Here is a 57,671-nt window from a genome sequence, read left to right on the forward strand (position 1 = left end):
CACAGCGTGACGAGGGTGCCCATGACGGTCAGCCCGATCCAGCCGAGCAGCATGGTCGCCAGGTGCGCGACGTACAGGCGCGCGTGCGCCGAGCCGTCGGATCGGGCAAGGAGGACGCCGAGGGCGATCCCGACCGGCAAGGTCAGCGCGGCCGCCACGAAGTACGACGTCGTCCAGCCGAGGGAGGAGGCCAGCGCGCGGCGGCCCTGGTCCCAGAGCACGACGGCGTGCCAGCCCACCACCAGGGCGACCAGCACCGACCCGATCACCACCACGGTCGACCTGCCGGTGGACATCCCGACGATCGTCGTCACCGCGCCGACCGTGTGTGCCGCGAGGCGGATGGCCTGATCGCGATGGCCACCGCGCAGCGGCCGGCGCCGCACCGCCTCGGCGAAGTGGGCGCTCCAGATGAGGATCGCGGCGCTGACCGCACCCAGGAGCAGCAGGTGAACCATGAGCCACCGCGCGTCGGGCACCCCGCGGTGCCCGATCGCGACAGCAGCACCCGCGACCAGCCAGCCGAGCACGATGGCGTTCACCCGGAGGTGCCAGCGGGATCTCACGCGACCACCTCGGCGCCCGACGGCTCGGTGCATGCCGAGCCGCGCGGGCCCCTGCTGGTCACGTCCGGCGGGTCAGGCTGCGGTGCGGCGCGTGAAGCTGAGCCGCCAGGCCTCCGGGCCGCGCTCGAGGTAGCTGACCGTGAACTCGTCCGGCCAGCGCTGCTCGATCTGCGCGAGGAGCGGGAGCGGGTCGTGCGGGGCGACCAGGATCAGGCCGGCGCCGGGTGCGATCGAGTCGAGCGCCCCGAAGATGGTGGCGTGCCGGATCGCGTGCGGAACCGTGCGCGCATCCAGCTCCGGGTACTGCGGGCCGTCCACCTCGCCGCAGGTGCAGCTCCCGCCGCACCCGGCCTCCGCGGTGCCGTCGGCGAGGGCTTCGGCCTCGTTCGCGGCGATGGCCTCGGCCTCGTTCGAGGCGATGACGACGTCCTTCATGGTGATCCTCCAGCTCAGCGGCGCGACCGGCCACACGGGTGCGGCCGCGGAGACTGGCGACCTCCACCGGATATTACTACAATCAACTCCGTGGAAAATAACCCGTGGTCGCGAACCCCGGCGAGCACCGGCATGGGGCCTCGCCCGGCGGTCGCCATCGCTGCTTCCGGGTCGACCCCGTCGCTGTCGACCTCGCGTCGCGCGCTGCTGGCGACCCTGCGCTCGCAACCCGGACCCGTCACCCTCACCGCCCTGGGCGCAGCCACCGGGCTGCACGTCAACACCGTGCGCGAGCACCTGGCCGCCCTCACCGACGCGGGTCTGGTGACGCGCGGCCGCGCCGCGCCGCACGGCCGGGGGCGTCCGGCTGCGACCTACACGGCGTCGACCGACCCGGCGACGGGGTCCGAGCCGGCCCCCGTCAGCGCGGAGTACGCCGGGCTCGCGGCCGCGCTCGCCTCCACGATCCACCGCACGAGCAGCTCCCCCAGCCACGACGCCACCGTCGCGGGCACCGAGTGGGGCCGGGAGCTCGCCCGCAACCGGCCAGGCCCTCCCCCCGCCGACGACGTCGATCCGCGCGGCCGGGTCGTGCAGCTCCTCGCCGACCTCGGCTTCGCCCCGCGGCCCGCCGACGGGCCGCCCGCCGTGCTGCTCACCCGCTGCCCGCTGCTGGAGACCGCGCACGCCTACCCCGACGTGGTCTGCGCCGTGCACCTCGGCATCGTGCGCGGCGCGCTCGGCGAGTTCGGCGCCGACCCCGCGGGCGCCGAGCTGCACCCGTTCTCGGATCCCGGCGCCTGCCGGCTCGACCTGGCCCGCACCGACCGGGTCCCGCGATGACCGCGACCGCACCGACCCACGGCGGCTCTCAGCGGAGCCGGCCGCCGAGCCCCGCCAAGCGCCGGCTGCGAAAGTACCTCCCGCCGCAGCACGGCGCCTGGGCGATGCTGCTCGTCCCGTTCCTGGTCGCGCTGGTCACCGCCGGCGTCGACTGGGTGCAGGTCCCGCTGCTCCTCGCCTGGCTCGCCGGGTACCTGCTGTCGTACTACGCGTTCCTCGCCCTCAAGACCCGACGCCCGGCGCGGGTGCTCCCCCAGCTGCGCCTGTACGCGGCCCTCACGGTGCCCGCCGCCCTGGTGGTGGTCGTCCTGCGACCGGCGGTCCTCTGGTTCGCGCCCGCCTACGCCGCCCTGCTCGCGGTGAACGCCTGGTACGCCTGGCACCACCGCGATCGCGCCCTGACCAACGACCTCGCCTCGGTGGTCCAGGGCTGCCTGATGGTCCCGGTCGCCGCCACCGTGGCGGGGGTGTCACCGGTCGCCGTGCTCGAGCCGTTCGTGGTCGTGCTGCTGTACTTCCTCGGCACCGTGCTGTTCGTCAAGACGATGATCCGCGAGCGCGGCGACGAGAGCTTCCTGCGCGGATCGATCGCCTTCCACGTGGTGGCGGCGGTCCTGGCCGGTCTCCTCGCCTGGCCGTTGGCCATCCTGTTCGTCTGGTTCGCCGTGCGTGCGGCCTGGCTGCCGCGCTACGCGATGACGCCGAAGTCCGTCGGGTTCGTGGAGATCGGCAACTGCGTGGCGCTCCTCGGAGCGATCGCCCTGCTCGCCGGGTAGCCGCGGCAGTGCGGGGCAGCCGCGTCAGCGCCGGGCGGGTTCGGTGGCCCGCCTGGCGTTGTTCCGCACGAAGGCCACGGGGGCGCCGGCCGCGGCGGGGGTGTGGCTCTGCGTGCGGCTGCGGAGCAGTCGCATGGCGTTGAGGATGACGACCAGGACCGACACCTCGTGCACGAGCATCCCGGCCGCCATCGTGACCCCGCCGACCAGGACCCCGAGCAGCAGCAGCGACACGGTGGCCAGTGCGACGGCGATGTTCTGGTGCATGTTCGCCACCGTCCGGCGCGCGAGCCGGATGGCCTCGGGCAGCTTCAGCAGGTTGTCGGCCATCAGGGCGATGTCGGCCGTCTCGAGGGCGACGGCCGATCCGGCCGCGCCCATGGCGACCCCGAGGTCGGCGACCGCCAGCGCGGGGGCGTCGTTGACGCCGTCGCCCACCATGGCCACGACGTAGCCCGCGGCCTGCAGCTCACGGACGACATCGAGCTTGTCCTGCGGCAGCAGCCCGGCCCGCACCTCGTCGACGCCGGTGGCCTCACCCACGGCGACGGCGACCGGCATGGCGTCCCCCGTGAGCATGACGACCTTGCGCACGCCCGCCCGGCGCAGCTCGCCGACCATCTGCGCGGCGTCGGGGCGGACCTCGTCGGCGACGGCGACCACGCCGACCACGACGCCGTCGACCGCCACGATCATCGGGGTGCGGCCCGCGACGGCGAGGTCATGGGCCACCTGGCCGCTCCCCCGGTCGTCAGCCACCCCGAACTGGGTCAGCAGGGCGAGGTTGCCGACGAGCAGGCGATGTCCCCCGCTGGTCGCCGTGATGCCCTTGCCCGGGATGGACTCGGTGACCTCGGGCAGCCGGTCGGTGGGCAGCCCCTCGGAGCGGGCCGCGTCCAAGACCGGGCGCGCCAGGGGGTGCTCGGAGCCCGCCTCGGCCAGCGCGGCCCAGCCCAGGACGGCGGCGCGATCCGCGTCCGGGCCGAGCACGACGACGTCGGTCAGCCGCGGGCGACCGCGAGTGAGCGTGCCGGTCTTGTCGACGGCGACCGCGGTGATCTTCGCCGACTTCTCCAGGTACTCCCCGCCCTTGATCAAGATGCCGTCCTTGGCCGCGCGGCCGATGCCGGCCACGATCGAGACCGGGATGGAGATCACCATCGCCCCCGGGCAGCCGATCACGAGCAGGGTCAGCGCCAGGACGACGTCCCCGGTGAGCACCCCCGCCACGACCGCCAGCACGATGATCGCGGGCGTGTACCAGGCGGAGAACCGGTCCATAAAACGCTGCGTCCGGGCCTTGGCGTCCTGCGCCTCCTCGACGCGATGGATGATCCGCGCGAGCGTCGTGTCGGCCCCCACCCCGGTCGCCCTCACCTGCAGCAGGCCGCCACGCGAGACCGTGCCGGCGAACACCTGGTCCCCGACCGCCTTATCCACCGGGATCGACTCCCCGGTGATCGAGGCCTGGTCGACGGCACCGGTCCCGGCGAGGACCTCGCCGTCGACCGGCACCTTCGCGCCGTTCTTGACCAGCACCGTCTCGCCCATGGCGACAGCGGCGGCGGCCACCTCGACCTGGCCGCCGTCGCGCAGGACGACGGCGACGTCCGGTGCGACGGCGACCAGCTCAGCCAGGGCAGACCGGGTCCGGCTCAGCGTCGCCTGCTCCAGGGCGTGGCCGACGGCGAACAGGAACGTCACCGCGGCCGCCTCCCAGTACTGACCGATCACCACCGCACCGATGGACGCCACGGCGACGAGCAGGTCGATGCCGATCACCCGCGCCAGCAGCGCGCGGACCGCGTGCAGGGCGATCGGGGTCCCCGCCACGACGGCGGCCAGGGCCATCACCGTGTCGCCGGCGACCCCGGCCCCGGCCAGGCCGGTGATGGCGGCCGAGCCCGCGATGAGCAGCCCGCTCACCGCGGGGATCCCCCACCGGCCGTGCAACCCCGCGTGCAGCTCGGTGTGCAACCTGGTGTGCAGCGTTCTCATGATCGGGCTCTCCTTCGGCAGGTCGACAGGTTCCGGGCTGGGCCGCGCGGTCAGAACGCCGCGGGGGCGGAGGTGTACCCGGCCTTGGCGACCGCGGCCACCAGCGCCTCGACCCCGACGACCTGCGGGTCGTGGTCGATCTCGATGCGACCCGAGGCGAAGTGCACCGCGACGGCGTCGACCCCGGCCACGCGGCCGACCTGCTTCTCGATCTTCGCCACGCACGACGGGCACGAGAACCCCTCGGCCCGCAGGATCGTGCGGGTGGTCGCTGTGGGGTTGGTGGCGGTGGGGTTGGTGGCGGTGGGGTTGGTGGCGGTGGTGCTCATGATCGGACCTCTTTCGATGGTGCGGCTCGCCCCGTTCGAGGCGACTGACCCTGACGTTTCCAGGCACCCGGCGAAGCGAACATGACGTGGGTCAATCAACGGCACATCGGCGTGGGATCGACGTGCGTCGGCGGGGTCGGGGACCTCGCCGGGGAGCGCGCCGGACCGGGGCGATACGCTCGCGCTGAGCCCAGGAGTCGATGTGAACCCCCCGCACGCCAGCCCCCAGCCCGACGGCCATCAGCACGACGAGGCCGGACCGACCAGCCCGCCGTCGGCCCGTCGGCGGATCCCGTTGCGGGCGACCTGCGCCGAACCGCACCAGTGCCCGGCGCCGGTCCGGATGCGCGTGCTGGGCCACGTCTCGCTCTTCGCCGGGCTCTCGACCACCGAGCTCGAGGCCATCGACGCCCGGATGGTCTCGCTCTCCTGGGCCGCCGGGGACGTGCTGTTCTCCGCCGGAGCGCCTGCGGACCACCTCTACGTCCTGGCCTCGGGCCGCGTGAAGCTCTCCCGGCCGACCGTCGTCGGGCGGGAGATCGTCGTCGACCTGCTCACCCCCGGCGACCTCTTCGGGACCTTGACGGCCCTCGGGGACCCGACCTATCCGGAGACGGCGGAGGCTCTCACCACGACGTGCGCCCTGCAGATCGACCCCGCCGCCTTCCGCGCGGTGCTCACCGAGCACCCCCCGGTCGCCTTGCGGGTGCTCGACGACGTCGCGGCCCGCCTCACCCGGGCCCGCTCCGACCTGGGCCACCACTCCACGGACACCGTGGCGCAACGCGTGGCCGCCACGCTTCTGCGCCTGGCGGACAAGCTCGGCCAGGAGCGCGCCGGCGACGGCGGCACGCTGCTGCAGATCCCGCTCTCCCGCGCCGACCTCGCTGGGATGACCAGCTCGACTCCCGAGTCCGTGTCCCGCGCCATGAGCCAGCTGCGCAAGGACCGGATCATCGACTCGGGGCGCCGCTGGACCGCCGTCCTGGACCGACCCCGCCTGGCCGACGTCGCCGCGGGCGCCGATGGACCGGCAGCCCCGGCCTGACCTGCTCGGCTGCTGCGCTGGCCGGCTGCTGCGCTGGCCGGCTGCTGCGCTGGCTGGCTGCTGCGCTGGCCGGCTACCGCGCCCGGGCGGGCTCGGCGGTGCGCTCCACGCCCGTGACGGTGGTGAGCAGGAACACCGAGTCCGCCTCCGCCAGCACGGCGTGACGCAGGTGCGTGAGCAGGGCGACCTCGCCGGCGACCAGGGCGGCGGTCTCCACCCCGGTGACGCGCAGCCGGCCCACCAGGACCTGCAGGCTCGCCGCGTGGGGGGAGTTGTGCTCGGCGAGCTCGGTGCCGGCCACCAGCGCGATCAGGGTCTGCCGCAAGGGTCCGTCGTGCAGCAGCAGCTCGGCGCTGCGGCCGTGGTCCGCCGCACGGGCGGCGTCGAGGTGGGACTGGGCGAGAAGGTTGAGATTGGCCACAATTCCTCCGGAAGCGGTCTGAGCCTGCGGCCCGCGCCTGCGGCACGAGCGGAGCGTGGGAAACTTCTCCTATGCCCGCCTCGAGGTCTGGACTCCCCCGTCGGGTCCTGGCAAGTCGCCGCCGAGCCGAGCTCCTGCAGCTGCTTCGCGAGCATAACGACGCCCTGAGCGTCGCCGAAATCGCGACCGAGATCGGCATGCACGGCAATACCGTGCGAGGACATCTGGACGCACTCGTCGAGTCAGGGCACGTCGAGCGGACCACCGACGCCCGCGGCACCCCCGGTCGTCCCCGTCAGGTCTACTCGGCCACCGGGGCCCCGTCCGCCGACCGTGACTACCGCCTGCTCGCAGACATCCTGACCGACCACCTGGCCGCCGCCAACCCCGATCCGGGCCGCGTCGCCCTGGCCGCCGGCCGGAGCTGGGCACTGGCGAACAAGCCGCACTCCGCACCGCCACCTCGGCTGGCCCCCACGACCAGCACCGGTGCCCCCGGCGAGCCGCCGGACGCCCTCGAGCCGGTGCTTCGCATGCTCTCGGCCGCGGGGTTCGCCCCGGAGCTCGCCGAGGATCGGTCCGTCATCCGCTTGCGGCACTGCCCGTTCCGCGAGCTTGCCGCGCGCAACGCGGCGGTGGTGTGCCAGGTGCACCTCGGGCTGATCCAGGGCTCCCTGGCGTGCCAGGACACGACCGTCGAGGCGACCCAGATCGCCCCCTTCGTCGAGCCCGGGCTCTGCCTGGTGACCCTGACCAGCGCGTCCGCGATCTGACCGGCGCGGGCGCTCTGCCCGCCCGGCAAGCGAATCCCACAGGCATGTCAAAGGAACCTCTTCAGCGGTGCTAGGTTCGCCCTGCGCAGTTGTTCACAATTCCACTGTGAAAACTTCGTGAGGTGGGCTTGGCCGCTCGTGAGCGGTTCAGCCTGGGCGGGGGCCCCTGCGCGGACGCAGCTGTCCGTCGCAATCCGGCGGGTCGGATTCTTCGGCTGGTCATGAACGACTTTTCATGGTCAATCCGACAGGAGCAACGACGTGGCACGGACGACGCCTGAAACGGGACAGCTGGGCAAGCGCTCGGAGCTGCTGGTCTCGAAGGGGTGGATCCAGGGCGTCGCCCTGGTGATGCTCTTCGGATTCTTCATCATGGGTCTGCTGGCCCTGCGCACGTACACCGACTCCATGCCCCAGCCCACGCAGGTGGTCGACTCCCAGGGCGAGGTCGTGTTCTCCGGTGCGGACATCACCGCCGGTCAGCAGATCTTCCTGCGCCGAGGCCTGCAGCAGTACGGCTCGATCGTGGGCCACGGCGGGTACCTCGGCCCGGACTACACCACCGACTACCTGCGCCGCTCGTCGCTGTTCATCCTCGACGAGCTCACCGCCTCCGGCATCCAGGACCCTCGCGGCGAGCTGGTCAAGGTCATGCGGACCAACCGGTACGACGCGGACACCGGGACCCTGGTGCTGACCGATCTGCAGGTGCGGGCGTTCGAGGACGTCAAGGGTCACTACGCGGACTTCTTCGGCTCGCCGACCACGCAGTACGGGTTGCTCCCGAACGTGATCACCAACCCCGCTGACATCAACCAGCTGACGGCGTTCTTCGCCTGGACCGCCTGGGGCGCCGCCGCCGAGCGCCCGGGGCACGACTACTCGTACACGAACAACTGGCCCCCCGAGAAGCTCGTCGACAACACCCCCACCGCCGACCTGCTCGTGTGGAGCGCGCTGTCCCTGGCCGCGCTGCTCCTGGGCACCGGGGTGCTGTTCGCCCTGTACGGCCGCTGGAGCAAGAGGATCGGCTGGCAGAACGCCGAGGCGCCGCCGTTGTCGTTCAGGCAGCCGGGCGAGGTCGCGGTGACTCCCGCCCAGCGGGCCACCGCCTGGTTCTTCTTCGTGGTCGCGCTGCTCTTCCTCGGCCAGGCGCTGCTCGGCGCCGCCGCCGAGCACTACCGCGCCGACCTCACCAGCTTCTTCGGCCTGGACCTCGCGCGGATCCTGCCGTTCAACATGGCCCGCACCTGGCACGTCCAGCTGTCCCTGTTCTGGACCGCGGCGTCGTTCCTGGCCGCCGGGATCTTCATCGCCCCGTACGTCTCGGGCCGCGAACCCAAACGACAGCACTGGTTGGCGTACGGCCTGCTCGGTGCCATCGCGCTGGTCGTCGTCGGCTCCATGACCGGCGAGGCGCTGAGCATCTTCGGCGTCGAGTGGGCCAAGGGTTCCCCGCTGTGGGACCAGCAGTGGGAGTACCTCGACCTGCCCAAGGTCTGGCAGGGCCTGCTGACCGTCGGGATGTTCTTGTGGATCGCGATCATCTACCGCGGGATCCGCGCCCGGCTGAAGACCGAGAACCGGGCGAACCTGCCCTGGCTCTTCTTCTACTCGGGCCTGGCCATCCCCGGCTTCTACGCCGTCGGCATGCTGGCCGGCACCGAGACCCAGCTGACGGTCGCCGAGTTCTGGCGCTTCTGGGTCGTCCACCTGTGGGTGGAGGACTTCCTGGAGCTCTTCACGACCGTGATGGTGGCGTACATCTTCGTCATGCTCGGCGTGATCCGCCGCCAGATCGCGATGACGATCATCTTCCTCGACGTCATCCTGTACTCCGCCGGTGGCGTCATCGGCACCATGCACCACCTGTACTTCTCCGGCACGCCGGTCGAGCACATGGCCCTGGGGTCGGTCTTCTCCGCCCTGGAGATCATCCCGCTGACGTTCCTGACCATCGAGGCGTGGAGCTTCCTCCAGCTCGGAGCGCGACAGCAGTCGCGCAGCGCAGCTCCTTTCCCGCACCGGTGGGCGGTGATGTTCCTGGTCGCCGTCGGATTCTGGAACTTCCTCGGCGCCGGGGTGTTCGGGTTCCTGCTCAACCTGCCGATCGTGTCCTACTACGAGATCGGCACGGCGCTGACGGCCAACCACGCCCACGGTTCGATGATGGGCGTCTACGGGATGATGGGCGTGGGCCTGTCCCTGTTCGCGCTGCGGTACCTGATCCCCGCACGCCGCTGGCCCGACCGGCTCGCGAAGATCTCGTTCTGGTCGCTCAACATCGGCCTGGCCTGGATGGTCTTCGCCACCCTGCTGCCGCTCGGCATCATCCAGCTGTGGCACTCCGTCAACGACGGGTACTACGAGGCCCGCTCGCTGGCGTTCATCAACACCCCGGGGAACGCCGTCCTGGAGTGGCTGCGGATGCCCGGCGACCTCATCTTCATCGGCGGTGGCGTGCTGCCGTTCCTGTGGATCACCTGGCTCGGGGTGCGGTACCGGATCACGGCGACCACGCACGTCGTGCCGCAGGAGACGCTCTTCGTCGAAGAGGTCCCGGTCGCGGTGGGAGCCGGCGACCCGCTGACCCCGAAGTACGGGTCGGACGGCCGTACCGACCGCGACGGCGGGCAGGGCCTGGACCGGGAGCCCTGATGGGCGACGTCGAGATCACGGTCTGGCTCGCGTGCGGCTACGCGATCTTCCTGCTCCTGGTCGCCTTCGTGCTGGACCTCAGCGCCCGGCACGCGGCGACCCGGACCCAGGCCTGGCGATCGGGCACGTTCACCTACCAGGAGGACCACGACGCCTGGGTGTGCGAGGAGGACCAGTGGCTGTGGCCGATGTCCTTCGACCCGGACAGCCGGGTGATGCGCTACCGGGCCAACCCGAAGGCCTGCAACGCCTGCCCGAACAGCTGCACGACCTCGGAGCTCGGCCGCGAGGTCACCCGCAACGTGGACCCCTGGCCGAGCTCCGAGGTCGAACGGTTCCACCGGGGCATCGCGTGCGCGGTCGTGGTCCTGGCGGTCATCTGGCCGCTGGCAACCATGATCGGCTCGCGGACCCCGGCCGAGCTCGCGGTGCTGGCCGGGGCCGCGCTGGGCGTCTCGGCGGCCAGCTGGCCGCTGTGGTCGCACCTGCACCGCACGCCGGCGCGGTTCCCGGGGCACATCAAGTCCGAGACGGTGGACCAGGCGATGGACGCCCGGTCCGCCGCGGTCGCCGCCGCGGCCCTGCGTCCGATCGTCTACCGCAGCGACCGGCGCGCCGCGGGCAGCGGCCCGGTGCCGGTGACGATCGCCGCACGAAGCGCGTTCGCCACCCGATGGGGCGCGTTCGAGAACCCGGCGGCGGGCGACCCCCCGCTGCCGTCCAGATCGAGCAGGACGGACAACCCATGACTGCGTTGCTGTGGATTCTGGTGGCGATCGGGCTCGTCGGCCTCGTCGTCATGGCGATCTCGACGAAGGTGATCCAGGAGTACCAGCGCGGTGTGGCCTTTCGGCTGGGTCGGCTGCGAGAGCCGCTCGAGCCCGGGGTGCGGCTGATCTTCCCGGGGATCGACAAGATGGTGCGGGTCGACCTGCGGGTCGTCACGCTGACGATCCCGCCGCAGGAGGTCATCACCAAGGACAACGTCCCGGCCCGGGTCAACGCCGTCGTGCTGTTCAAGGTCGTCGATCCGGTCCGCTCCGTGATGGCGGTCGAGAACCACGCCGTCGCCACCTCCCAGATCGCGCAGACCACCCTGCGCTCCGTGGTCGGACGAGCGGACCTGGACACGCTGCTCGCCCACCGCGCCGACATCAACGAAGACCTCGCCCGCACGATCGACAGCCAGACCGAGCCCTGGGGCGTCCAGGTCCAGGTGGTGGAGATCAAGGACGTCGAGATCCCGCAGGCGATGCAGCGGGCGATGGCCCGCGAGGCCGAGGCCGAACGCGAGCGACGCGCCAAGATCATCAACGCCCGCGGTGAGCTGCAGGCCTCCGAGGAGCTCAGCCAGGCCGCCGAGACCCTCAGCCGCAACCCGGCGTCCCTGCAGCTGCGCTACCTGCAGACGCTGCTCGAGCTCGGCGCCGACCACAACTCCACGGTCGTCTTCCCGATCCCGATCGACATCATCGGCCCGTTCCTCGGCAAGCTCCCGCAGATCATCGACAAGTTCACCGAGCCCGCGGCGAGCCACGCAGCCCCGGGCCCCACCGAGGCAGCAGCATCCGCCGCCAGCAGCAATGGAAGGACGCAGCATGAGTGAGGACCACAGCCCCGCTGCCCATCCGGACCCGAGCCGGGGGGTCAGATCGATCATCCTCGGCTCCTTGCTCGCGGTCCTCGCCCCCCTCGGCGGATTCCTGGGCGGCAGCATGGCGGGCACGTCGGGCCCCCTGGACGACGTCGACCCGCTGGTCGTCTGGCTCGTCGTCGGCATGGTCATCGGCGGGATCGGGGTAGCCATCGCCGTGCGGGGCGGGCTGCTGTGGGTGCGCGCGAACTACTCCCGAGCGGGGTGAGTCGCGCGCTCAGGCGACGGGGATGGCGGGCGAACCGAGCGTGAGTGGCGTCGACGCGAGCCGCGGCTGATGCGCCAGCGAGGCGACCACGACGTCGTCCAGCTCGGAGTAGAACGCCGACCGGGCCCGGCCCAACGCCCCGCGCAGGCCGCAGCCGTCGAGCAGCGGGCAGTTGCCGGCGGGCGTCTCGCAGTCGGCGACGTCGGTTCGCCGCTCGAACGTGCGCAGCACCCAGCCCACCGTGACCTGCCGGCCGGCGGGGCTGATCCGCACCCCGCCGGAGCGGCCGCGGGTGACCTCGATCAGGTCGAGCTCCCGGAGCCGAGCGACGATCTTCGTCACGTGGTGGTAGGGCGTTCCGACCTGGACGGAGATGGCCTTGGACGTCATGACGTCCGCCCCGCCCGGTGCGGCGGCGAGCAGGATCAGGACCCGCAGGGAGACGTCCGAGAAAGCGTTGATCCGCATGCTCGAAGGATAGGGCCAAAACTTGCATTTGAGGTGCTAGTTTTCTCCTGGCGCGCCTCTCACCCTGACGGGGCGACACCCCGACGAAGTGAGGCTCACGATGGCCGAGGGTCAAGGACGACTCGAGGGGCAGGGCTCGAGCCCGCTCGCAGCAACCACGCCCGGAAGCCCCACGCCGGCCGGCGACCAGTCGCCGTCGGCCACCCCGGCCCTCGCGAGCCGGATGCTCGTGCTCGCCATGCTCGGCTTCATGGTGAACTTCTGGGCCTGGGCCCTGATCAGCCCGCTCGGCGCCGCCTATCGCGACCAGCTCGGCCTGACCGTCTTCCAGCAAGCGGTCCTCGTGGCCGTCCCGGTCATCGTCGGGTCGCTCGGCCGGATCCCGGTCGGGGCGCTGACGGACCGGGTCGGGGCGCGGATCATGTTCCCCGCCATCAGCATCCTGACCGTCCTGCCGGTGCTCTACGTCGGGCTGGTCGCCGAGAGCTTCGCGGCGATGCTGGTCGGCGGGTTCTTCCTCGGGCTGGGCGGCACCGCGTTCGCGATCGGGGTCCCGCTGGTCAACTCCTGGTACCCGCCCGTGCGCCGGGGTACCGCGCTGGGGATCTTCGGGATCGGCATGGGCGGCACGGCGATCTCCGCATTCACCACCGTCCGGCTGACCGACAGCCTCGGCCCCGAGGCGCCGTTCCTCATCGTGGCCGGCGTGCTGACGGTGTACGCGATCGTCTCGGCGCTGCTGATCCGCGACGCCCCCGGGCGCGTCCGTCCGACCGGCTCCTTCCTGGCCCGGACCTGGGCGACCGCCAAGATCCCCGCCACGGCCCAGCTGTCGTTCGTGTACGCGGTGGGCTTCGGCGGGTTCGTCGCGTTCAGCGTGTACCTGCCGACCTACCTGATCAACGCGTTCGACCTGGTGCCGAACGACGCCGCGATGCGCACCGCCGGGTTCGTGGTGCTGGCCGTCGCGGCTCGTCCGGTCGGCGGCTGGCTCTCCGACCGGTACAACCCGGTGAGCGTGCTCGTCGTGGACTTCACCGCGGCGGCGGTCCTGGCCGGCCTGGCCGCGCTCGAGCTGCCCCTGGTCCCGGTCGGCACGATCGCGTTCCTCGGCCTCGCCGCGGCGCTGGGCTCGTCCGCCGGGGCGACGTTCGCGCTCGTGGCGATCCTCGCGCCGAAGACCAAGGTGGGTGCGGTCACGGGCATCGTCGGCGCCGCCGGTGGGCTCGGCGGCTTCGTGCCGCCGCTGGTGATGGGCGCCGTCTTCAGCGCCGTCGGCGACTACTCCATCGGACTCGCCCTGCTCGCCGTAGTCTCGTTGAGCGCGGCGCTGTTCACCCGCGGCCCCCTGCGGCGCTCCGCCCGGGCGGTCGCGACCGTCTAGCTCGACCGGACCGCCAGCTCGACCGGAAAGCCAGCTCGACCGGAACGCTTCGACCGTCGAACTTCTCGAAAGAGGGACCCGCTCGTGACACTGCAGAACAACCCGCCGAAGCCCGCCTCCCGGATGGACGACGACGTCACCGAGGCCCTGCTCAAGACCCGGCGGTTCTTCCAGAAGAAGGAGGTGTCGCCCGACCTGCGCACGCTGCACCAGATCGGGGGGCGCGACGCCGACACGTTCTACCGCGACCGGTGGAGCCACGACAAGGTGGTCCGTTCGACGCACGGGGTCAACTGCACCGGGTCCTGCTCGTGGAAGGTGTACGTCAAGGACGGCATCATCACCTGGGAGACCCAGCAGACCGACTACCCCTCGACCGGCCCGGACCGCCCCGAGTACGAGCCCCGGGGCTGCCCGCGCGGGGCCGCGTTCTCCTGGTACACCTACTCCCCCACCCGCGTGCGCTACCCCTACGTGCGCGGGGTGCTGCTGGAGATGTACCGCGAGGCGCGTGCCCGCCTGGGTGAGCCGGTCGCCGCGTGGGCCGACATCATGGCCGACCCGGTCCGCTCGGCGCGCTACAAGGCGGCCCGCGGCAAGGGCGGGCTGGTGCGCGCGACCTGGGACGAGGCCACCGAGATGATCGCCGCGGCCCACGTGCACACCATCAAGGAGCACGGCCCGGACCGGATCGCCGGGTTCTCCCCGATCCCCGCGATGTCGATGGTGTCCCACGGGGTCGGGTCGCGGTTCTACTCGCTGCTCGGCGGCGCGATGCTGTCGTTCTACGACTGGTACGCCGACCTGCCGGTCGCCTCCCCGCAGGTGTTCGGCGACCAGACCGACGTGCCGGAGTCCGGCGACTGGTGGGACGCGGGCTACCTGATCATGTGGGGCTCCAACGTCCCGGTGACCCGCACCCCCGACGCGCACTGGATGGTCGAGGCGCGGTACCGCGGCCAGAAGGTCATCGCCGTCTCCCCCGACTACGCCGACAACGTCAAGTTCGCCGACGAGTGGCTCGCCCCCGCCCCCGGCACGGACGGCGCGCTCGCGATGGCCATGGGGCACGTGGTGCTCAAGGAGTTCTTCGTCGACCGCACCACGGAGTACTTCGACGGGTACGTGCGCAAGTTCACCGACCTGCCGTTCCTGGTCACCCTCGAGCAGCAGGGCGACCACTACGTCCCGGCCAAGTTCCTCACCGCGGCCGACCTCGGCGAACGCAGTGAGCACGCCGAGTTCAAGACCGTGCTGCTCGACGACGCGACCGGCGAGGCCGTCGTGCCGAACGGCTCGCTGGGCTTCCGCTACGGCACCGAGGGCGAGGGCAAGTGGAACCTCGACCTCGGCGACACCGTCCCGCGCCTGAGCGCCGACGGGGCCGGCAGCGGCGTCGCGGCGATCGACCTGCCGCGGTTCGACGCCGTCGACGGGTCCGCCGCGGTGATCGCCCGCGGCGTGCCGACCCGCGTGGTCGGCGGCCACCTCGTGACCACCGTGTTCGACCTGCTCCTGGCCCAGTACGGCGTCGGCCGCCCGGGCCTGCCCGGCACCTGGGCGACCGGGTACGACGACGCCTCCAGCCCGTGCACCCCGGCGTGGCAGGAGACCATCACCGGTGTCCCGGCAGCGAAGGCCGAACGGATCGGCCGGGAGTTCGCGGCCAACGCCGAGGAGTCCAAGGGTCGCTCGATGATCATCATGGGCGCCGGGGTGAACCACTGGTTCCACGCCGACACGATCTACCGCGCCTTCCTCACGCTCACCACGCTGTGCGGCACGCAGGGCGTCAACGGCGGCGGCTGGGCGCACTACGTCGGGCAGGAGAAGGTCCGCCCGCTGACCGGCTTCAACCAGTACGCGAACGCGCTCGACTGGTCGCGGCCGCCGCGGCACATGATCCAGACCGCGTACTGGTACCTGCACTCCGACCAGTACCGCTACGACACGTTCAGCGCGGACGCGCTCGCCTCCGGCAAGGCCAAGGGCATGTTCTCCGGCATGGCGATGGTCGACGTGCTGGCCAAGTCCGCCCGGCTGGGCTGGATGCCGTCGTACCCGACGTTCGACCGCAGCTCGCTCACCCTGGCCGACGACGCCGACGCCGCCGGGGTCCCGGTGGACCAGTACGTCCCCGCGGCGCTCAAGGACGGCTCGCTGAAGTTCGCCGGCGAGGACCCCGACGCGCCGACCAACTACCCGCGCCTGCTCACGGTCTGGCGCTCGAACCTGCTGGGCAGCTCGGGCAAGGGCAACGAGTACTTCCTCAAGCACCTGCTCGGCACCGACCACGCCGTGCGCGCGACCGAGGCCGAGGCGGTCAACCGCCCGCGCGACGTCACCTGGCGCGACGACGCCCCGATCGGCAAGCTCGACCTGCTGCTCACCCTCGACTTCCGGATGACCAGCACCACGCTGTTCTCCGACATCGTGCTGCCGGCCGCCACCTGGTACGAGAAGTACGACCTGTCCAGCACCGACATGCACCCCTTCGTGCACTCGTTCAACCCCGCCATCGCCCCGCCGTGGCAGACCCGCACCGACTTCGACGCGTTCCACACGATCGCCAAGGCGTTCTCGGCCATGGCGACCGAGCACCTCGGCGTCCGCAAGGACGTCGTGGCGATGCCCCTGCTGCACGACACTCCCGACGCGATGGCGACGCCGTCGGGCCGGGTCCTGGACTGGAAGTTCGGCGAGTGCGAGCCCATCCCGGGCAAGACCATGCCCAAGCTCGTCGTCGTCGAGCGCGACTACGGCGCCGTCGCGGAGAAGCTCGGGGCGCTCGGCCCGCTGGCCGACACCCTCGGGGCGACCACCAAGGGGATCACCTACGACCTGACCAAGCCGATCGAGTACCTGGGCCACAAGAACGGCCGGATCCGCGGCGGCGTCGCGGACGGTCGCCCGTCGCTGCAGCGCGACATCCACGTGTGCGAGTCGATCCTGGCGCAGTCGGGCACCACGAACGGTCACCTGGCCACCGCGGGCTTCCGGGCCCTGGAGAAGCGCACCGGCCGACCGCTGGTCGATCTGGCGGCCGAGAACGAGGGCAAGCAGGTCACGTTCGCCGACACCCAGGCCGCCCCGATGCCGGTGCTCACCTCGCCGGAGTGGTCCGGCTCGGAGACCGGCGGGCGGCGGTACTCGCCGTTCACCATCAACGTCGAGCGGCTCAAGCCGTGGCACACCCTGACCGGGCGGATGCACTTCTTCCTCGACCACGACTGGATCACCGAGCTGGGCGAGCAGCTGCCGATCTTCCGGCCGCCGCTGAGCATGACGGCCCTGTTCGACGAGCCCGAGCTCGGCGACACCGGCGAGCTCGGCATCACCGTGCGCTACCTGACCCCGCACTCGAAGTGGTCGATCCACTCCGAGTACCAGGACAACCTGCTGATGCTCAGCCTGTCGCGCGGCGGGCCGGGGATCTGGATGAGCGAGGTGGACGCGGCGAAGATCGGCGTCAAGGACAACGACTGGATCGAGGCCGTCAACCGCAACGGCGTGGTCGTGGCCCGGGCGATCGTCTCCTACCGGATGCCCGAGGGCACGGTGTACATGTACCACGCGCAGGACCGCCTGATCGATGTGCCCAAGACCGAGACCTCCGGCAAACGCGGCGGCATCCACAACTCCCTGACCCGGATCCTGATGAAGCCGAGCCACCTCATCGGCGGCTACGCGCAGCTGACCTTCGCGTTCAACTACCTCGGCCCCACCGGCAACCAACGCGACGAGGTGACGGTCATCCGTCGTCGCTCGCAGACTGTGGAGTACTAGACATGCGCGTCATGGCCCAGATGTCGATGGTGATGAACCTCGACAAGTGCATCGGCTGCCACACCTGCTCGGTCACCTGCAAGCAGGCGTGGACCAACCGGACCGGAACCGAGTACGTGTGGTTCAACAACGTCGAGACCCGCCCCGGGCAGGGCTACCCGCGCACCTACGAGGACCAGGAGAAGTGGGAGGGCGGCTGGACGCTGACCAAGCGCGGACGCCTGCGACTGAAGGCCGGCGGCAGGATCAAGAACCTCGCCACGATCTTCTCCAGCCCCAAGCTGCCCTCGATCGAGGACTACTACGAGCCGTGGACCTATGACTACGAGACGCTGACGAACGCGCCCCTGCAGGAGCACAGCCCGGTCGCCCGGCCGATGTCGCTGATCACCGGCAAGGACATGAACATCACCTGGAGCGCGAACTGGGACGACGACCTCGGCGGCTCCGAGCTGCTGGCGGCCGACCCGATCCTCGCCAAGGTGTCGGACAAGGTGAAGCTCGCCTACGAGCAGACGTTCATGTTCTACCTGCCGCGCATCTGCGAGCACTGCCTGAACCCGTCCTGCGCCGCGTCGTGCCCGTCGGGGGCGATCTACAAGCGCGCCGAGGACGGCATCGTGCTGGTCGACCAGGACAAGTGCCGCGGCTGGCGCAAGTGCGTCACCGGGTGCCCGTACAAGAAGATCTACTTCAACCACAAGACCGGCAAGGCCGAGAAGTGCACGTTCTGCTTCCCGCGCATCGAGGTCGGCCTGCCCACGGTGTGCGCCGAGACGTGCGTCGGCCGGCTGCGGTACATCGGGCTCGTGCTGTACGACGCCGACAAGGTGCTCGAGGCGGCCACGGTCACCGACCCGAAGGACCTGCTCGAGTCCCAGCGCGGCGTGTTCCTCGACCCGTTCGACCCGACCGTCATGCGCGAGGCCGAGCGGGCCGGCATCCCCCGCGACTGGGTCGACGCTGCGCAGCGCTCGCCGATCTGGGCCCTGATCAGCACGTTCAAGGTCGCCCTGCCGCTGCACCCGGAGTACCGCACCATGCCCATGGTCTGGTACATCCCGCCGCTGTCCCCCGTGGTCGACGTCGTGCAGGAGACCGGCGAGGACGCCGAGGAGGCCGGGAACCTGTTCGCCGCGATCGACACGCTGCGGATCCCGGTGGAGTACCTCGCGGAGCTGTTCACCGCCGGGGACACCGAGCCGGTCACCGGCGTGCTGAAGAAGCTCGCCGCGATGCGCTCGTACATGCGCGACATCAACATGGGCCGCCCCGGCGACCCGTCCATCCCGGCCGCGGTCGGGATGACCACCGGCGAGATGGACGCGATGTTCCGGCTGCTCGCGATCGCCAAGTACGACGAGCGGTACGTGATCCCGCCGGCGCACGCCGAGCAGGCGCACAACCTCGAAGAGCTCGCCACCGAATGCTCGCTGGACTACGACGGCGGACCCGGCATGGGCGGTTCGGGGCCGTTCGGCGAGGGCTCCGGGGCCGGCACGCCACTGGCCGTGGAGAACTTCCGGGTGCTCAAGGACCGGCAGACCTCCGACACGACCGCGGGTGCGGGCACGGGACCGGCCACCCGGGTCAACATGCTGAACTGGGACGGGCGGGGCACGCCGCCCGGGCTGTTCCCCGGCCGCGACGGACCGCCCGCGGAACCCCGCACCGAGTCCGCGCCGGATGGGCAGGACACCCCGTGAGCCCGCTGCCGATGCCCCGCACCGCCCGCCGGGCCAAGGGGCGCGGGCTCGACGCCCGCCAGATCGCCATCGTGCACCGCGTCGCCGGGATCGTGCTCGACTACCCGGGCGAGGATCTGATCGCGCGGATCCCGGACCTGCGCATCGCCGTCGCCGCGGTGCCGGACCCGGCTCGGTCCGCCCTCGAGGGGGTGCTGGACCACCTCGAGCGCACGGCGCTGACCCAGCTCACCGTCGACTACGTCGAGGGGTTCGACATGCGCCGGCGCGCGTGCCTGTACCTCACGTACTACGGGCACGGGGACACCCGCCAGCGCGGCGTCGCCCTGCTCAGCTTCAAGCAGGCCTACCGCGCGGCCGGGCTCGAGCTCACCGACGAGGAGCTCCCGGACCACCTGTGCGTGCTGCTCGAGTTCTCCGCCACCCAGGACGCCGAGGTCGGCACGCGGCTGCTGCTCGAGCACCGCGCCGGGCTGGAGGTCCTGCGCCTGGCGCTGCTCGACGCCGGCTCGCCGTACGCCGGCGCGCTGGTGGCGGTCTGCGCCACGCTGCCCGCGCTGGTCGGCGACGAGCGCGAGGCCGTGGCCCGGCTGGCCGCGCAGGGCCCGCCCGACGAGTCCGTCGGGCTGGAACCGTATGCACTGCCGGACGTCAAGGGAGCCAGGCCATGACCACCACGCTCGACATCGTGCTCTGGGTGGTCGTCCCGTACGTCTGCCTGGCGATCTTCATCACCGGGCACGCCTGGCGCTACCGGTACGACAAATTCGGTTGGACGACCCGCTCGTCGCAGCTGTACGAGAGCAAGCTGCTGCGCTGGGGCAGCCCGCTGTTCCACTTCGGGATCCTCGCCGTGTTCGCCGGGCACGTGATGGGGCTCGGCATCCCGAAGAGCTGGACGGATGCGGTCGGCCTGTCCGAGTCGGTCTACCACGCGATGGCGGTGAGCGTCGGCCTGCTCGCGGGCCTGGCGACGGTGGTCGGCATGTCGCTGCTGATCTACCGGCGGCGGACCAACGGCGCGGTGTTCGGGGCCACGACCCGCATGGACAAGACGATGTACCTCGTGCTCGGCGTCGTGATCTTCTTCGGGCTGTGGAACACGATCGGCTCCGGGGTGCTCAACCTGTACGACCACTACGACTACCGCGAGGGCGTCTCGGTGTGGTTCCGCGGCATCTTCACGTTCCAGCTGCACCCTGAGCTGATGGCCGAGGCGCCGTTCCCGTTCCAGGCGCACGGCATGGCCGCGATGCTCCTGTTCGCGCTGTGGCCGTTCACCCGCCTCGTGCACGTGTTCAGCGCGCCGCTGTTCTACCTGTGGCGCCCCTACGTGGTCTACCGCGCCAAGAGCGAACGCTTCGGCGCCCGCGCGCCGCGCCGGGGCTGGGAGAAGTCGGAGAAGACGCGCCGCTGATCGCTACGAGGCGACGACGAGAATCACGACGCCTCGAAGAAGCCGTGGGCGCCGCGTTCGCCGTCGACCATGGCGTGGTCGATGAACGGGTAGCGCCCTGCCTCGGGGAGCTCGAACTCGACGAAGCCGCCCTGGGCCGCCGCGAGATCGAGCACCTGCGCGGCGCCGTGCTCCGCGTTGCCGGGGCGCAGCAGGTAGGCGCCCTCCTTGAAGACCGTGTCGAACTGGGCCCCGACCACATGGAAGGCCGTCGCCCGCTGCGGCCCGGCGTCGACCACCCACACCCGGACCCGCGTCCCCACCTTGACCTCGATCGGGGCGTGGTCGTACTGGTCGGGGTAGCCGTTGAACACCACGGCGTCGGGTGCCTCGGCGGCGATCTTGGCCTCGTCGGCCGTGCCGCCGGCGGCGCCCAGGTACAGCTCGGACTGCACGAGCACGAGCTCGGTGTCGACGGCGGGCAGGTTCGGCGGGTCGATGATGACCGCACCGAACATGCCGTTGGCGATGTGCAGGGCCATCGGCATCGTGCTGCAGTGATACAGCCACGCCCCGGAGTTCGTCGCGACGAACTGGTAGGTGAGCGACTGGCCCGGGTCGATCGTGCGCATCGGCCCGTCCGGTGCGAGCGAACCCGCGTGGAAGTCGATGCCGTGCCCCATGCTCGCGGCGTTCGTGAACGTGATCGTGAAGACGTCGCCGATCTTGCCGTGCAGCGTGGGCCCCGGTGCGGTCCCGTTGAAGGTCCACAGGGTCTGGCGCACGCCGGGGGCGACCTCGACCTCGGTATCGGCGACGGTCATCGTCAGGCGGTGCTCGGTGGCGCCGGGGGCCGGTTGCAGGGTCGGGTCGTACGGACGCCAATCGGGCCCGGGGTCGCCGTGCAGGTCGACCGTGCCGGTCGCCATGGCACCCATCTCGTGCTCGGATCCGGCCGGGTCGGCCGCACCGGCGTCGCCGGCGTCCGCGCCGACGGCCACGATGCTCAGGGTCATCCCGGCCGCCCGGTGCCCGGGCACGGTGCACCAGCCGGTGATGGCGGCGTCCACGGTGCCCACCTCGACCGTCGCGGACTCGCCGGTGCCGAGCAGCGGGGTCCGCTGACCGGTGTCGAGCGTAAGGTCGTGCCGCATCGCGTCGGTGTTGGTGACCTCCAAGACCAGGCGCGTGCCCGCGGGCACCTCGATGACCGACGGTGTGATCGTCATCCCGACGAGCGTCACCTCGACGGTCTGGGTGCCGCCCGCGCCCACGACGGCGCGCGCGTCGCCACCGGCGCCCACGCCGCTGCCGGTCAGGGTCACCACCAGCGCGACGGCGACCATGACGGCCCCGAGCACGAGCCCGCCCCACCGCGGCTGCGTCGTCGTCATGCGGGCACCCCCGGTCGACGCGAGAGCCGCACCGCGGTGACCGACGCCGCGAGGAACCCGAGGATGGCCAGCTCGGTGCCCACCCCGCCGATCCGCGACCACAGCTCGATCCCCGCGGCATCCCCGAGGATCACGCGCACCAGCAGGGACACGTGCAACAGCGCCACGTGGGCGTAGAACCACCGGTGGAACGGCAGCCGGACCCGCAGCACGGCGGGCACGATGACGGGCGCGTGCCCGAAGATCATCGACATCACGAACCCGAGGAACACCGTGTGCAGCGCGGCGTCGTAGACCTCGACCGTCACCCCGAGGTTCCCCGCGGCCAGCCAGATCACGCCGGCGATCGCCAGCCAGAGATACCCGGTCAGCAGGCACACCGCCATGAACCGTGTGACCCCGGGGATCTTCACGGTGCGCCGGGCGACGTCGTGCGCGGCGCCCCACACCGCGAGCGCCACCATGCCCGCCCCCGCGAGGCGGATCCCCGCCGACCCGGTGATCGCCGTCGTCGTGCTCAGGACCAGTCCGGCCCCGAAGAGCGACGCCCCGACCAGGAACTCTCGGATCGAGCGGCGGGTCAGCAGTGCGACCCGGGCGAGCTCCAGCCGCTCGCCGAGGATCGTCAGCACGAGGAAGCCCGCGATCCACGGCACCAGCCGCGGCAGGGACCACCCCGCGAGCCACAGCACCGTGGCCACGTACCAGCAGACCGCGCCCGCGGCCATCACCCGCAGGTGCAGCGCGGGCTGGATCCGGTGCACGACGACGTACACGACCACGAGCACGATCGACGCCGCGCACAGCAGCAGGCGGCCGACGACGGGCGGCAGGCTCACCAGCAGCGCGAGCCCACCGGCGCCGGCGAGCGCGGGAGCGGCGAACGCCCACCGGCGCCCGAGGGCCACGGCCCGTTCGAGCGAGATCACCGTTCCCAGGAACCCGAGCGCCATCAGCGGACCGTGGTCCGCGGCCGCCATCGGCAGCAGGGTCGGCACCGGCAGGCCGAGCAGCACGAGGCCGCCCCAGAGCCCGGCGAGCAGGCAGGCCAGGGCGGCGGCGAACAGCGGCAGGCGGCGGCGGGCCACCCGCTGGGGGGCCCGGACCGCGGCCGTCACCACCCGAAGGCCCGCTTGGTCTCGACGGACATCAGGTCCGGGGTCCACGCCGGCACGTGGGTGATGACGACCTCGACCCGGTCGACCCACCCCCCGGTCACGAGAACCCGGCGCACCTCGTCGGTGAGGTACTCCCCCAGCGGGCACGCCGGTGTCGTGGTGGTCATCAGGACGGAGGCCTCGCGGCCGTCGACCTCGAGGCCGTAGACCAGCCCGAGATTGATGATGTCGACGCCGAGCTCGGGGTCGATCACGTCCCGCAACGCGTCCCGCAGCTGCGCCGCCTCGGTCCCCGGTCCCACCAGACGGGCCACGGACAGCAGGTCGCGGCTCATGCCGCACTCCCGAAGCGGGCGCGGCGGGCGCTGCGGGCGCTGCGGGCGAGGGCGTCGTTCGGTTCGAGGGGCACGGGATACAGTTTTCACTGAAAGTGTAGTAAAAACAACTGACGGCTCGTCGTCCGCCCCGAGCACCCCACTCCTCAAGGAGACCCGATGTCCCTCGACATCCACCAGATCGCCTCCGCTCCCCCTGCCCCGACGTCGGCTGCACCCGTCGCATCGACGCCGAACGTCGAGGTGATCGGCGCGATCACCCGCCACCACACCGCCCTCGCGGCCGAGCTGGCCGCGCTGGCCGACGACGTGATCGCCGGCACGCGCGTCGGACGGTTCGAAGAGGCGCGCACCGCGCTCGTCGCCTGGTTCGCCACCGAGCTGATGCCCCACGCCCACGCCGAGGAGGCCGTGCTCTACGCCGCCGGCGCGCGCCTGGAGGGCACCCGGCTCCTGGTCGAGGCCATGATCGCCGAGCACCGCGCGCTCGACCTGCTCGTGACCGACCTCGACAGCATCCACGACGCCTTCGCGGTAGCCGTGGCGGCCGGCTCGGCCCAGGCGCTCTTCACGGTGCACCTGGCCAAGGAGAACGACCTGCTGCTCCCGGCCCTGGACGCCGCCGGCATCGACCTGAGCGCCGCGCTGGCCGGGATGCACGAGCTCCTCGGTGCCGACGAGCCGGACCAGCTCGACGTCCGCAGCCTCCCGCACGGTGGCCGGCACGAGATCATCTTCGCCCGGCTCGACGAGCTGCTCCCCGGCGGCAGCTTCGTCATCCTCAACGACCACGACCCCAAGCCCCTGCGCTACCAGACGGAGGCGCTCTGGCCGGGGCGGTTCACCTGGACCTACCTCGAGACCGGCCCGCTGGAGTGGCGCGTGGAGATCACCCGTGCCGGCTGAGGCCGCGGACGTCACCGATCAGCTCACCCGGGTCCTGGCCCGCACCTGCCGACAGCTCCCGCTGGCGGGGCAGCCGCAGCTCGCCGGCCGCCTGGCCGCCGACGGCTGGGTGCTGCTCCGTCACTCGCACCCCGTCCAGGCGCAACGCCTGGACGGGGCCATGCACCACGCCGCTCTGCTGGAGACCGAGCACGAAGCCCCGCTCGACGCCTCATTCCCGTTTCACCGAGAGGACCCCACCATGCCCACGACCGACCCGCTGCTCGATGTCCGCCCGGAGATCCCCCGCATCCGCCACGACCTGATCTTCACGACCTTTGCCGCGCTCTTGCCCGGGACCGGGTTCGTGCTGGTCAACGACCACGACCCGAAGCCGCTGTACTACCAGCTGGCGGCGGAGAACGCGGGCGAGTTCACCTGGGACGCCCTCGAGGAGGGGCCCGAGGTGTGGCGCGTGCGGATCGGGCGGGTCGCGGCGGCGTAGCGCCGTCCACCCCTGGCCGGCGCCCGCGGCACCTACTGCTCGGCGTGGGCGCCGGTCGCTCCCGGCGCGAGGTGGACCAGGCACAGGTCCGGACGCACGAACGGTTCGAGCCGGACCGCTGTGGGCGGCGCATCCAGCTGCTCGAGCGCACCCTGCATCAGGCCGAGGTGCACGGCGCACACGACGTCGCGGTGCTCGCGGGCGACCTCGACGAACGGGCACCGGTGCAGCTCGATCACGGTCGGGTCGCCCGCGGCGTCGATCGGCACGGCCTGGTCGGAGCCGCGAACGGTAGGCGCGAAGCCGACGTCGTCGAGCAAGGTGACGATGCGATCGACCACGCCTGCACCGTCGAGCGGACCGACTCCCTCGTCGAGCGGGGTGGCCTGCCGCCCCCAGCGCCTCCCCATCTCCGTAGCCACGGCGCCAGGTTCCGACGCGCTGGCACCGATGGCACCGGCCAGGACGCCCGCCAGCATCCGGTAGGAGTCGTCGGGGCCCGACGTCGTGCCCGCGACCGCAGCGAAGCTCAGGCGGGGCCGTCCCGGCGTGACCCGCGCGCTGACCGAGCTCTCGACGAGTCCGGCCTTGATGAGCCGGTCGAGGTGCGAGCGCACCGTGTTGGGGTGCAGCGCGACCCGGGTGGCGATGGCCTGGATGTCGAGAGGGCCGTCGGCCCGGATGACCTCGAGCACCGCGACCCGGCTGGCACCCGAGAGCACTCGATGGGTCCGGGCGTCGATGGGTTCGGAAGGCACGACTGTAGTTTTCCTCGAAAGTGTAGTAAAAACAACCCGCCGGCGACGACGAGGCCGCGGGCTCCACATCACGGTACGTGAGCGCAGCAGCCCCCTGCCGCCAGCCATCGATCGAGAGGGCCGACCATCCCCGCCCCGAGCGCCGTCCGACACCTGCACCACGACGCGTCCGAGCGGCCGTTCATCGTGATCTGGGAGGTGACCCGCGCCTGCCAGCTCGCCTGCACCCACTGCCGCGCCGAGGCCATCCGCAGCCGCAACCCGCTCGAGCTCAGCACCGCGGAGGGCAAGCGCCTGCTGGACGAGCTGGCCTCGTTCGGGACCCCGCGCCCCCTGGTCGTCCTCACCGGCGGAGACCCGTTCGAACGGCCGGACCTGCCCGAGCTCGTCGCCCACGGCACCGAGCTCGGCCTGAGCATGGCGCTGTCGCCGTCGGTCACGGACCGGCTCACCCGGCCGGTACTGGTCGAGCTGCACGCGGCCGGGGCGAAGGCGGTCTCGCTGTCCTTGGACGGCGCGAGCGCGCAGACCCACGACTCCTTCCGCGGCGTCGACGGGGTCTTCGACGCCACGCTCGAGGCCGCCCGCATGGTGCGTGACGTCGGCTTCCGGCTGCAGATCAACACCACCGTCACCAGCGGCAACGTCCACGAGCTGCCCGAGGTCCTCAAGACCGTCATCGACCTCGGCGCATCCCTGTGGAGCGTGTTCTTCCTGATCCCGACCGGTCGCGGGAAGGCCCTCGAACCCCTGACCGCGGCCGACGAGGAGGAGGTCCTGCACTGGCTGCACGACGCCTCCTCGTTCATCGCGATCAAGACCACGGAGGCACCCCACTACCGGCGCCTCGCGATCCAGCGGTCCGGCGTGGACAACCTCGACGAAGCCTTTCCCGTGGGCCCCCTGCGCGACGCCCTGCGCCGGGACACCGCGAGACTCCTCGCCGGGCAGGAACCCCAACGACGCCGACCCCGCCCACCGATCGACGTGAACTCCGGGCGCGGGTTCGCCTTCATCGACCACGTGGGCACCGTCTACCCCAGTGGATTCCTGCCGGCTCCGGCCGGGTCCGTCCACGGCACACCCTTCCCCGAGATCTACCGCTCCTCCCCGCTCCTGCAGTCGCTCCGCGACCCCGATGGGTTCGGCGGCAGGTGCGGTCGTTGCGAGTTCCGCACCGTGTGCGGCGGATCGCGTTCCCACGCGTTCGCCGTCACGGGCGACCCGTTGGCGGAGGATCCCAGCTGCCGCTACGAGCCCGCGGCGGCGACTCTCGGCTGACACACAGCAGAACCACCTGTCTGACACAGGCGCCACCGCTTTGCTGGGCGGATGACAACGCCCCCGCTCGTCCTTCGCCCTACCCCCCGCCGGTTCCGGGCGGGCGCCGTCGTGCTCGGGACGACGCTGGCGCTGGGGGGCCTGACCGCGTGCGCGACGACGACCGCCACGGGCTCCGGGTCCTCGGCGGCCTCGAGCTCGTCGACCAGCAGGCTCTTCGACAGCGCCACCGTGCACGACATCGCGGTGACCTACGACGACGATGACTACGACGCGATGATCGCGTCGTACCAGTCCACCGGCGAGAAGGCGTGGATCACCGCCACGGTCACGATCGACGGCACCACCTTCGAGGACGTCGGGCTGCGCCTGAAGGGCAACTCCTCGCTGCGCGGCCTGACCGCCGCCGACGCCGAGGACCCGGCCGCGCTGCCCTGGCTCATCCGCCTCGACAAGTCCGACGACAGCCTGTCCTTCGACGGCACGACGTCGTTCGTGGTGCGGTCCAGCACCACCGAGACCGCGCTGAACGAGGCCGTGGCGCTCGAGCTGATCGGGCTCAGCGGGCTGGCCACCGAGCAGGCGGCCGCGTCCCGGTTCAGCGTCAACGGCGGCGATGCGGACCTGCGACTGATCATCGAGAACCCCGACGACGCGTGGGACGCCGCCTCGTTCGGCTCGGCCGGCCTACTGTACAAGGCCGAGGCCGACGGCGACTACTCCTACCGCGGGGACGACCCGGCGTCCTACGACGACGTCTTCGACCAGGAGGCGGGCGACGAGGACCTGACCCCGTTGATCGACTTCCTGGCGTGGATCGACGGCGCCGACGACGCGACGTTCAACGCCGAGCTCGCCGCTCACCTCGACGTCACGGCGTTCGCGACCTACCTCGCGATGCAGGAGCTCGTCGACAACTTCGACGACATCTCCGGCCCCGGGAACAACTCCTACCTGCACTACGACACCACCAGTGGCGTGTTCACGGTGGTCGCCTGGGACCAGAACCTGTCCTTCGGCACGCAGAACACCGCCGGCGGCGACGCGGCGGGCGGGGGTCCGGCGGGCGGGGCGATGCCCGACGGCGCGATGCCCGACGGCGCGATGCCGGACGGCGACCGTCCTGGCCGGCCGACCGGTGGCGCCGCGCCCGGCGGCGGCGCGGCAGGCCAGCCCGGCGGAGGCATGGGCGGCAACGTGCTCGCGGAACGTTTCATGGCCGACGACGAGTTCGCCGCCCTGTACGCGAGCACCCTCGCCGACCTGACCGCGACCCTCTACGCGAGCGGCACGGCCGCCGACATCGTGAGGTCATGGACCACGGTGCTCACCGACCAGGCCGGCGACCTCGTCAGCACCGAGACGATCGACCAGGAGGCCGCGGCGATCACCACCTATTTCGACTGAGCCCGCCGCGGTAGCGTGGAATCCAAGCGATCTGGAGGTTTCTCGTGAGCACCCCGGCCATCGTTCTGCTCGTCGTGGCGCTGCTGGTCGTCGTCGGGCTGGCGCTGGCGGTCAAGGTCGTCAAGCAGTACGAGAAGGGCGTGCTTCTTCGGGTCGGACGGCTCCGCGGGACGCGAGACCCCGGCCTGCAGATCATCATCCCGGTGATCGACGTGCTCACCCGGGTGTCCCTGCGGATCGTCACCCTGCCGATCCAGTCGCAGGGGATCATCACGCGTGACAACGTGAGCGTGGACGTGTCCGCTGTGGCGTACTACCGCGTGGTCGACGCGGTGCGGTCGGTGATCGCCATCGAGAACGTGCGTGCCGCCATCGACCAGATCGCCCAGACGACGCTGCGCAAGGTGGTGGGCCAGCACATGCTCGACGAGATCCTCACCGAGACGGACCGGATCAACGTCGACATCCGGGAGATCCTCGATGTCACGACCGGCGAGTGGGGCGTCGAGGTGACGCTGGTCGAGCTGAAGGACATCCAGCTGCCGGAGAGCATGAAGCGCGCCATGGCACGTCAGGCCGAGGCCGAGCGGGAGAAGCGCGCCAAGATCATCAACGCCGAGGGCGAGCACCTGGCAGCGGCCGCCCTCGGGGACGCGTCGGACGTCATGATGGCGCACCCGGTGGCGCTGCAGCTGCGCAACCTGCAGACGCTCGTCGAGCTGGGGGTCGACAAGAACTCCACGGTCGTCTTCCCCGCACCGTTGATGAGCACGATCGGGGAGATCGGCGCGTTCCTGGCCCGGGAGTCGGCCGCCGCGGCCAGGCGCGCTCCCCTGGGGTCGAGGGCCTCCGCCCGAGGTGCCGTCCGTCCGCGCCACCTGCGACCACCGCCACCACCGGGGTAGCTGCCCTCAGCGGTGCGCTGAGGACCCTCGAGACGGACTACCCCGGGCCGGGCCGACGTCACGAAGGGGCGTGCTCGGTGAGCCAGCGCTGCCAGTGCGGCGCCTCGCGCGCCGCCACGACGGCGCGATCCGGGCCGTAGAGGTAGGACCAGATCGACACGCTCACCTGCTCGCCCGTTCCTTCGACGGCAAGGAACGCTGTGCCCGGGCACGGTCCGTCGAGGAGCAGGGCGAGGCGCCACCCCGCGGCATCGACGACCGTGCCGGAGAGCGTCGGCGTGTCGGTGGCTCTCACGACGACCCGCTCGCCGATCGCGGGCGACGCCGGGAGGTGAAGCGCCTCGGTGAGCGCCGCCCATGCTGCGTGGGCTGGCACCTCCCACATCGCCGTCGGCAACATGGCCGTCGCGACCTGGCCACGGAAGTGCTCCAGGTGGAGCTGAAGGTTGAGCAGGAACATCTTCCATCCCTGCGCCATCCCGTCGTACTGAGCGTCCCATTCCGGACCGGTGCCGAAGACGGCGTTCACGAGGCGGACGAGGCAGCGTCCGCCGTCACGGGCCTCGACCAGCCACTCGAAGGCGAGTCCTCCGTCGCCGCCGTCGAAGAGCACCCGGCGGGGAGGATCCCAGGCGACGACCCGGCCGGCGACCTGCATGTCCGGACCGTCACCGAAGGACAGGGTCATCGCGCCTCCCGCACGCTCCTCGACGGTGTGCGGGACGTACCAGGAGGAGATCCCCGGGCCGGTCGCGATCGCCTGCCACACCTCCTCGGGCGTGCCGGCGACCTCCACCTCGAGCACGATCGAACGCTGGTCATCAGGCATCGCGAGGCCTCCCGGTTGAACGGACGGGAACGGTGGCGAACTGACCCCACGATGCCACCGTGCCGTTGGGCTCGCCTGGGTTCAGTGACTGCCGCCGACGGCGGGGCCTACCGTCTCGTCGACCATGGTCAGCGCCGAGGCGATCGCCATGTGCATGTCGAGGTACTGGTAGGTGCCGAGCCGCCCGCCGAAGAACACCTGCTGCTCCCCCGCTGCCCGCGCGCGGTAGGCGAGGAGCAACCGCCGGTCGGCCGGGGTGCGCACCGGGTAGTAGGGCTCGTCGCCCGGCCGGGCGAACCGCGAGTACTCGCGCATGATGACGGTCGCGTCGTCGGGGTGGCGCCGCTCGGGGTGGAAGTGGCGAAACTCGTGGATCCGCGTGTACGCCACGTCCGCGTCGGGGTAGTTCATCACCGAGGTGCCCTGGAAGTCGCCGACCGGCAGCACCTCCTGCTCGAAGTCGAGCGTGCGCCACGACAGCTCGCCCTCGGCGGCGTCGAAGTACCGGTCGAGCGGCCCCGTGTACACGATCGGCACCTGCCCGACGAGCGCGTCCCGGTGGAACGGCTGGGTGGGGTCGAGGAAGTCCACCTCGAGCCGGACCTCGATGTTCGGGTGATCGACCATGCGCTCGAGCCATGGCTGGTACCCGTCGACCGGCAGACCCTCGTGGGTGTCGTTGAAGTACCGGTTGTCATAGGTGTACCGGACGGGCAGCCGCGCGAGGACCGAGGCCGGCAGGTCTCGCGGGTCGGTCTGCCACTGCTTGGCGGTGTACCCCCGGATGAAGGCTTCGTAGAGCGGTCGGCCGATGAGCGACACGCCCTGCTCGTCGAGGTTCGCGGGAGTCTTCCCGCCCAGCTCCGCGGCCTGCTCGGCGAGCAGCGCACGCGCCGCCGCCGGGCCGAGCGCGGACCGGAAGAACTGGTTGATCGTGCCCAGGGTGATCGGCATCGGGAACACCTCGCCCCGATGCGTCGAGTAGACCCGATGGACGTAGGGCGTGAACGCGGTGAACCGGTTGACGTACGCCCACACCCGCTCGTTCGACGTGTGGAAGAGGTGCGAGCCGTAGGTGTGGACCTCGATGCCCGTCGCCGGCTCGACCGCGCTGGACGCGTTGCCGCCGACGCGCGACCGCCGCTCGAGCAGCAGCACCTTCGCGCCGCGGTCGGCCATCCGCTCCGCCACCGTGAGGCCGAAGAGGCCGGACCCGACCACGACCAGGTCTGTCACGACGGCTCCTTCTCTCCACTCCCTGCATGGTCAGTCTCCCCGCACCGTGCGGTGCGGTCAGGTGGCTCGCGCTAGTTGAACCCTACGGCCCACTGTGCCGCCCGATAGGCGAGCATCGAGATGCCCCTGCCCGGCCGGCCGGGGAGATTGGTGATCTGCCCTAGCACGCTCCGTCGGCGCAGCCGTCGGTAGAGCCAGGGGTCGTCACGCTCGACCTCGCGCCAGAACCCGTCCTTCAGCGCCCGAGCCTCGACCGTCCCCGCGCGGACCAGGAGCACCGAGGAGACGGCGCTGACGATCTCGGCGTAGTGGATGAGATAGCGGCACAGTCCCATCGAGATGCCGGGCTGGCGCCGCACCCGACCGACGTGGTCGATCATCATGCGGTTGATGCGCAGCTGCTGGTCGACCCGGCCGATCATCACCGACTCGTTGACGGACTGGTCGCTGCGGCCGATGAAGTACCGGTAGAGGTCCTCGTCGAGATACACGATCCGCTCGACGTGGGCCAGCGGGACGTAGGCGTACAGGTTGTCCACGTAGAACGTGTGTTCCGGCAGGCGCAGACCGCACTCGCGCAGCAGGTCTGTCCGGTAGATCAGCGAGTGCATGAGGATGTACTGCGACGGCCCGAACTGGCCGACGTCGTCCCACGAGAAGACCCGACCGGTCGGCAGCACGCCGCGGTACCGCATCGCCTTCTTGTTCCGCTTGTCGACCTTCTCGTAGACGAAGTTGCTCACGACCATGTCGACGTCCGCGCCGTCAGCGACCATCGTGCGCAACGAGTCCAGCACGCGACCGAGCGCCTCGACGTCGAGCCAGTCGTCGCTGTCGACCACCTTGAGGTACTGCCCGGTCGCGTGCTCCAGGCCCGTGTTGATCGCCGAGCCGTGCCCGCCGTTGGGTTGGTGGATCACCCGCACGGTCCCGGGGAAACGCTCGGCATACGCCTCGGCGATCGCGCCGGTCTCGTCGTGCGAGCCGTCGTCGACGACGAGCACCTCGAGGTCGTCACCGCACTGCACGAGCGAGTCGAGGCACCGGTGCAGGTAGGCCGCGGAGTTGAAGCACGGGACGACCAGGGTCAAGGTCTTCAGCGGGTGGGACATCGGCACCTTGGCCGCAGAAGTGCTCACGAATCGATGCTCCTTTGCACGGTGGTCACTTCTTGATGTGACCACCAGTGGTTCACCCCAGAGCGACGTCGTTCTCCGGCACAAGGAGAACACGGGCACCTGAGCCGATCGGCAACGCGTGCACGACCTGTCGATCTCGGCGCACATCCTGCACTCTCGGGCCGGACGGGGCGAAACCCGGCCGGCGCGGACGGTCCGGGGTGGCGGTGCCCGCGACGCCGTACCGTACTTCTCGGCACCGTGCTACCTCGGCCCGGCGCCGAGATCCAAGGAAGGTAAAGTGCCCCACGTGATCCGCGTCGGCGTCGTCGAGGACGACCCGGCGGCGACAGCGCAGATCCTGGCGTACCTGCACCGGTTCGAGACCGAGCACGACGTGACGTTCGCGGTGCAGACCTACCCCGACGGCCGCGACGTCGTCGAGCGGTACCAGTCGGGGTTCGACATCATCTTCCTCGACGTCGAGATGCCGTACATCGACGGGTTCGAAGCCGCCCGCCACATCCGCACCCTCGACAGCGAGGTCGTGCTCGTCTTCATCACGAACATGGCGCAGTACGCCATCAAGGGCTACCAGGTCGACGCGCTGAGCTACCTGCTCAAGCCGGTGCCGTACTTCGCGTTCTCCCAGGAGCTCCGGCGCTCGATCGACAAGACCCGCAGCACGCAGGGCGACTGGATCATGCTCTCGGTCGGGTCAGGGATGGCCCGGGTCTACCTCAGCGACATCACCTACATCGAGAGCATCCGCCACAAGATCATCGTGCACGGGGTCGATCGCACGTATGTCCCGACCGGGACGCTGAAGGCCTTCGAGTCGCAGCTCGCGGACAAGGGCTTCTTCCGCAGCAACAACTGCTACCTGGTCAACCTTCGTCACGTCACCGGCGTGGACGCCACCAGCTGCGTCATGATCGACGGGGCCGACCTCCAGGTCAGTCGTCCGCGCCGTCGGGCGTTCCTGCAGGCCCTGGCCGACCACGTGGGTGGTCGCACGCCGTGATCCAGGAAGTCCTGCCCGACATCCCCCGCTTCTACACGGCCCTCGCGGAATGGTCGGCGTGCGTCGTGTACGTCCTGCTCATCCGCAAGCGGCTGCCCCGCGCCAGGCTCGTGCTCGCGGCGGGGGTCGGCCTCGGTGCCCTGCTGGGCATGCAGCACCTTGCCAGCGCCCTGCCGATCGCCCTGTGGGTCGTGGGCATGACGCTCGCCGTCGCCACGATGTACCTGATCATCGTCGTGTGCGCGGAGGTCTCCGCGCTCGCCGCGTGGTACTTCGTCGCGCGGGCCTTCGTGCTCGCCGAGCTGGTCGCCTCGCTGCAGTGGCAGCTGCAGACCTTCTTCCTCGCCACCCCCGCCGAACGGTCACCCGGGTCGGTCGTGCTGCTCGTCCTGGTCTACGGCGCGGGCTTCTCCGCCGCCTACGCGATCGAGCGGCGACACTTCCCCGCCGACCAGCCCGTCGACGTCGACAGTCGTGGCGTGCTGAGCGCGGCGGCGACCGCCGTGATCACCTTCCTGATCAGCAACATCAGCTTCATGAGCACGAACACCCCGTTCAGCGGCCGTCTCGGCCTGGAGATCTTCTACATCCGCACCCTGGTCGACCTCGCCGGGTATGTCGCCCTCTACGCCCAGCAGGGCCAACGGCTCGAGCTGCGCCGCGCGGCCGAGGTGGAGGCGATGGATCGGCTGCTGCACTCCCAACACGAGCAGTACCTGCAGGCCAGGAACAACATCGACGTCGTCAACCGCAAGTACCACGACCTCAAGCACTACATCGGTGCGATCCGGGCCGAGGCGAGCGCCGACACGCGCGCGACGTACCTCGACCAGCTCGAGCACTCGATCCGGCCGTACGGCACCCAGGTCGAGACCGGCAACATCGTGCTCGACACGATCCTGACCACCAAGAGCGCCGACTGCGCCCACCTGGGGATCACCCTGACCTGCGTGGCGGACGGCGCCGCGCTGGACTTCATGTCACCGATGGACGTCGCGGCGCTCGTCGGCAACGCGCTGGACAACGCCATCGAGGCGGCCGTCGCGCTGCCGGACCCCGAACGGCGCCTGCTCCGGGTGGCGGTCCACCGCCAGGACTCGTTCGTCATGCTGCGCTTCGAGAACTACTACGAGGGTGACCTGACCTTCGAGGACGGCCTTCCGCAGACCACCAAGGGCGGGGACAACCTCCACCATGGTTACGGGCTACGGAACATCCGGCAGGTGTCCGAGCACTATGGCGGCACCCTCACGGTCCACGCCGAGGACGGCTGGTTCATCGTCCGGGTGCTGATCCCGGTTCCGGGTCCGCTCAGTTGAAGCCGACGCGCCACTGGGCGGCGCGGTAGGCCGCCAGCGTCACCCGGCGGCCGTGCCGACCCGGGAGGTTGGTGATCTGCCCGAGGGCGCTGCGTCTGAGCCGACGGTGCAGCAGCTCATCCTCTTCCCGGATGCCGCGCCACAACGCCTCCTTGGCCGCGAGCGCCGCGTCGGTACCCGATCGCAGCAGCAGCGTGGAGGACACCGCGCAGACGATCTCCAGGTAGTGCGTCATGTACCGGTACGCGGGGTGCTCCGGCGGGACCGTCCGGGCGACGTGCTCCATCATCAGCCGGTTGACCCGCAGCTGCTGGTCGAGGCGGCTGATCATCACGCGCTCGGAGACCGACTGACCGGCCCGACCGATGTAGTACCGGTACAGGTCCACGTCGAGGTAGTACATCCGGCGCACCGCCGGGAGCGGCATGTACGCGAAGATGTTGTCGACGTAGAAGGTGTGCTCGGGCAGGTGCAGCTCGACCTCGCGCAGCAGTCCCGTGCGGTACACGATCGAGTGCATGAGGAAGTACTGGGTCTTGCGCAGCCGGCCCACCTCGTCCCACCCGAAGACCCGCCCGCTGGGAAGTGCCCGGCGGTACCGGACGGCTCGCTTCGTCCCGCGCCCTTCCTTCTCGTAGACGAAGTTGCTCAGCACCATGTCGACGTCGGCGTCGTCCGTCCCGAACCGGCGCAGGGTCGCCACCAGCTCGGCGAAGGCCGCGACGTCGACCCAGTCGTCGGAGTCGACGACCTTGAAGTAGCGACCCCGGGCGACCTCGAGGCCGACGTTGATCGTCGAGCCGTGACCGCCGTTGTGCTTGTGCACGGCGCGGACGCGGCCGGGGTACAGCTCCTCGTACTCGTCGGCGATCTCGGGGGTGGCGTCCTGCGAGCCGTCGTCGACGATGAGGATCTCGACCTCGGGCCCGCCGCCCGCGAGCAGCGAGTCGACGCACCGGCGCATGTAGTCGGCCGAGTTGTAGCAGGGCACCACCACGGTCAGCGTGGTGGCCCCGGGTAGGCCGCTCATCGAGACAGGGCGCCGGGCGTGCCCGCCTCGGTCTCGGCCTCGTCAGCCTGCACCGGGCTCGGTTCCTGCTTGAAGATCACCTTGAAGATCGGGAAGAAGATCCAGAACGCGATGGCGCTGTTGATGATCATCGTGACGGCGTCGGCGATGGTCTCACCCGTGCCGCCCATCCCCCACGTGTCCATGAACAGGCTGTAGATCGGCGCCTTGTACAGGCCCTGCGCCGCGGCCGCTCCGAAGCTGATGAGGATGTAGGCGATGACGTACCAGGTGGCCGCCTTGCCCACCGAGTTCGTCGCCTTGAAGGTGATGTTGCGCTGCGCGAAGAAGTTGATGATCTGCGCGATACCGATGGTGATCTGCACGGCGAGGAAGTACGCCAGGCCGCCGCCGCCGAGCGGGAGCTCGCCCGCCGGGTAGTCGAAGATGAAGTACGGCAAGCCCTCCACCTGCGTCCCCACCTGCAGCACCTGGAAGTCGGTGTCGACCAGGGAGGTCTGGTTGAAGATGCCCTTGAAGATCGGCATCAGTGCCAGCTGCAACGCGGTGACACCGTTGCTGAGCAGGAAGAACATGAGGAACTGGGCCGTGCCGGGACGCTTGTCCTCGAGCCGGCGCCAGGCCTTGGTGATGGGCGTGAACATCGTTGTCGCCTTCGTGTGGTGGGCTAGCGCGCTGTGCGCGAGGTACGGGCGGGTCGAGCGAGCTCCGCGGCCAGGCGGCGCGTCGACCGCCGGCCGCGGACGTAGCCCGCGATCAGCCCGCCGACGCCGCGGAAGAACCGGCCGTTGACGACGGTGACCATGGAATCGACCATCTCCGTGGTCACCGCGCCGTTCGTCATCTTCGCCATGGCCCTGAAGGGCATGTTGTAGAGGAAGAGCAGGTTGAGGTCGGGCTTGCCGCGACGCATCGAGCGCGCGATGAGCGCGGCGAGCACCCGCGCGGCGAGCCGGGCGATCGGGCTGCGGGCGCCGTGCATCGCGAGCAGCGGCGCGTTGACGCCCAGTGGTCCGCGTGGTTCCGGACCGTCTGGTACCGGTCCACCGAGCTCGCGGCCCAGCAGCGCCGAGAACTCCTCGTCGGACACCGCGGTCACGGTGGCGGCGTCATAGGACGGCAGGTCGGTGGGCCGGTCCGCGACCTGGTCGCCGGCCACCTGGAGCACGGCCGCCAGGGGCAGGTCCGCGACGTTGGAGCCGACCGACACCGTGAACTCGCCCGCCTCGACCTGCCACGCGGCCTGAGCCACGGCGAAGTGGCGGAACGTGTACCGATCGAAGGGGATGGAGACGGTCACCTTCTCCCCCGGCGCGAGCTGGACCTTGCGGAAGCCCTTGAGCTCCCTCGCAGCGCGGTGCACCCCGCTCGGTGCGCGACGCCCGACGTACAGCTGGGCGACCTCCGCACCCGCGACGGCGCCGGTGTTCTCGACCGTGAAGGTCGCCCCCGCGTCGTCGACCGCGAGGTCCGCGTAGGCGAACGTCGTGTAGCCGAGCCCGAAGCCGAAGGGGAACAGCGTCGGGGTCCCGGCCGTCTCGGTGTGGCGGTAGCCGACGTAGATGCCCTCGCGGTACTCAGCGGTCTCCCCCGTGCCGGGGTAGTACCCGTGGCTGCTGGTGTCCTTGAGGTGCACGGGATAGGTCTCCGCGAGCCGACCGGACGGGTTGACCGCTCCGGTGAGGACGGCGACCGTCGCCTCGGCGCCCGCCTGACCACCCAGGTAGCCGTGCACCAGCGCGTCGGCGTGACCCAGCCACGGCATCTCGACCACCGAGCCGGCCGAGAGCACGACGACGACCCGCTCGGCCACCCCGTGCAGCGCCGCGAGCAGCGTGACCTGGTTGTCGGCAAGCCGCAGGTGGCTGCGGTCGTTGCCCTCCGACTCGCTCGTCTCGTCCAGGCCCAGGTAGACCAGCGCGACCTCGGCCGAGGCCGCGGCGTCGAGCGCTTCGGCCACCAACGACGCGTCCGCGCCGCCGGTGCGCCGGAAGCCCTGCGCATAGCGCACGACCTCGAGCGACGAGGCTGCGAGCGCCTCGAGGGCGGTCGTCAGGCGGGTGGGGTGGACCAGCGAGGAGCCGGCCCCCTGGTAGCGCGGGGTCTCGGCGAAGTCGCCGATGACGGCGACGCGCGTGCCGCCGGCGAGCGGCAGGGTCGCGTCGTCGTTCTTGAGCAGCACCTGGCTCGCCTCGGCGACCCGTCGCGCAAGGGCGTGGTGGGCGTCGATGTCGACGGCCCGGTCCCGCGACGGATCGATCCGCTGGACCAGGCTGCGCATCTCGGCGACCCGGGCGTCGAGCTCGACCTCGGTGAGCCGACCCTGCTCGACGGCGGCGACCAGCTGCCGGGCGGAGTCCAGACCGGGCGACGGCATCTCGAGCGTTCCCCCGGCGCGGACGGCCGCGACGGCGTCGTTCGAGCCGCCCCAGTCGGAGATCACCGCGCCGTCGAAGCCCCACTCCGCCCGCAGGATGTCCTGCAGCAGGTGGGCGCTCTCGTGGACGTAGGTCCCGTTGACCTTGTTGTAGGCGGACATCAGCGCCTTGGGCTGCGCTTCGCGGACGACGATCTCGAACGCCGTCAGGTAGATCTCGCGCAGCGTGCGCTCGTCGAGCAGCGAGTCGCTGGCCATCCGTCGCAGCTCCTGGCTGTTCGCCGCGAAGTGCTTGGGGCACGCCGACACGCCCCGGCCCTGGATGCCGCGCACGTAGCCGGCGGCCATCGTGCCGGACAGGTACGGGTCCTCCGAGAAGTACTCGAAGTTGCGGCCGCACAGCGGGCTGCGCTTGATGTTCAGGCCCGGGCCGAGGACCACGTCGACGCCCAGGTTCACCGCCTCGGCGCCGAGGGCGTCGCCCACCTGGGCGGCGAGCTCGACGTCCCAGGAGTTGGCGACCGTCGCGGCGGTCGGGAAGCAGGTCGCCGGCATCGATCCGTTGATGCCGAGGTGGTCGGACGACCCGACCTGCTTGCGGATGCCGTGCGGGCCGTCGGAGAGGGTGAGCGAGCGGATGCCCAGTCGAGCCACCTCGCGGGACTCCCACACGCTCGCACCGCTGAGCAGTGCTGCCTTCTCGAGCAGGGTCAGCTCATCGGACATGGTCATACCTCTTCCTGTGCGCGCAGTGGTTGGGGTCGGCGCCGCCGGGGTGTCGGGCCCGCTGGTGCGGGCCCGACATCCCGGGAAGCGGGTCGCGGGTGGCTAGACGCGCGCCGAGGACGGATCCGCGGCGGCACCCCGCGGCGTCGTGCCGACCTCGGGCACGCCGGCACGGACGCGACGCACCCGACGCCACACCATGAAGCTGCCGAAGGCCACCAAGCCCCCGAGGAGCACCGAGATCCCGATCTGGAGGTACACCCAGACGGGCGGCGTGTAGTCGACCGTCGCGCCCGGGGCGAGCCCGTTCATGGCGTTGGAGTTCGTGACCGTGAACAGGATGTTGTGGGTCGCGTTCCGGATGTCGGTGACCGCCTTGGCCGACTCGGAGTCGCTGAAGGACTTCGACGGCTGGAACGTCAGGGTGAGGTCCGTCCCCGCACTGATGCCCTGGTTCGGGTTCATGTAGGAGTACAGGTTGAAGTCGGAGATCGCGAAGCCCTCGAAGCCCCACTCCTCGCGGAGCACGGTCGTCATGAGGGCCGTCGAGCCACCCGTCCACGTGGCGCCGATCCGGTTGAACGAGCTCATGATGCCGCCCGCCCCGATCGTCGCCTCGGAGACCGTGCCGTCCTCGTCGGACACGTACGAGACGTTCATCGAGATGTTCTTGACGGCCATCTCGAACGGCTTGAGGTAGACCTCACGGATGGTCTGCTCGGTCGCCCAGGTGGCGATGCCGTTGTTGACCCGGTTCGTCTCCTGCTCGTTGAGGGCGAAGTGCTTGAGCATCGTGTAGACGCCCTTCTCCGCCGCCCCGTTCGCCACGGCCGTCAGCATCGAGCCCGAGAGGTAGGGGTCCTCCGAGTAGTACTCGAAGTTGCGCCCGCCGAACGGGGAGCGGTGCAGGTTGGTCGCCGGTGCGTACCAGCCGTTGATCCCCTTCTGCAGCGCCTCGTTCCCGAGCATCTGGCCCATGGCCGCGCCGAGCTCGACGTCCCACGTCTGCGCGATGAGGAACTGCGACGGGTAGGCGACCCCGTTGATCGACGAGTTGATGAACGAGGAGAAGCCCGCCGGTCCGTCCGGCTCCACCGTCTGCGGCTTGGCGATCGAGCCGATCGCGGCCGTCTGGTAGGCGCCGTTGAGCAGCATGCCGGTCATGTCACCGACCGAGAGGGAGTCGAGCAGCTCGTCCCACTGCGGGTCGTCCTTCGGCAGGCCGCGCAGGTCGACGAGCGCCAGCTCCGACCGTTCGCCGGTCGTGGGCATCTCGCCCTCGAACTCGGCGGCCGCGGCGTCGTCGTCCCAGGCCGCGAAGCCCGCCACGACGGCCTCGTCCGCGATGAACAGGTCGGCGGTGGGCGCCGTCGGGAACGTCCCGGCGAAGTCCGCGCGCGACATCGACAGGATCTTGCCCTCCTCCGGCTCGGCGCTGAACTGCGCCGAGACGTCGTCGAACTGGTTGGTGACCTCGGTGAGATCCGTCGACCGGTGGTTCTCGCCGGCGTAGACGACGTCGGAGTCGACCGGGTAGGTGATCGGCTCGGTACCCGGGGCGACCGTGTGCGAGTCGGTGCGCAGACCGATGGTGTAGTCGCCGGCCTCGAGGACGTACGCCTGGTTGCCCAGGTGGTCGTAGGACGCCATGTCCTCGACGGCGAGGTCGATCGTGACGGTCTCGCTCGCGCCGGGCTCGATCAGACCGGTCTTGTCGAAGCCGCCGAGGACGACCTCGGCCTTCTCGATGCCGCCGACCGTGTAGGGCGCGGAGTAGTACAGCTCGACGACGTCCTTGCCGGCGGTCGTGCCCGTGTTGGTGACCTCGACCGTGACGCTGACGGATCCGTCGACGTCACCGACCTCGGTGCCGACGACCTCCCAGGAGAAGTCGGTGAAGCTCAGCCCGTGCCCGAAGGGGTAGACGACCGCGTCGTCGTAGTCGATGAAGCCCTCGGCCGCCGCGGTCTCGTAGTACCGGTAGCCGACGTAGATGCCCTCGGCGTAGTTCACGAACGGGGCGTCGGAGGTCACCGTCGCGTTGGAGGTCGCCTTCTCGACGGCCGAGACCGGGTAGGACGCCTCGATGTTGTCGTAGACGAACCCGCCGACGTTCGCGAAGGTGGGGTCGGCCGTGAAGTCGGCGGCCCACAGGTCGGCGGTGCGACCGGACGGGTTCACCTCACCGGTCAGGATGCTGCCGAGCGCGTTGAAGCCCGTCGCGCCCGGCGAGCCGGCCAGCAGGATCGCGTCGATCTCGGGGTCGTCCTGGAGCGCGCCCATCTCGATGGTCGTGGAGGAGTTGACCACGACGACCACGGTCTCGAAGGAGGCTTCCGCCAGGTCGATCAGGTTCCGCTCGTCGGCGTTCAGCTCGAGCTGGTGCTGTCCGTCCTCGGCGTTGTCGTCCCAGGCGGTCATGTCCGTCGTGAGGTCGCCGCCCTCACCGCCGGGTCGACCGATGTGGATGACCGCGGCGTCGGAGTACTGCGCGAAAGACGCCGACTGCGCCTCGTACTCGCCGACGGGCAGCTCGCCGATGTAGTAGGTGGACGCGTCGGGGTTGTCCATCTCGATGTAGCCCCGGGGGTTCTCGTCCGCGAACGCCGTGATCGCGGCGAAGACCTGGTCGTTGACCTGCAGGCCGGCGTTCTCCAGCCCGGCGCGGGCGGTCACCGCAGAGTTCGTGTCGACCGAGCCGGAGCCCGAGCCGCCGAAGACCGGGTCCGCGGCCGCGCGGCCCAGCATCGTGACCTTCGAGCTCGGGGCGAGGGGCAGTGCGCCGGCCTCGTTCTTCGCGAGGACGATGCCGCCGGCGGCGATCTCCTCGACGAGCGCCTGCGCCGCCGCGTCGACCTCGTCGATGTTCGCGAGGTCGGACGTGTAGTACTCGGTGTCCCAGTCCGCCGCCTCGGCGGTGTTCGTGAAGGTGTAGGTGCCGGATCCGAACTGGGACGCGACCCAGCCGCCAGCGATGTTGAGCGCGACGTTCGCGACGACGGTCAGCACGGTCACCGTGGCGAGCACGGGGACCCAGATCGACAGGTATTTCTTGTTCGACATCGGCGTCTTCACGCGTTCGGCGCTCTTCTTCGGTCTGGCGTTCACTGCATGTCTCCTTGAGTGCGGGCCGGCGATCAGGTGCCGGGAGGCGAGTGCCCGCCCACAGGGCGGCCGGGCGGGCACTCGCGCGCGGTCCGGGCGGACCGACGCGATGCCGGTGGGACTACTCGGTCACCTCGGTGATCGTGCCGTCCTGGTCGATCTGCCATGTCTTCTCGGTGGCGGCCGAGTCGGCGTCGATCGTGTACTCGCCGTCGGTGATCGTGATGGTGCCTTGGACGCGGGCGGCGGCCTCCGAGAAGGAGTAGGGCACGACCAGCAGGCCGTACTTGACCGTGGGAGCCTCGACGTCGCTCGCCAGCATGATCTGGGCCCAGCTGTCGTCCTCGGCCAGTGCGTCGGCGACCGCCTTCCGGGCGTTCTCGAGGTCCTCCGCGACGTCGACGTCGGCCTGGGTGCTCTCGGAGGAGCCCTCAGCGGCGCTGTCGTCGCTGGAGCACGCGGTGAGCCCGAAGGCGCCGGTAACGGCGATCAGCAACCCGAGGCCGGTGGTCAGCACCTTGTTGTTCTTCACATCTGCTCCTTTGAGATCTGGCCGCGGGCCGATCCCGCAACCGGTCGTACGCACCGAGGGTGACATGAGAGGCGGCTGGTCCCGCCGGCCTGTCCGGTGCCCGGGGAGTGGCCGGCGGCGTGCACCGCCGGCCACTCCCTCGAGGTGCTCGCGTCAGTCCGCCAGCGGCCCCGCGTAGTTCAGGCCGAAGCCGAACTTCCAGTCGCTGCCCGCGGCGTCGACGTAGGTCGTCATGTCTTCCCCGACGCCCTCGTCCTGCGCCTCGACGGCGTCCATGTCGACCGGGAAACCGATCGGCAGGCGCCCCTGGGGCTCGTGCAGACCCGCGGCGACGGTGAGCGTCGCGAGATCGCTGACGCCGAACCCGACCAGCACGGCGTCGGACGCGGCCTCGAACTCGGCCGGGACGACCGGGTTGTTGGCCTTGACGACCGTGATCATCGGGATGTCCTTGCCGGACGCCTCGACTGCGGCGACCGCACGCTCGAAGGCGTGGATGTCCGCCTCGTTCGAGATGCGCGAGGTGGCGCCGAAGTAGGAGCGGTTCTCCTTGGTGCCGTCCGCGAGGACGTCGCCACCGATCGAGGTCGTGCGCACGTTCGCGCCGTCAGCGGTGTACGGAGCCCACTGCAGCGAGAGGGGGTACCACGCCTTCGTCTCGGCGTCCTGGCCGGAGGCGGAGAACGGGTTGCCGTTGTTCGGCGAGCGCAGACCGACGAGCACGAGGTCGACGTCGGTCAGGTCCGGAGCCGTCTCCGAGACGACCTTGCCCTCGGCGTCGAGCTCGACGGTGTCGGTCAGGACGGTGCCGAAGATCTGCTCCGCGGCCTCGACGCTCAGCGACGCTCCCTCGGAGTAGACCGCAGGGCCGAACAGGCCGTCCATGCCCGTGTCGTACGTGTGCGGGATGTAGACGGTCTTGTCCGACCAGTCGCCCTCGGCCGCCTCGGCGACCGTGCCGTCGTTCTTGACCATCACGACGGAGTTGAGCTGGGCGTTGAAGCCCGCCTCGACGTTCTCGGCCGATCCGACGGTCGCGAGCGACTCCTCGAGCTCGACGTACGGAGCGTCGAACAGGCCGGGCGCGAAGGACATCGTGAGGATGCGGGCGCCGGACTCGGCCCACCGCGCGTCGGCGTCGACGTCGACCGTGCCGGCCTCGAACTCGGCCTGCCAGGCGTCGTAGGCCTGGAGGATGAACTCGGCGCTGTTGACGCCGCCGAACATGTCGACGCCGTTCTTCAGGACCTTGACGTAGCGCTCGACGGGGGTCAGACCCTCGGCGCCCCACGCGGTGCCGAGGAAGGCGCCCTCGTCGGTGATGCCGGTCATGACGGCCCAGTCGGTGACGATCGCACCCTTGAAGCCGATGTCGTTGCGGATGTAGCTCATGAGCTCGGTGTTGTACGCGGTGCCCATGACCTCGCCACCGGCGACGGGGTTGCCGTCCTTGTCGAGGCTGATCGAGTACGACGTCATCATCGCGAGCGAGTCCGTCGCGGCAGCGAACACGGACGCGTGGTCGTCGAGACCCTCACCCGTGATCGCGTACTTGCCCACGTTGGTGTGCGACTCGCGGCCACCCTCGCCCGCACCGTCGCCCGGTGCGTGCTTGATGGTCGTGGGGACGCTGTTCTCGCCCCAGCCGACGAGGGTGCCGTCCTCGTCGTAGGTGCCCTGGAAGCCCTTGACGTAGGCGGCGGCCAGCTCGGCGGCCAGCTCCGGGTCCTCCCCGAGCGTGCCGGCGACGCGCAGCCAGCGAGGCTCGGTCGCGAGGTCGATCTGCGGGCTCAGGGCGTTGGAGATGCCCAGCGCGCGGTACTCGTCGGACACGACGCGGCCGAAGTCCTCGACCGTCGCCGCGTCGAACGTCGCGGCGAGGCCCAGCACGGACGGCCAGAGCGAGACGCCCGCACCGGTCTCGATGTAGGAGGAGCCGGACTGCGCCTCGGAGCGGGGGTCCGAGCTGAAGTTCGCCGGGACGTAGGGCTCGTCGGCCGTGGCGATCGACTCGGTGTACGCCTGTACCGCGTTGACCCACGTGACGTTCTCGGTCACGTCGGACCCGCCGGCGTTGAGCACGTTGCGCAGCTTGTCCTCGGACAGGTAGGTCTGCTGGGCGTCGGTGAGGCCGTCGGCAGGGGAGCGCTCGTGCGAGCTGAACAGCATCAGCCCCGAGATCTGCTCGACGGTCAGCTGGGACGCGAGGTCGGCGGCGCGATCGCTCGCGCCGACCCGCCAGTCCTCCCAGACGTCGAGCTCGCCGTTCGCGTTCATGTCCTTGAAGGCGAAGGTCGAACCATCGACCTCCTCCTCGAGGAGGGTGATCTTGCTGTCGACGCCGTAGGACAGCGTCGCGCCGTCACCGGGGTTGTCGACGACCATAAAGGTCGTCCCACCGTCCGTGACCTCGCGCTCGACGTAGGCGTCCGGTGTGGTCGTCTCGGGATCCGACGGGCCCGCCGTGCAACCCGCAAGGGTGATGGCGGTGAGACCGGCGAAAACCGCTACTCCAGTGGCGGGCAGGCGCCTCATCGGCCTGCTCCCCGGTGACTTCATCTGGCCAAGCTTCATCGCTCTCTCCTCATTGAGTGTTGCGGGCCGAGACCGCCTCCGGACGACGGTCGTCCGAGGTGCCATCACCTGTCCGCTCAGCCGTTCGATCGTGCCGTCACGACCCTGATCAACCGGGTCGCCCGCCCCGGCTCGGCCGTGGTGCGCGCCCCTGTCCGGGGTGTCTACGTAGTGCTAGGTCGGAGCCTGCGACAGCGCGTCCGGCCGAGGCGCTGGGGGTGCTCAGGCACATCAGCGGCTGGCTGGACGGGTTCTGTCACGGGCGCCGGTGATGACTCAAGCAGCCGTTCGAAGACCCGTGATCGGGCGCGGCACAACCTGTCGATCTGGGCGCACAACCTGCTGGTGCTGCCCCGGTGACGCGTCGCCGTTATGGTGTCGTCGACGTCTGAGCCCGCACGACGCACCCCGCTCCGGCAGGAGCGCGTCGTCAGCGGTGCCGACCCTGAGAGGCGCGCATGTTCGGATGGTCCTCTCGGCGCGGAGAATCTCCTCGGGCCGGACGGCGACGCGTGCCGGCCCTGGTCGCCGCGCTAGCCCTGGTGGGCAGCGCGGCGGTCGCGGCCGGGTGTTCGGTCCGGGTCGCGGACGACTACCCGGAGTGGAACAACAACCCCGAGGTCTTCGCCGTCGGCGACGAGCCGCCGCATGCGACGTTGACGCCCTACGACACGGTTCGCCAGGCTCTTGCGGCCGACGGCACGGACTCGCCGTACCGGCAGAGCCTCGACGGCGACTGGAGGTTCCAGTGGTCCGAGAACCCGGCATCGCGGCAGGAGGACTTCTTCTCCACCGAGGTCGACGACTCCGGCTGGGACACCATCACCGTCCCGTCGAGCTGGCAGACGCAGGGCTACGACTTCCCCATCTACACGAACATCACCTACCCGTTCACGGGCGCCAACGGTGGAGAGGAGAACCCCGAGTTCCCGTTCGCGCCGACGCGCTACAACCCGGTGGGCCAGTACCGGACCTCGGTGACCTTGCCTGCTTCCTGGGACGGGCGGCGGACCTTCCTGCACTTCGACGGGGTCGAGTCGGCGTTCTACGTGTGGGTGAACGGGCAGAAGGTGGGCTACCGGGAGTCCAGCTTCGACTCCTCCGAGTTCGACGTGACCGACTTCTTGGATCCCGGCGTGAACCAGATCGCGGTGGAGGTGTACCGGTGGTCGGACGGTTCCTGGCTCGAGGACCAGGACATGATCCGGCTCGCCGGGATCTTCCGCGGCGTCTACCTCTTCTCCACGCCGCAGGTGCACCTGCGGGACTTCCGGATCCAGACGCCGCTCGGCGACGACTACCGCTCCGCCGCGCTCGAGGTGCAGGTGGCCCTGCGCGACTACGCGGGCCGGTCCGCGGGTGGGTACACCGTCGAGGCGATGCTCTACGACGGCAGCGAGCCCGTGTGGAGGAAGCCGCTCGTCATCCCGGTGGACGTCGGCTCGTCCGGTCCGGGGCAGGACCAGACGGGCACCGGCAGCAAGGAGGTCGCGGACCCGCGGCTGTGGTCCGCCGAGCAGCCGAACCTGTACACGACGGTGCTTCAGGTCAAGGATCCCCGGGGCGAGGTGATCGAGACGATCTCGACGCGCACGGGACTGCGCGAGGTCCAGCTGGACCCGGCCCGCGACCTGCTGACGGTCAACGGCCAACCGGTCTCGATCCGCGGCGTCAACCGGCACGAGATGTCCGCCGTCAACGGGCGAGCGCTCACCCGGGAGGAGATGGTCGAGGACATCTCGATCATGAAGCGCAACAACATCAACGCCGTGCGCACCTCGCACTACCCGAACGACCCGCAGTGGTACGAGCTCGCCGACGAGTACGGCATCTACGTCGTGGACGAGACGAACCTCGAGACGCACGGCGCGTCGACCGAGATCCCGGTGGACCGGCCCGAGCTGACCCAGGCCGTGCTGGCTCGCATCCAGGCCATGGTGCACCGGGACAAGAACCACGCGAGCGTCATCATGTGGTCGCTGGGCAACGAGGCCGGCTACGGCACGAACCAGGACGCCATGTACGACTGGGTCACGTCCTACGACACCGAGCGCCCCGTCCAGTACGAGGGCGGCGGGAGCCCGGCGCGGGTGTCGGACGTGACGAGCCAGATGTACACCTCGGCCGACGCGATGGAGACCTACGCCGAGAGCAGCGCCGACCCGCGTCCGTTCGTGCTCATCGAGTACTCGCACGCCCTGGGCAACAGCACCGGCAACCTCGCGGACTACTGGGACGTCATCCGCGCCCATCCCGACCGCCTCCAGGGCGGGTTCATCTGGGTGTTCGCCGACCAGTCGCTGTGGACCGACGAGCCTGCGGCCCGCACCCTGCAGGAGTCCGGGCCGGGCCTGCTCACCGCGACGGTCGACCGGGACGCGACGATCGGGCCGACCGGCCTGCGCGGCACGGCGACGTTCGGCGTCGAGGCCGTGCTCGAGCTCGCCGGACCGCTGACCCTCGAGGCCGTGCTCACCCCCGAGAGGGCGTCGACGTACTCGGACGCGATCGCGAGCACCGGTGACCGCCAGTTCGAGCTCGCGCACGACGACGAGGAGGTCTCGTTCTCCGTCTACTCCACCGACGGGCAGCGGACGACGGTGTCGGCCGCGACGCCCGACGGCTGGACCGGTACCGAGCACCGCGTCACCGGCGTGTACGACCCCGGGCCGGGAACGGCGACCGTCTACCTCGACGGCCTGGCGGCCGGAAGCGCGCCGGTCACGGGCCCCGTCGGCCCCACCTCGGCGCCGTTCATGATCGGCGGCACCGCGGACGACGCCGACCGGCAGTTCCTCGGTGACATCGCCGCCGTGCGGCTCTACGACCGGGCGCTCACCGCGACCGAGATCGCCGACGACGCTCGCACGGCCCGAGATCCCGCCGTGCGCCTGTGGTTCGACGCGTCGCAGTCCACCGTCACGCAGGCCCCCGCCTCGGGCGAGACGTTCCTCGCCCGCGGCGGGGACTGGGGTGACGACCCGAACGACGGCGGCTTCATCGGCAACGGGATCCTCCTCGCCGACCGCACCGAGACTCCCAAGACGGCCGAGGTCAAGCAGGTCTACCAAGCCCTGCAGGTCACCGGCTCCGACGTGGCCGACGGGACGATCGAGATCACCAACGAGAACCTGTTCACCAACGTGAACGCCTACGACGTGACCTGGCAGCTCATGCAGGACGACGAGGTCATCGAGGCCGGCCGGCTCGCCGGGCCCGCCACGGACATCGGGCCCGGTGAGACCACGGTCGTGACCCTGCCAGGTTTCACGGCCCCCGCCACCCTGCCGGCCGGCAGCGAGTACTGGCTCGACGTGCAGTTCCGCCTGCGGCAGGACGAGCTGTGGGCGGAGAAGGGCTTCGTGCAGGCGAAGGCGCAGCTCGAGGTGCCGTTCGGCGCACCGGACATCCAGCCCGCCGACCTCTCCTCGATGCCGTCGCTCACCTCGGTGGACGAGGGCACCGTGGTGCAGGTCACCGGCGACGACTTCACCGTCACCATCGACAAGGAGCAGGGGACGATCCGCTCGCTCACCCGCAGCGGCCAGGAGCTGATCGCGTCCGGTCCGCGCCCGAACTACTGGCGCGCCCCGACCGACAACGACCTCGGCAACAGCATGCCGACCGTCACCCGCACCTGGCGTCACGCCGGCCGGGACTGGCAGATCGACGACGTGCAGGTGACCCCGCTGCTCGACAAGGCGGTCCGGGTGACGTTCACCGGGACGGTGCCCACCACGACGCCGTCGGCGGTCACGATGGCCTACACGGTCCTGGGCAACGGCCAGGTCCAGGTCGAGAGCACCTTGCAGCCGGGCGCGAGCGACCTGCCGTACATCCCCGAGGTCGGCACGATGCTCACCCTGCCTCCCGAGCTGGAGACGCTCACCTGGTACGGCCGCGGACCGGGCGAGTCGATGCTCGACCGCAAGACGTCCACCGACGTCGGCCTCTACAGCGGGGCCGTGAGCGACCAGGTGACCCGGTACCTCCGGCCGCAGGAGTCCGGCAACAAGACCGACGTGCGCTGGGCGACCCTGACCGACGAGGCGGGGAACGGCCTCCTCGTCTCCTCCGGCACCCCGCTCGAGGTGAACGCGAGCCACTACGCGCCGGAGGACCTGTCCCAGGTGCTGAGCCACCACGGCCAGCACTGGTACGACACCCCGCCGCGGCCGGAGGTCGTGCTGCGCGTCAGCGCCCACCAGATGGGCGTCGGCGGCGACGACAGCTGGGGCGCCGCGGTGCATGACGAGTACACGCTGTTCGCCGACCGCGCGTACTCCGTCAGCTACAGCCTCACCCCGTTCACCTCCGGCGAGGACCCGATGGTCCGCGCACGGCAGCAGGTCGCCACCCACCCGTAGGTCGACGGGCCGTCGCCTATGCTCACTAGGGTTTTGCCTAATGCCTGTAGGCTGGGACCCATGACGCGCACTCCTCTCACCGCGACGGCGATCATCGCCGAGGCGGCCGACCTGGCCGACGAGGCCGGCTTCGACGGCGTGACGCTGTCGGCGGTCGCGCGCCGCCTCGGTGTGCAGACCCCGAGCCTGTACTCGCACGTGCGCGACCGCGCGGCCCTGCTGGACGGGATCACCGCGCTCGCCCTCTCGGAGCTCGCCGACCGCGTGGCGGTGGCGATCGCCGGGCGCGCCGACCGGCTCGCCCTGCACGGCTTCGCCGAGGCTCACCGGGCGTACTCGCTCCAGTCACCGGGCCGATGGCAGTCGCTGCAGCGGCGAGCCGGCGCCGCCGCCGTGGAGTCCAGCGCCGCGCGGAGCTTCGTCGCCCTGACCGACGCCCTCCTGCGGGGATACGGCTTGCCGCCGGAGGAGCGGGTGCACGCCACCCGCCTGATCGGCAGCACGATCAACGGCTTCCTCGCCCTCGAGGCCATCGGCAGCTTCGATCACAGCGCACCCGCCCCCGAGGTGTCCTGGCGCAAGACCCTCGACGCGCTCGACGCGCTCCTGATGACCTGGTCGACCGACGCACAGAACCGGACCCCCTGATGATCACCACCCCCCTGACCGCTGCCTTCCTCCAGGGCGCCGCCGAGGTGGAGACCACCGCCCGTGGCCTGCGCCCGCACCGGCTGCCGGCGTGGGTGCGCACGCAGTTCCCCGACCCGCAGCTGCTGATGACGCAGGGCCAGCCCGCCGGGGTCCGCCTGACGATGTCGACCGCGGCGCGGACGATCCACCTCGTCGCCCACCCCTCGCGGGTCGCCTACCGGGGGGTGGACCGTCCCCGCGGGAGCATCGACCTGGTGGCCGACGGCGACGTCGTGGCGAGCGACCTGCTCGACGGCGGCGACGTCGTGGAGGTCGACCTGCAGACCGGCGTGCCCGACTTCCGGGCGGGGCCGGCGCACACGGCGGTGTTCAGCGGGCTGCCCGCGGGCGACAAGCTGATCGAGATCTGGCTGCCCCACAACGAGTCCCTCGAGCTGATCGAGTTGCGCACGGACGAGCCGGTGCGCCCGGTCGACCCGACCCGACCCGTCTGGGTCAACCACGGCAGCTCGATCAGCCACGGCTCGAACGCGAGCACGCCGACGCAGATCTGGCCGGCCGTCGCCGCGCGGCTCGGCGGCGTCGAGCTGCGCAACCTCGGCTTCGGGGGCAGCGCCCTGGTCGACCCGTTCCTCGCCCGCGTGATCCGCGACGCCCCGGCCGACCTGATCAGCGTCAAGCTCGGGATCAACGTGGTCAACCTCGACTCGATGCGGCTGCGGTCGTTCGTGCCCGCCGTCCACGGCTTCCTCGACACGATCCGCGACGGGCACCCCACCGCGCCGCTGGTGCTCATCTCGCCGATCTTCTGCGGCATCCACGAGGACACTCCCGGCCCGGGTGCGTTCGACCCGGACTCGCTCGGCACCGGCCAGGTCCGGTTCATCGCCACCGGCCGCAGCGAGGACCAGCAGCAGGGACGCCTCACCCTGCGCGTCATCCGCGAGGCGCTGGCCTCCCTCGTCGACCGCCGGGCCGACGACCCGAACCTGCACTACCTGGACGGGACCACGCTGTACGGCGTCGGCGACACCGCCGAGCACCCGCTGTCCGACGCGCTCCACCCCGACACCGCCACCCACCGCCTGATCGGCGAGCGGTTCGCCGCGTACGCCTTCGCGCAGGCCGGGCCGTTCGGGGATTCGCTCAGGCTCGCTGGTTGATGCGGAGGAGATTGCCGGCCGGGTCGCGGAAGGCGCAGTCGCGGACCCCGTAGTCCTGGTCGATGGGTTCTTGGACGACCTCGGCGCCCGCGGCCGCCAGCCGCTCGAAGAGACCGTCGAGGTCGTCGGTGGCCAGCGTCACGGCCGTGTAGGAGCCCTTGGCGATCAGCTCCAGGATCGTGCGCCGCTCGTCCTCGGTCACTCCCGGATCGGTAGCCGGCGGGTGCAGCACGATGGAGGTGCCCGGCTGTCCGGGGGGGCCGACGGTGATCCAGCGCATGTCCTCATAGCCGACGTCCTGGCGGACCTCGAAGCCGAGCGTGTCGCGATAGAAGCCCAGAGCGGCCTCGGCGTCGGTATGCGGCAGGAACGCGTAGTGAATGGTGATGTCCATGCCCATCACGCTAGGCGCGGCCACCCGCTCGTGCTTCTTGATTCCTGACCGGTTGGCTCCTGACCGGTTGGCTCCTGACCGGTCTGGTCACCTGCTTCGCCAGACACGGAGGAATGCCCGCCGCGGCCTGGGAGTGGTCGCGGCGGTAGACGCTGGGCGGCACACCGACCAGCTCGGTGAATCTCGTGCTGAACGTCCCCAACGACGAGGAGCCCACCGCGAAGCAGATCTCGGTGACGCTGAGGTCGCCGCGCCGTAGCAGCGTCATCGCCCGTTCGATCCGTCGTGTCATCAGGTACGAGTACGGCGACTCGCCGTAGACCCGCCGGAACTCTCGACTCAGGTGCCCACCGGACAGGTGCACGCCCCGGGCGAGCGCCTCGACATCCAGCGGCTGGGCGTAGTCGCGGTCGATCCGGTCGCGGACACGACGCATCACGGTGATGTCGCGCAGACGCTGCGCCTCGGACTGCCCACCGGCCATACCGGTCATTCTCTCGCGGCGGCGACGGCCTTCCGGATCAGCTGGGTCATCGCCGCGGCGCCCGCCTCGCTGACCTCGGTCAGGGCGTAGGCGGTCGGCCACAGCCCACTGTCGTCGTCGAGCGTGGCCTCGGTGCTGAATCCGAACGTCGAGTAGCGCGCCTTGTCGACCTGCCCGCTGCGGAAGAAGCACACCACCTTGCCGTCCATCGCATAGGCCGGCTGCCCGTACCACAGCTTCGGCGCCAGCTCCGGAGCAGCTGCGGTCACGACGGCGTGCACACGCTCGGCCAGAGCACGGTCCGGCACCGCCATCTCGGCGATCTTCGCCAGCACCGCCGCCTCCTCGGCGGCCGCCTTCGTCGCGCCCCGGCTGCCTCGCGCCTCAGCCCTGAGCTCCGCGGCCCGCACCTTCATGGCGGCTCGCTCCTGGGGGGAGAAGCCCTCCGCCGGGGACGCCTCGTCTCGTTTCTGGGGGCTCGCCTTCGATGTGGTGCTCATGTGCTGCTGCTCCTCGTGTGATCTGGCGTCGGAAATGTCACTGCAACGCTAACCGCGGTCACTGCACCGATGCTTCTCGATTCCTGACCGATCTCCGGTCGGCGGGTCGCTGCAGCTGCCGCGCGACGAGGCCCGAGTTCTGTGAATTCAATCGCCCCCGTCACCTATTCTCGGGACGTGCTCCTCCGCCGATTCCCGTCGCCCGGCGCATCTGCTGCGCGCCACTCCCGCGCTCAAAGTGGCCACCGCGCCCGGCGTGGCATTGCCCTCGGGCTGACGGCCGTGCTCTCATTCGGGATAAGCGCGTCCGCCTTCCTCGCATTTCGTCTGAACGGCAACGTCGACCGGGTCGACATCACCAACCTGGTCGCCAAACCGTCACCGGGTGCGACCCGCGAACCAAATCCCACCGACCCCAACCTCGGCGCACCCGTGAACATCTTGCTGCTCGGCTCCGACGAGCGGGACGGCGCCAACGAGTCCATCGGCGGCGCGGACCCCAGCCTCGCGTCGGACACCGCGATCGTCGCGCACCTCTCCGCGGACCGCAGTCGCATCGAGCTCGTCTCGATTCCTCGCGATTCGATGGTGAGCATCCCCGCGTGCACCGGCACGAACGGATCGACGTCGAAGCCCAGGTCGAAGGCCATCTTCAACTCGGCCTTCTCGATCGGCTGGAACCTCGGCGGTGACATCGCCTCCGCCGCCGCGTGCACGATGAGCACGGTCCAGGCGAACACCGGCCTTTCGCTCGACCATGTCGCCATCGTCGACATGATCGGATTCCAGCGCATGGTCGACGCGATCGGGGGCGTCGACATCTGCATCCCGAGCCGCATGGTGGACGCCTACACCGGCCTGGACGCTGCTGCGGGAAATCAACATTTCGACGGGGTCCGGGCGTTGCAGTTCGCCCGAGCTCGGCACGTCGAGGGAACCGATGGCTCGGACCTCAACCGCATCGGAAACCAGCAACGCCTGCTCTCGGCCGTGATGACCACCGCACTGTCCAAGAACGACCTGGGAAACGTGCCCAAGCTCATCTCGTTCCTGTCCGCGGCGACGAGCTCGATGACCACCGACGCCGATCTGACGCTCCAGACAATGGCCTCCCTGGTCTACAACACCCGCAGCGTCCGCAGCGGCGACATCACGTTCATGACGATCCCGAACGGTCCGGACCCCGCGGACGGCAACCGGGTCGTGTGGACGTCCGCGTCCGAAGCCATCTGGTCGAACATGGTGCAGGACCTGCCGATCGTCACCGCAGAAGAGCCCGTCGACCCCGCCGCCCCGAGCGCCCCCGGACCCGCCTCCGATCCGCCTCTGCCTCCGACCCCGACCCCGACCCCGACCCCGACTGAAGCGAAGAACGCGGGTCGGGAGCCGTTCACCGGCGACGACATCACCGCCGTCTGCGACTGACCGCCCCGAGGGACGCGTCGCCTAGAGACGGCCGACGCGACGGGCATCGGAACGAGCCGCAGCGTTGGCGGCGCTCCGCGCACGGGAGCACCATGTTTGGTGTCGGTGCACCGGGGTGGGTCCAGCCCCCGCAGAGACGGCCCGACGAGGACGGGGGCAGCGCGTGTCGTCCGTGTTGTTCGCGGTGGGTGCTGCGGCCTTTCGAGCCCGCTGGTGGGTGGTGCTCGGGTGGGTCTTCGTCGTCGGCCTGCTGCTGGCCGGCGCCGGCACCCTGGGCACCGGCACGAACAACTCGTACAACTTCCCGGGCACCGAGTCCCAGGACGCGCTGGACTCGCTCACTCGCACGTTTCCCCAGTTCAGCGGCACCTCGGCCCAGCTGATCGCCGTCGCGCCGACGGGCGGCGACGTCACCGATCCGAACTTCCAGGCCGCCGTCGAGAGCTCGGTCACCACGATCGGCACCATCTCGCAGGTCTCGGGCGTCACGTCGCCGTACAGCGACGCGTCGTCGGGCGACATCGCGCCGGACAGCTCCGCCGTCCTGGTGCCGATCCAGCTCGCCGTCGGCAACGCCGACGTCACGACGTCCACGTCCGACTCGCTTCAGGCACAGGGTCGCGCCCTGCAGGATGCCCTGCCCGACGGGTCCCAGGTCGCGGTGGGCGGCCAGGTGTTCTCGCAGGTGGACACGGGTGTCGGCCTCAGCGAGCTCAGCAGCCTCGTCATCGCCCTCGTCGTGCTGCTGTTCACGTTCGGGACCCTCGTCGCGGCGGGGCTGCCGATCCTCACGGCGGTGACGGGGGTCGGCACCTCGGTGGCGATCGTGCTGATCGGCACCCGGTTCGCGACCATCACCTCGACCGCACCGCTGCTGGCCGTGATGCTCGGGCTGGCGGTGGGCGTGGACTATGCGGTCTTCATCGTCTCCCGCCACCTGGACCAGCTGCGCCGCGGGATGACCCCCCAGGAATCGGTACCGCGCGCCGTCGCCACGGCCGGGTCGGCAGTGGTGTTCGCCGCCACCACGGTGATCATCGCGCTGCTGGGTCTCGCCGTGGCGCGCATCCCGTTCCTCACGATCACCGGGGTCGCCGCCGCGCTCGCGGTGGCCTGCGCCGCTGCGGTCGCCCTGACCCTCACCCCCGCGCTGCTGGGGTTCGGGGGCTGGCGGGTGATCCGACGGCGCGACCGACCCGGGCCGGCGGAGCCACCGGAGACGTCGGAGGCGTCGGAGGCGTCGGAAGACGCAGATATCGGCGAGCCGGAGCCCGCCGCCGAGCGGCGCCCGGGCGGCTTCTTCGGCCACTGGGTGCGCGCGGCCACGAGGTGGCCACCGGTGACGGTCCTGCTCGTCACGGCGGCCCTCGCGGTCGTCGCGCTCCCGGCCGTGCAGCTGCGCCTCGCGTTGCCGAGCTCGGGCGCGCTGCCGGCGGGCACGCCGGGGCGGGTCACCTACGACCTCATCGGCGAGCACTTCGGCCCGGGCTACAACGGACCGCTCCTGGTCACCGGGTCGGTGATCCAGAGCACCGACCCGGTGACGCTCGTCAACGACCTCGCCGCCGAGCTCGGGGACCTGCCGGGGGTGGACTCGGTCCCGCTGGCCACCCCCAACGAGTCGGGTGACACCGCGGTGATCCAGGTGATCGGGACGGGGGCGCCGGACTCGGCGCAGACCGAGGCCCTGGTCAACGAGAGCCGTGGCAAGGAGCAGGCATGGCTCGACACGTACGCCGTCGACCTCTCGGTCACCGGGTACACCGCGCTCGGCATCGACATCTCGACCCGGCTCGGGAGCGCCATGCTCCCGTTCGGCCTGCTGGTGATCGGGCTGTCCCTGGTGCTGCTGGCGATGGTCTTCCGCTCGATCGTGGTGCCGGTGACCGCGGCGCTGGGCTACGCGCTCTCGATCGGCGTCGCGTTCGGGGTCACCGCCCGGGTCTTCATCGACGGTGCACTGGCCGGACCGCTCGGCATCGACTATGTCGGCTCGGTGAGCAGCTTCATGCCGATCATCGTCATGGGGGTGCTGTTCGGCCTGGCGATGGACTACGAGGTCTTCCTGGTCAGCCGGATGCGGGAGGACTACGTGCACCACGGCGAGCCGCGCCCGGCGATCGAACGGGGGTTCGTCGCCTCCGCCCGGGTCGTGACCGCCGCGGCGATCATCATGATCGTGGTCTTCGCCGGATTCATCCGCAACGGCGACGCGTCGATCCAGCCGATCGCCGTCGGGCTCACCGTCGGCGTCGCCACGGACGCGTTCATCGTGCGGATGACCCTGATCCCCGCCGTCCTCGCCTGGTTCGGCCGGTATGCCTGGTGGTTCCCGGCCTGGATGGAACGCGTCTTCCCGCACTTCGATGTCGAAGGTGAGGGCCTCAGTCAAGAGGATGCGCTCGCCGGATGGCCCGAGCCCGGCGACCACGTCGGGATCGCGGCGCAGGACGTGCGGGTCGCGGGGCAGTCCCCGGAGGTGGCCGGGCTCGACGCGTTGGTCCGCGCCGGGGACGTGCTGGTCATCGAGGGCGGCTCTCGGTCGGAGCGCAGGGACCTTCTGCTCGGGCTCACGGGGCGCCTCCCGATCACCGCCGGACGATGCAAGGTGGCCGGGCTGGTGCTCCCGCCGCGGGCGTCGTCGGTGCGGTCGCGGACGTCGGTGGTGCTGCTCGACCGGGACCACGATGCGGTGCCACGGCTGGCGCGCGCCCTCCTTGACGAGGTGGTGCTGGTCGCGATCGACGGCGCGGACGCCGTCGTGGACCCCGCGGTGCGGGCCGACTTGCGCGCCGTCCTCGCGGAGGCCCGTGCCGGTGCGCGGGCTCGATCAGGACCGCCCCGCACCCTCGTCCTGAGTTGCGCCTCCCACGAGGCGGTGGACGACCTCGTTCCCGCGGACGCCGCGGTCCACGTCGTGTCGCTCGACCGTGCCCCGTCCGCGCCCGAGCTCGACCCGGCACGGGGGGCCTGACGTGGTCGGCCGAGCGCGGTCGGTGACGAGACGCGAGGAGCGCCTCGGTGGCCTCGCGGTGCTGGGGCTGCTCGCCGTGCCCCTGCTGGTGGGGGTCCTGCTCGCGTGGGGGCTCTCGGCCCCGGTCAAGCACCTCGACCGGGTGACCGCCGCGGTGGTCAACAACGACACGCCGGTCACGATCAACGGCCAGACCGTACCCGTCGGCCGGGAGCTGGCCGCGGGGCTCGTCGGCGGCGAGGCCGGCGCCGGCGCGCCCGGGGACCCCGGGTCGGACGCGACAGCAGGGCCGACCTCCACGGGCCCGAACGTCACCTGGGTGCTCACCAACGACGCGGACGCCGCCGCGGGGCTGGCGGCCGGAACGTACGCGGCCGTGGTCACGATCCCGTCCTCCTTCTCCGCCTCGGCCACGTCGATCTCCGGTCCCGCCGCCAGCGCCGTCAAGGCCACCGTCGAGGTCACGACGACCCCCGCGACGGCCTTCCTCGACCCCGCCCTGACCCAGCTCGCGGTGCAGGCAGCGGTCGCGACCCTCAACAGCAACCTCACCGAGCGCTACCTGTCGAACGTCTACCAGGGGTTCAACCAGCTCAGCTCGTCGATCGCGCAGGCGGCCGACGGCGCCGCCCAGCTCGCGTCCGGCGCCTCGTCGCTCGCCGAGGGCGCGGATCAGCTCGCCGTCGGCGCCGACGAGCTCTCCGCAGGCCTGGACTCCCTGCAGAACGGAGCGAGTTCGCTCGCGGCCGGACTCACCCAGCTCGACGCTTCGGTGCAGGGGCGGCTGCCCGAGCAGGCCGCCCAGC

The 57,671-nt window shown here is 70.8% G+C and carries 48 protein-coding genes (2 of these 48 cut by a window edge); 26 read left to right on the forward strand and 22 right to left on the reverse strand.

Annotated elements, in window-relative coordinates:
• Together EUA98_RS00480 and EUA98_RS00485 are read right to left on the reverse strand one after the other, a co-directional pair.
• Nucleotides 1-566: the beginning of a multicopper oxidase domain-containing protein gene (locus tag EUA98_RS00480; RefSeq protein ID WP_242511123.1), read on the reverse strand. It extends 2,071 nt beyond the left edge of the window; only the first 566 of its 2,637 coding nucleotides appear in the window; its start codon is at nucleotides 564-566; the stop codon falls past the left edge of the window.
• Nucleotides 567-638: 72 nt separating this feature from the next.
• On the reverse strand, nucleotides 639-1,001 hold the full coding sequence (locus EUA98_RS00485) for a DUF2249 domain-containing protein (RefSeq protein WP_130100702.1): 363 nt from the start codon (nucleotides 999-1,001) through the stop codon (nucleotides 639-641).
• Between the two features lie 90 nt (nucleotides 1,002-1,091).
• Between EUA98_RS00485 and EUA98_RS00490 the strand changes: the two genes are divergently transcribed.
• Nucleotides 1,092-1,844: a helix-turn-helix transcriptional regulator gene (locus EUA98_RS00490; RefSeq protein WP_207218913.1), complete on the forward strand. Its 753-nt coding sequence runs from the start codon at nucleotides 1,092-1,094 to the stop codon at nucleotides 1,842-1,844.
• Nucleotides 1,841-2,620: a YwiC-like family protein gene (locus EUA98_RS00495; protein ID WP_130100703.1), complete on the forward strand. Its 780-nt coding sequence runs from the start codon at nucleotides 1,841-1,843 to the stop codon at nucleotides 2,618-2,620. Before EUA98_RS00490 ends, EUA98_RS00495 begins: the two co-directional genes overlap by 4 nt.
• A gap of 24 nt (nucleotides 2,621-2,644) precedes the next feature.
• Here the strand turns inward: EUA98_RS00495 and EUA98_RS00500 are convergent, their stop codons facing one another.
• Nucleotides 2,645-4,618 (reverse strand): heavy metal translocating P-type ATPase, encoded by a 1,974-nt coding sequence (locus EUA98_RS00500; RefSeq protein WP_130100704.1) that lies wholly within the window; start codon nucleotides 4,616-4,618, stop codon nucleotides 2,645-2,647.
• 50 nt (nucleotides 4,619-4,668) lie between these two features.
• On the reverse strand, nucleotides 4,669-4,947 hold the full coding sequence (locus tag EUA98_RS00505; protein WP_130100705.1) for a heavy-metal-associated domain-containing protein: 279 nt from the start codon (nucleotides 4,945-4,947) through the stop codon (nucleotides 4,669-4,671).
• Between the two features lie 202 nt (nucleotides 4,948-5,149).
• Between EUA98_RS00505 and EUA98_RS00510 the strand changes: the two genes are divergently transcribed.
• Entirely contained in the window at nucleotides 5,150-5,995 is an 846-nt protein-coding gene (locus EUA98_RS00510) for a Crp/Fnr family transcriptional regulator (protein ID WP_242511125.1), read from the forward strand.
• Between the two features lie 73 nt (nucleotides 5,996-6,068).
• On the opposite strand, the gene EUA98_RS00515 is transcribed toward EUA98_RS00510, so the two are convergent.
• The gene (locus tag EUA98_RS00515) at nucleotides 6,069-6,416 is read right to left on the reverse strand and encodes a cupin domain-containing protein (protein WP_165372664.1); all 348 of its coding nucleotides are present in this window, start codon (nucleotides 6,414-6,416) and stop codon (nucleotides 6,069-6,071) included.
• 71 nt (nucleotides 6,417-6,487) lie between these two features.
• Here EUA98_RS00515 and EUA98_RS00520 point away from each other — a divergent pair, with 71 nt between their 5' ends.
• From EUA98_RS00520 to EUA98_RS00540, 5 genes are all read left to right on the forward strand, one after another.
• A complete protein-coding gene (locus tag EUA98_RS00520) occupies nucleotides 6,488-7,189 on the forward strand; it encodes a helix-turn-helix transcriptional regulator (protein ID WP_130100707.1) in 702 nt (233 codons plus the stop codon).
• A gap of 261 nt (nucleotides 7,190-7,450) precedes the next feature.
• On the forward strand, nucleotides 7,451-9,847 hold the full coding sequence (locus EUA98_RS00525) for a nitric-oxide reductase large subunit (RefSeq protein WP_242511136.1): 2,397 nt from the start codon (nucleotides 7,451-7,453) through the stop codon (nucleotides 9,845-9,847).
• Entirely contained in the window at nucleotides 9,847-10,596 is a 750-nt protein-coding gene (locus EUA98_RS00530; protein ID WP_130100708.1) for a hypothetical protein, read from the forward strand. Before EUA98_RS00525 ends, EUA98_RS00530 begins: the two co-directional genes overlap by 1 nt.
• On the forward strand, nucleotides 10,593-11,453 hold the full coding sequence (locus tag EUA98_RS00535) for a slipin family protein (RefSeq protein ID WP_130100709.1): 861 nt from the start codon (nucleotides 10,593-10,595) through the stop codon (nucleotides 11,451-11,453). Before EUA98_RS00530 ends, EUA98_RS00535 begins: the two co-directional genes overlap by 4 nt.
• A complete protein-coding gene (locus EUA98_RS00540) occupies nucleotides 11,446-11,709 on the forward strand; it encodes a hypothetical protein (RefSeq protein ID WP_130100710.1) in 264 nt (87 codons plus the stop codon). Before EUA98_RS00535 ends, EUA98_RS00540 begins: the two co-directional genes overlap by 8 nt.
• Nucleotides 11,710-11,718: 9 nt before the next feature.
• Here the strand turns inward: EUA98_RS00540 and EUA98_RS00545 are convergent, their stop codons facing one another.
• Nucleotides 11,719-12,177 (reverse strand): RrF2 family transcriptional regulator, encoded by a 459-nt coding sequence (locus EUA98_RS00545; protein WP_130100711.1) that lies wholly within the window; start codon nucleotides 12,175-12,177, stop codon nucleotides 11,719-11,721.
• A gap of 88 nt (nucleotides 12,178-12,265) precedes the next feature.
• Between EUA98_RS00545 and EUA98_RS00550 the strand changes: the two genes are divergently transcribed.
• The 5 genes from EUA98_RS00550 to narI all read left to right on the forward strand — a co-directional run bounded on the left by EUA98_RS00550 (nucleotide 12,266) and on the right by narI (nucleotide 20,470).
• Nucleotides 12,266-13,561: an MFS transporter gene (locus EUA98_RS00550; RefSeq protein ID WP_242511142.1), complete on the forward strand. Its 1,296-nt coding sequence runs from the start codon at nucleotides 12,266-12,268 to the stop codon at nucleotides 13,559-13,561.
• Nucleotides 13,562-13,684: 123 nt separating this feature from the next.
• Nucleotides 13,685-17,347 carry a nitrate reductase subunit alpha gene (locus EUA98_RS00555; protein ID WP_130100760.1) on the forward strand — a complete coding sequence of 1,221 codons (3,663 nt, stop codon included), beginning with the start codon at nucleotides 13,685-13,687 and terminating at the stop codon, nucleotides 17,345-17,347.
• A gap of 2 nt (nucleotides 17,348-17,349) precedes the next feature.
• Nucleotides 17,350-19,053: a nitrate reductase subunit beta gene (gene narH, locus EUA98_RS00560; RefSeq protein WP_130100712.1), complete on the forward strand. Its 1,704-nt coding sequence runs from the start codon at nucleotides 17,350-17,352 to the stop codon at nucleotides 19,051-19,053.
• A complete protein-coding gene (narJ, locus tag EUA98_RS00565) occupies nucleotides 19,050-19,724 on the forward strand; it encodes a nitrate reductase molybdenum cofactor assembly chaperone (protein WP_242511149.1) in 675 nt (224 codons plus the stop codon). The genes narH and narJ overlap by 4 nt, the downstream gene beginning before the upstream one ends.
• Complete coding sequence (narI, locus tag EUA98_RS00570; RefSeq protein WP_130100713.1) at nucleotides 19,721-20,470, forward strand: respiratory nitrate reductase subunit gamma; 750 nt, start codon at nucleotides 19,721-19,723, stop codon at nucleotides 20,468-20,470. Before narJ ends, narI begins: the two co-directional genes overlap by 4 nt.
• Nucleotides 20,471-20,493: 23 nt before the next feature.
• Here narI and EUA98_RS00575 read toward each other — a convergent pair whose 3' ends face one another.
• Genes EUA98_RS00575 through EUA98_RS00585 form a run of 3 tightly spaced genes read right to left on the reverse strand, consistent with a single transcriptional unit; the run spans nucleotide 20,494 to nucleotide 23,296 of the window.
• Nucleotides 20,494-21,843, reverse strand: coding sequence for a multicopper oxidase domain-containing protein (locus EUA98_RS00575; protein ID WP_130100714.1), 1,350 nt, complete (start codon nucleotides 21,841-21,843; stop codon nucleotides 20,494-20,496).
• A complete protein-coding gene (locus EUA98_RS00580; RefSeq protein WP_130100715.1) occupies nucleotides 21,840-22,961 on the reverse strand; it encodes a DUF8744 domain-containing protein in 1,122 nt (373 codons plus the stop codon). The genes EUA98_RS00575 and EUA98_RS00580 overlap by 4 nt, the downstream gene beginning before the upstream one ends.
• Nucleotides 22,958-23,296, reverse strand: a complete 339-nt coding sequence (locus EUA98_RS00585; protein ID WP_130100716.1) for a metal-sulfur cluster assembly factor — start codon at nucleotides 23,294-23,296, stop codon at nucleotides 22,958-22,960. The genes EUA98_RS00580 and EUA98_RS00585 overlap by 4 nt, the downstream gene beginning before the upstream one ends.
• Nucleotides 23,297-23,455: 159 nt before the next feature.
• On the opposite strand from EUA98_RS00585, the gene EUA98_RS00590 reads away from it, so the two are divergent.
• Nucleotides 23,456-24,202, forward strand: coding sequence for a DUF2249 domain-containing protein (locus EUA98_RS00590; protein WP_130100717.1), 747 nt, complete (start codon nucleotides 23,456-23,458; stop codon nucleotides 24,200-24,202).
• Nucleotides 24,192-24,686 (forward strand): DUF2249 domain-containing protein, encoded by a 495-nt coding sequence (locus EUA98_RS20130; RefSeq protein WP_242511150.1) that lies wholly within the window; start codon nucleotides 24,192-24,194, stop codon nucleotides 24,684-24,686. The genes EUA98_RS00590 and EUA98_RS20130 overlap by 11 nt, the downstream gene beginning before the upstream one ends.
• Nucleotides 24,687-24,718: 32 nt before the next feature.
• Here EUA98_RS20130 and EUA98_RS00600 read toward each other — a convergent pair whose 3' ends face one another.
• Complete coding sequence (locus tag EUA98_RS00600) at nucleotides 24,719-25,444, reverse strand: helix-turn-helix transcriptional regulator (RefSeq protein ID WP_165372665.1); 726 nt, start codon at nucleotides 25,442-25,444, stop codon at nucleotides 24,719-24,721.
• Between the two features lie 153 nt (nucleotides 25,445-25,597).
• On the opposite strand from EUA98_RS00600, the gene EUA98_RS00605 reads away from it, so the two are divergent.
• From EUA98_RS00605 to EUA98_RS00615, 3 genes are read left to right on the forward strand one after another with little or no spacing between them, the layout of a single operon-like run.
• Nucleotides 25,598-26,725 (forward strand): TIGR04053 family radical SAM/SPASM domain-containing protein, encoded by a 1,128-nt coding sequence (locus tag EUA98_RS00605; RefSeq protein WP_350339471.1) that lies wholly within the window; start codon nucleotides 25,598-25,600, stop codon nucleotides 26,723-26,725.
• 51 nt (nucleotides 26,726-26,776) lie between these two features.
• Nucleotides 26,777-28,132 (forward strand): CotH kinase family protein, encoded by a 1,356-nt coding sequence (locus tag EUA98_RS00610; protein ID WP_130100720.1) that lies wholly within the window; start codon nucleotides 26,777-26,779, stop codon nucleotides 28,130-28,132.
• A 44-nt stretch (nucleotides 28,133-28,176) separates the two neighbouring features.
• Nucleotides 28,177-29,037: a slipin family protein gene (locus tag EUA98_RS00615; protein ID WP_165372666.1), complete on the forward strand. Its 861-nt coding sequence runs from the start codon at nucleotides 28,177-28,179 to the stop codon at nucleotides 29,035-29,037.
• Nucleotides 29,038-29,095: 58 nt separating this feature from the next.
• Here EUA98_RS00615 and EUA98_RS00620 read toward each other — a convergent pair whose 3' ends face one another.
• The 3 genes from EUA98_RS00620 to EUA98_RS00630 all read right to left on the reverse strand — a co-directional run bounded on the left by EUA98_RS00620 (nucleotide 29,096) and on the right by EUA98_RS00630 (nucleotide 32,241).
• Nucleotides 29,096-29,866 carry an SRPBCC family protein gene (locus EUA98_RS00620; RefSeq protein ID WP_130100721.1) on the reverse strand — a complete coding sequence of 257 codons (771 nt, stop codon included), beginning with the start codon at nucleotides 29,864-29,866 and terminating at the stop codon, nucleotides 29,096-29,098.
• An 81-nt stretch (nucleotides 29,867-29,947) separates the two neighbouring features.
• Nucleotides 29,948-31,102: a UDP-galactopyranose mutase gene (gene glf, locus EUA98_RS00625; RefSeq protein ID WP_130100722.1), complete on the reverse strand. Its 1,155-nt coding sequence runs from the start codon at nucleotides 31,100-31,102 to the stop codon at nucleotides 29,948-29,950.
• A gap of 71 nt (nucleotides 31,103-31,173) precedes the next feature.
• A complete protein-coding gene (locus EUA98_RS00630; protein ID WP_242511166.1) occupies nucleotides 31,174-32,241 on the reverse strand; it encodes a glycosyltransferase family 2 protein in 1,068 nt (355 codons plus the stop codon).
• Nucleotides 32,242-32,521: 280 nt separating this feature from the next.
• Here EUA98_RS00630 and EUA98_RS00635 point away from each other — a divergent pair, with 280 nt between their 5' ends.
• Together EUA98_RS00635 and EUA98_RS00640 are read left to right on the forward strand one after the other, a co-directional pair.
• On the forward strand, nucleotides 32,522-33,244 hold the full coding sequence (locus tag EUA98_RS00635) for a LytR/AlgR family response regulator transcription factor (protein WP_242511174.1): 723 nt from the start codon (nucleotides 32,522-32,524) through the stop codon (nucleotides 33,242-33,244).
• Nucleotides 33,241-34,563, forward strand: a complete 1,323-nt coding sequence (locus EUA98_RS00640; RefSeq protein ID WP_130100723.1) for an ATP-binding protein — start codon at nucleotides 33,241-33,243, stop codon at nucleotides 34,561-34,563. Before EUA98_RS00635 ends, EUA98_RS00640 begins: the two co-directional genes overlap by 4 nt.
• On the opposite strand, the gene EUA98_RS00645 is transcribed toward EUA98_RS00640, so the two are convergent.
• From EUA98_RS00645 to EUA98_RS00670, 6 genes are all read right to left on the reverse strand, one after another.
• Nucleotides 34,556-35,593, reverse strand: a complete 1,038-nt coding sequence (locus EUA98_RS00645; RefSeq protein WP_130100724.1) for a glycosyltransferase family 2 protein — start codon at nucleotides 35,591-35,593, stop codon at nucleotides 34,556-34,558. The genes EUA98_RS00640 and EUA98_RS00645 overlap by 8 nt on opposite strands.
• On the reverse strand, nucleotides 35,590-36,237 hold the full coding sequence (locus tag EUA98_RS00650) for a hypothetical protein (RefSeq protein WP_130100725.1): 648 nt from the start codon (nucleotides 36,235-36,237) through the stop codon (nucleotides 35,590-35,592). Before EUA98_RS00650 ends, EUA98_RS00645 begins: the two co-directional genes overlap by 4 nt.
• Before the next feature lie 23 nt (nucleotides 36,238-36,260).
• Nucleotides 36,261-38,702: a glycoside hydrolase family 3 C-terminal domain-containing protein gene (locus EUA98_RS00655; protein WP_242511175.1), complete on the reverse strand. Its 2,442-nt coding sequence runs from the start codon at nucleotides 38,700-38,702 to the stop codon at nucleotides 36,261-36,263.
• Between the two features lie 96 nt (nucleotides 38,703-38,798).
• Entirely contained in the window at nucleotides 38,799-41,804 is a 3,006-nt protein-coding gene (locus EUA98_RS00660; RefSeq protein ID WP_242511176.1) for a glycoside hydrolase family 3 C-terminal domain-containing protein, read from the reverse strand.
• 118 nt (nucleotides 41,805-41,922) lie between these two features.
• Nucleotides 41,923-42,333: a hypothetical protein gene (locus EUA98_RS00665; protein ID WP_130100726.1), complete on the reverse strand. Its 411-nt coding sequence runs from the start codon at nucleotides 42,331-42,333 to the stop codon at nucleotides 41,923-41,925.
• Nucleotides 42,334-42,486: 153 nt separating this feature from the next.
• The gene (locus tag EUA98_RS00670) at nucleotides 42,487-44,868 is read right to left on the reverse strand and encodes a glycoside hydrolase family 3 protein (protein WP_165372667.1); all 2,382 of its coding nucleotides are present in this window, start codon (nucleotides 44,866-44,868) and stop codon (nucleotides 42,487-42,489) included.
• Between the two features lie 551 nt (nucleotides 44,869-45,419).
• Between EUA98_RS00670 and EUA98_RS00675 the strand changes: the two genes are divergently transcribed.
• From EUA98_RS00675 to EUA98_RS00685, 3 genes are read left to right on the forward strand one after another with little or no spacing between them, the layout of a single operon-like run.
• A complete protein-coding gene (locus EUA98_RS00675; protein ID WP_207218914.1) occupies nucleotides 45,420-49,274 on the forward strand; it encodes a glycoside hydrolase family 2 TIM barrel-domain containing protein in 3,855 nt (1,284 codons plus the stop codon).
• Between the two features lie 60 nt (nucleotides 49,275-49,334).
• On the forward strand, nucleotides 49,335-49,922 hold the full coding sequence (locus tag EUA98_RS00680) for a TetR/AcrR family transcriptional regulator (protein WP_130100729.1): 588 nt from the start codon (nucleotides 49,335-49,337) through the stop codon (nucleotides 49,920-49,922).
• Nucleotides 49,922-51,088 (forward strand): GDSL-type esterase/lipase family protein, encoded by a 1,167-nt coding sequence (locus EUA98_RS00685; RefSeq protein WP_130100730.1) that lies wholly within the window; start codon nucleotides 49,922-49,924, stop codon nucleotides 51,086-51,088. The genes EUA98_RS00680 and EUA98_RS00685 overlap by 1 nt, the downstream gene beginning before the upstream one ends.
• On the opposite strand, the gene EUA98_RS00690 is transcribed toward EUA98_RS00685, so the two are convergent.
• From EUA98_RS00690 to EUA98_RS00700, 3 genes are read right to left on the reverse strand one after another with little or no spacing between them, the layout of a single operon-like run.
• Entirely contained in the window at nucleotides 51,072-51,482 is a 411-nt protein-coding gene (locus EUA98_RS00690) for a VOC family protein (protein ID WP_130100768.1), read from the reverse strand. The genes EUA98_RS00685 and EUA98_RS00690 overlap by 17 nt on opposite strands.
• A gap of 10 nt (nucleotides 51,483-51,492) precedes the next feature.
• Nucleotides 51,493-51,966, reverse strand: coding sequence for a helix-turn-helix transcriptional regulator (locus EUA98_RS00695; protein WP_130100731.1), 474 nt, complete (start codon nucleotides 51,964-51,966; stop codon nucleotides 51,493-51,495).
• Nucleotides 51,967-51,971: 5 nt separating this feature from the next.
• Nucleotides 51,972-52,466, reverse strand: coding sequence for a DUF1801 domain-containing protein (locus EUA98_RS00700; protein WP_130100732.1), 495 nt, complete (start codon nucleotides 52,464-52,466; stop codon nucleotides 51,972-51,974).
• 177 nt (nucleotides 52,467-52,643) lie between these two features.
• Between EUA98_RS00700 and EUA98_RS00705 the strand changes: the two genes are divergently transcribed.
• The 3 genes from EUA98_RS00705 to EUA98_RS00715 form a co-directional block, all read left to right on the forward strand.
• A complete protein-coding gene (locus EUA98_RS00705) occupies nucleotides 52,644-53,891 on the forward strand; it encodes an LCP family protein (protein WP_130100733.1) in 1,248 nt (415 codons plus the stop codon).
• 163 nt (nucleotides 53,892-54,054) lie between these two features.
• The gene (locus tag EUA98_RS00710; protein ID WP_130100734.1) at nucleotides 54,055-56,865 is read left to right on the forward strand and encodes an MMPL family transporter; all 2,811 of its coding nucleotides are present in this window, start codon (nucleotides 54,055-54,057) and stop codon (nucleotides 56,863-56,865) included.
• Nucleotides 56,866-56,887: 22 nt separating this feature from the next.
• A protein-coding gene (locus EUA98_RS00715) for a hypothetical protein (protein ID WP_165372668.1) crosses the window boundary here: on the forward strand, nucleotides 56,888-57,671 show its 5' portion. It continues 1,070 nt past the right edge of the window; 784 of the gene's 1,854 nt are visible here — the first part of the coding sequence; it begins with the start codon at nucleotides 56,888-56,890; the stop codon falls past the right edge of the window.

The organism is Pengzhenrongella frigida (genome assembly GCF_004168625.1).
Classification (GTDB): Bacteria; Actinomycetota; Actinomycetes; order Actinomycetales; family Cellulomonadaceae; genus Pengzhenrongella; species Pengzhenrongella frigida.

Coding starts and splice junctions, on each gene's coding strand:
- EUA98_RS00485 (WP_130100702.1), bottom strand. CDS start 1,001: ATGAAGGACGTCGTCATCGCCTCGAACGAGGCCGAGGCCATCGCCGCG.
- narI (WP_130100713.1), top strand. CDS start 19,721: ATGACCACCACGCTCGACATCGTGCTCTGGGTGGTCGTCCCGTACGTC.
- EUA98_RS00520 (WP_130100707.1), top strand. CDS start 6,488: ATGCCCGCCTCGAGGTCTGGACTCCCCCGTCGGGTCCTGGCAAGTCGC.
- EUA98_RS00700 (WP_130100732.1), bottom strand. CDS start 52,466: ATGAGCACCACATCGAAGGCGAGCCCCCAGAAACGAGACGAGGCGTCC.
- EUA98_RS00690 (WP_130100768.1), bottom strand. CDS start 51,482: ATGGACATCACCATTCACTACGCGTTCCTGCCGCATACCGACGCCGAG.
- EUA98_RS00555 (WP_130100760.1), top strand. CDS start 13,685: ATGGACGACGACGTCACCGAGGCCCTGCTCAAGACCCGGCGGTTCTTC.
- EUA98_RS00505 (WP_130100705.1), bottom strand. CDS start 4,947: ATGAGCACCACCGCCACCAACCCCACCGCCACCAACCCCACCGCCACC.
- EUA98_RS00680 (WP_130100729.1), top strand. CDS start 49,335: ATGACGCGCACTCCTCTCACCGCGACGGCGATCATCGCCGAGGCGGCC.
- EUA98_RS00695 (WP_130100731.1), bottom strand. CDS start 51,966: ATGGCCGGTGGGCAGTCCGAGGCGCAGCGTCTGCGCGACATCACCGTG.
- EUA98_RS00655 (WP_242511175.1), bottom strand. CDS start 38,702: ATGACCATGTCCGATGAGCTGACCCTGCTCGAGAAGGCAGCACTGCTC.
- EUA98_RS00495 (WP_130100703.1), top strand. CDS start 1,841: ATGACCGCGACCGCACCGACCCACGGCGGCTCTCAGCGGAGCCGGCCG.
- EUA98_RS00585 (WP_130100716.1), bottom strand. CDS start 23,296: ATGAGCCGCGACCTGCTGTCCGTGGCCCGTCTGGTGGGACCGGGGACC.
- EUA98_RS00645 (WP_130100724.1), bottom strand. CDS start 35,593: ATGAGCGGCCTACCCGGGGCCACCACGCTGACCGTGGTGGTGCCCTGC.
- EUA98_RS00620 (WP_130100721.1), bottom strand. CDS start 29,866: ATGCCTGATGACCAGCGTTCGATCGTGCTCGAGGTGGAGGTCGCCGGC.
- EUA98_RS00575 (WP_130100714.1), bottom strand. CDS start 21,843: ATGACGACGACGCAGCCGCGGTGGGGCGGGCTCGTGCTCGGGGCCGTC.
- EUA98_RS00535 (WP_130100709.1), top strand. CDS start 10,593: ATGACTGCGTTGCTGTGGATTCTGGTGGCGATCGGGCTCGTCGGCCTC.
- EUA98_RS00500 (WP_130100704.1), bottom strand. CDS start 4,618: ATGAGAACGCTGCACACCAGGTTGCACACCGAGCTGCACGCGGGGTTG.
- EUA98_RS00685 (WP_130100730.1), top strand. CDS start 49,922: ATGATCACCACCCCCCTGACCGCTGCCTTCCTCCAGGGCGCCGCCGAG.
- EUA98_RS00540 (WP_130100710.1), top strand. CDS start 11,446: ATGAGTGAGGACCACAGCCCCGCTGCCCATCCGGACCCGAGCCGGGGG.
- narH (WP_130100712.1), top strand. CDS start 17,350: ATGCGCGTCATGGCCCAGATGTCGATGGTGATGAACCTCGACAAGTGC.
- EUA98_RS00650 (WP_130100725.1), bottom strand. CDS start 36,237: ATGTTCACGCCCATCACCAAGGCCTGGCGCCGGCTCGAGGACAAGCGT.
- EUA98_RS00590 (WP_130100717.1), top strand. CDS start 23,456: ATGTCCCTCGACATCCACCAGATCGCCTCCGCTCCCCCTGCCCCGACG.
- EUA98_RS00530 (WP_130100708.1), top strand. CDS start 9,847: ATGGGCGACGTCGAGATCACGGTCTGGCTCGCGTGCGGCTACGCGATC.
- EUA98_RS00545 (WP_130100711.1), bottom strand. CDS start 12,177: ATGCGGATCAACGCTTTCTCGGACGTCTCCCTGCGGGTCCTGATCCTG.
- EUA98_RS00610 (WP_130100720.1), top strand. CDS start 26,777: ATGACAACGCCCCCGCTCGTCCTTCGCCCTACCCCCCGCCGGTTCCGG.
- EUA98_RS00670 (WP_165372667.1), bottom strand. CDS start 44,868: ATGAGGCGCCTGCCCGCCACTGGAGTAGCGGTTTTCGCCGGTCTCACC.